Annotated in this window: 59 protein-coding genes and 1 pseudogene (1 of these 60 only partly in view); 32 read left to right on the top strand and 28 right to left on the bottom strand. The window is 61.6% G+C overall.

What is annotated here, in order from left to right:
- On the top strand, positions 1 to 480 hold the 3' portion of the coding sequence (locus tag ACSW29_RS00300) for an IclR family transcriptional regulator (RefSeq protein WP_448276075.1). Its footprint begins 282 nt before the window's first position; the window shows 480 of its 762 coding nt (coding positions 283-762); its start codon lies off the left edge, out of view; the stop codon is at positions 478 to 480.
- Here the strand turns inward: ACSW29_RS00300 and helR are convergent.
- Positions 442 to 2,664, bottom strand: coding sequence for an RNA polymerase recycling motor ATPase HelR (helR, locus tag ACSW29_RS00295; protein ID WP_448276074.1), 2,223 nt, complete (start codon positions 2,662 to 2,664; stop codon positions 442 to 444). The two genes, ACSW29_RS00300 and helR, sit on opposite strands and share 39 nt — an antisense overlap.
- Positions 2,665 to 2,935: 271 nt before the next feature.
- Here helR and ACSW29_RS00290 point away from each other — a divergent pair, with 271 nt between their 5' ends.
- The 4 genes from ACSW29_RS00290 (at position 2,936) to ACSW29_RS00275 (ending at position 6,480) form a co-directional block, all read left to right on the top strand.
- A complete protein-coding gene (locus ACSW29_RS00290) occupies positions 2,936 to 3,400 on the top strand; it encodes a hypothetical protein (protein ID WP_448276073.1) in 465 nt (154 codons plus the stop codon).
- A 174-nt stretch (positions 3,401 to 3,574) separates the two neighbouring features.
- Entirely contained in the window at positions 3,575 to 3,811 is a 237-nt protein-coding gene (gene mbp1 / locus ACSW29_RS00285; RefSeq protein ID WP_283306332.1) for a microaggregate-binding protein 1, read from the top strand.
- A gap of 143 nt (positions 3,812 to 3,954) precedes the next feature.
- Entirely contained in the window at positions 3,955 to 6,123 is a 2,169-nt protein-coding gene (locus ACSW29_RS00280; RefSeq protein WP_448276072.1) for a catalase, read from the top strand.
- A gap of 87 nt (positions 6,124 to 6,210) precedes the next feature.
- Entirely contained in the window at positions 6,211 to 6,480 is a 270-nt protein-coding gene (locus ACSW29_RS00275; RefSeq protein WP_230815877.1) for a DUF7218 family protein, read from the top strand.
- 41 nt (positions 6,481 to 6,521) lie between these two features.
- On the opposite strand, the gene ACSW29_RS00270 is transcribed toward ACSW29_RS00275, so the two are convergent.
- Positions 6,522 to 6,827, bottom strand: coding sequence for a hypothetical protein (locus ACSW29_RS00270; protein ID WP_317826908.1), 306 nt, complete (start codon positions 6,825 to 6,827; stop codon positions 6,522 to 6,524).
- A gap of 159 nt (positions 6,828 to 6,986) precedes the next feature.
- On the opposite strand from ACSW29_RS00270, the gene ACSW29_RS00265 reads away from it, so the two are divergent.
- Positions 6,987 to 8,135: a glutamate--cysteine ligase 2 gene (locus tag ACSW29_RS00265; RefSeq protein WP_448276071.1), complete on the top strand. Its 1,149-nt coding sequence runs from the start codon at positions 6,987 to 6,989 to the stop codon at positions 8,133 to 8,135.
- 77 nt (positions 8,136 to 8,212) lie between these two features.
- The gene (locus ACSW29_RS00260; protein ID WP_448276070.1) at positions 8,213 to 8,740 is read left to right on the top strand and encodes a CinA family protein; all 528 of its coding nucleotides are present in this window, start codon (positions 8,213 to 8,215) and stop codon (positions 8,738 to 8,740) included.
- Positions 8,741 to 8,748: 8 nt separating this feature from the next.
- Here ACSW29_RS00260 and ACSW29_RS00255 read toward each other — a convergent pair whose 3' ends face one another.
- Both ACSW29_RS00255 and ACSW29_RS00250 read right to left on the bottom strand, forming a co-directional pair.
- Positions 8,749 to 8,961, bottom strand: coding sequence for a hypothetical protein (locus tag ACSW29_RS00255; protein ID WP_448276069.1), 213 nt, complete (start codon positions 8,959 to 8,961; stop codon positions 8,749 to 8,751).
- 73 nt (positions 8,962 to 9,034) lie between these two features.
- On the bottom strand, positions 9,035 to 9,733 hold the full coding sequence (locus tag ACSW29_RS00250; protein ID WP_230815883.1) for a TetR/AcrR family transcriptional regulator: 699 nt from the start codon (positions 9,731 to 9,733) through the stop codon (positions 9,035 to 9,037).
- Positions 9,734 to 9,952: 219 nt separating this feature from the next.
- On the opposite strand from ACSW29_RS00250, the gene ACSW29_RS00245 reads away from it, so the two are divergent.
- From ACSW29_RS00245 to ACSW29_RS00235, 3 genes are read left to right on the top strand one after another with little or no spacing between them, the layout of a single operon-like run.
- Positions 9,953 to 11,323, top strand: coding sequence for an MFS transporter (locus ACSW29_RS00245; RefSeq protein WP_230815884.1), 1,371 nt, complete (start codon positions 9,953 to 9,955; stop codon positions 11,321 to 11,323).
- Between the two features lie 14 nt (positions 11,324 to 11,337).
- Positions 11,338 to 11,802, top strand: coding sequence for a MaoC family dehydratase (locus ACSW29_RS00240; RefSeq protein WP_317826904.1), 465 nt, complete (start codon positions 11,338 to 11,340; stop codon positions 11,800 to 11,802).
- Positions 11,803 to 11,816: 14 nt separating this feature from the next.
- A complete protein-coding gene (locus tag ACSW29_RS00235) occupies positions 11,817 to 13,454 on the top strand; it encodes an AMP-binding protein (RefSeq protein ID WP_448277383.1) in 1,638 nt (545 codons plus the stop codon).
- A 7-nt stretch (positions 13,455 to 13,461) separates the two neighbouring features.
- Here ACSW29_RS00235 and ACSW29_RS00230 read toward each other — a convergent pair whose 3' ends face one another.
- The 3 genes from ACSW29_RS00230 to ACSW29_RS00220 form a co-directional block, all read right to left on the bottom strand.
- Complete coding sequence (locus ACSW29_RS00230; protein WP_317826902.1) at positions 13,462 to 13,824, bottom strand: hypothetical protein; 363 nt, start codon at positions 13,822 to 13,824, stop codon at positions 13,462 to 13,464.
- A gap of 100 nt (positions 13,825 to 13,924) precedes the next feature.
- Entirely contained in the window at positions 13,925 to 14,344 is a 420-nt protein-coding gene (locus ACSW29_RS00225; protein ID WP_448276068.1) for a hypothetical protein, read from the bottom strand.
- Between the two features lie 50 nt (positions 14,345 to 14,394).
- On the bottom strand, positions 14,395 to 15,120 hold the full coding sequence (locus ACSW29_RS00220) for a TetR/AcrR family transcriptional regulator (protein WP_448276067.1): 726 nt from the start codon (positions 15,118 to 15,120) through the stop codon (positions 14,395 to 14,397).
- Between the two features lie 97 nt (positions 15,121 to 15,217).
- On the opposite strand from ACSW29_RS00220, the gene ACSW29_RS00215 reads away from it, so the two are divergent.
- Both ACSW29_RS00215 and ACSW29_RS00210 read left to right on the top strand, forming a co-directional pair.
- Positions 15,218 to 15,595, top strand: a complete 378-nt coding sequence (locus ACSW29_RS00215) for a VOC family protein (RefSeq protein WP_378448346.1) — start codon at positions 15,218 to 15,220, stop codon at positions 15,593 to 15,595.
- Between the two features lie 485 nt (positions 15,596 to 16,080).
- Positions 16,081 to 16,617: an SIP domain-containing protein gene (locus tag ACSW29_RS00210; RefSeq protein WP_448276066.1), complete on the top strand. Its 537-nt coding sequence runs from the start codon at positions 16,081 to 16,083 to the stop codon at positions 16,615 to 16,617.
- Between the two features lie 17 nt (positions 16,618 to 16,634).
- Here the strand turns inward: ACSW29_RS00210 and ACSW29_RS00205 are convergent, their stop codons facing one another.
- On the bottom strand, positions 16,635 to 17,984 hold the full coding sequence (locus ACSW29_RS00205; protein WP_448276065.1) for a lipase family protein: 1,350 nt from the start codon (positions 17,982 to 17,984) through the stop codon (positions 16,635 to 16,637).
- 305 nt (positions 17,985 to 18,289) lie between these two features.
- Between ACSW29_RS00205 and ACSW29_RS00200 the strand changes: the two genes are divergently transcribed.
- Positions 18,290 to 18,940 (top strand): TetR/AcrR family transcriptional regulator, encoded by a 651-nt coding sequence (locus ACSW29_RS00200; RefSeq protein ID WP_448276064.1) that lies wholly within the window; start codon positions 18,290 to 18,292, stop codon positions 18,938 to 18,940.
- 74 nt (positions 18,941 to 19,014) lie between these two features.
- Here ACSW29_RS00200 and ACSW29_RS00195 read toward each other — a convergent pair.
- From ACSW29_RS00195 to ACSW29_RS00180, 4 genes and pseudogenes are all read right to left on the bottom strand, one after another.
- Positions 19,015 to 19,422, bottom strand: a pseudogene (locus ACSW29_RS00195) (SDR family NAD(P)-dependent oxidoreductase); the annotation flags it as partial.
- A gap of 15 nt (positions 19,423 to 19,437) precedes the next feature.
- Complete coding sequence (locus ACSW29_RS00190; RefSeq protein WP_448276063.1) at positions 19,438 to 20,622, bottom strand: winged helix DNA-binding domain-containing protein; 1,185 nt, start codon at positions 20,620 to 20,622, stop codon at positions 19,438 to 19,440.
- Positions 20,622 to 21,263, bottom strand: a complete 642-nt coding sequence (locus ACSW29_RS00185) for a histidine phosphatase family protein (RefSeq protein WP_448276062.1) — start codon at positions 21,261 to 21,263, stop codon at positions 20,622 to 20,624. Before ACSW29_RS00185 ends, ACSW29_RS00190 begins: the two co-directional genes overlap by 1 nt.
- A 14-nt stretch (positions 21,264 to 21,277) precedes the next feature.
- On the bottom strand, positions 21,278 to 22,690 hold the full coding sequence (locus ACSW29_RS00180; RefSeq protein WP_448276061.1) for an FAD-binding oxidoreductase: 1,413 nt from the start codon (positions 22,688 to 22,690) through the stop codon (positions 21,278 to 21,280).
- A gap of 141 nt (positions 22,691 to 22,831) precedes the next feature.
- On the opposite strand from ACSW29_RS00180, the gene ACSW29_RS00175 reads away from it, so the two are divergent.
- Complete coding sequence (locus ACSW29_RS00175; RefSeq protein ID WP_448276060.1) at positions 22,832 to 23,731, top strand: LysR family transcriptional regulator; 900 nt, start codon at positions 22,832 to 22,834, stop codon at positions 23,729 to 23,731.
- A 22-nt stretch (positions 23,732 to 23,753) separates the two neighbouring features.
- On the opposite strand, the gene ACSW29_RS00170 is transcribed toward ACSW29_RS00175, so the two are convergent.
- Together ACSW29_RS00170 and ACSW29_RS00165 are read right to left on the bottom strand one after the other, a co-directional pair.
- Positions 23,754 to 24,833, bottom strand: a complete 1,080-nt coding sequence (locus tag ACSW29_RS00170) for a helix-turn-helix domain-containing protein (RefSeq protein ID WP_448276059.1) — start codon at positions 24,831 to 24,833, stop codon at positions 23,754 to 23,756.
- 9 nt (positions 24,834 to 24,842) lie between these two features.
- A complete protein-coding gene (locus tag ACSW29_RS00165) occupies positions 24,843 to 25,814 on the bottom strand; it encodes an alpha/beta hydrolase (RefSeq protein ID WP_448276058.1) in 972 nt (323 codons plus the stop codon).
- A 93-nt stretch (positions 25,815 to 25,907) separates the two neighbouring features.
- Here ACSW29_RS00165 and ACSW29_RS00160 point away from each other — a divergent pair, with 93 nt between their 5' ends.
- The 3 genes from ACSW29_RS00160 to ACSW29_RS00150 all read left to right on the top strand — a co-directional run bounded on the left by ACSW29_RS00160 (position 25,908) and on the right by ACSW29_RS00150 (position 28,369).
- Positions 25,908 to 26,501 (top strand): hypothetical protein, encoded by a 594-nt coding sequence (locus tag ACSW29_RS00160; RefSeq protein WP_448276057.1) that lies wholly within the window; start codon positions 25,908 to 25,910, stop codon positions 26,499 to 26,501.
- Positions 26,502 to 26,662: 161 nt separating this feature from the next.
- A complete protein-coding gene (locus ACSW29_RS00155; RefSeq protein WP_230815898.1) occupies positions 26,663 to 27,091 on the top strand; it encodes a YciI family protein in 429 nt (142 codons plus the stop codon).
- A gap of 3 nt (positions 27,092 to 27,094) precedes the next feature.
- Positions 27,095 to 28,369, top strand: a complete 1,275-nt coding sequence (locus tag ACSW29_RS00150) for an RNA polymerase sigma factor (protein WP_448276056.1) — start codon at positions 27,095 to 27,097, stop codon at positions 28,367 to 28,369.
- Positions 28,370 to 28,383: 14 nt separating this feature from the next.
- Here ACSW29_RS00150 and ACSW29_RS00145 read toward each other — a convergent pair whose 3' ends face one another.
- On the bottom strand, positions 28,384 to 28,797 hold the full coding sequence (locus tag ACSW29_RS00145) for a hypothetical protein (protein ID WP_448276055.1): 414 nt from the start codon (positions 28,795 to 28,797) through the stop codon (positions 28,384 to 28,386).
- Between the two features lie 154 nt (positions 28,798 to 28,951).
- Between ACSW29_RS00145 and ACSW29_RS00140 the strand changes: the two genes are divergently transcribed.
- Together ACSW29_RS00140 and ACSW29_RS00135 are read left to right on the top strand one after the other, a co-directional pair.
- Entirely contained in the window at positions 28,952 to 29,122 is a 171-nt protein-coding gene (locus ACSW29_RS00140) for a hypothetical protein (RefSeq protein ID WP_347875104.1), read from the top strand.
- 200 nt (positions 29,123 to 29,322) lie between these two features.
- Entirely contained in the window at positions 29,323 to 30,021 is a 699-nt protein-coding gene (locus tag ACSW29_RS00135; RefSeq protein ID WP_448276054.1) for a type 1 glutamine amidotransferase domain-containing protein, read from the top strand.
- A gap of 100 nt (positions 30,022 to 30,121) precedes the next feature.
- Here ACSW29_RS00135 and ACSW29_RS00130 read toward each other — a convergent pair whose 3' ends face one another.
- The 3 genes from ACSW29_RS00130 to ACSW29_RS00120 are packed head-to-tail and all read right to left on the bottom strand — an operon-like array spanning position 30,122 to position 32,986.
- Positions 30,122 to 31,444, bottom strand: a complete 1,323-nt coding sequence (locus ACSW29_RS00130; protein ID WP_448276053.1) for a DUF222 domain-containing protein — start codon at positions 31,442 to 31,444, stop codon at positions 30,122 to 30,124.
- Positions 31,445 to 31,502: 58 nt separating this feature from the next.
- Positions 31,503 to 32,357, bottom strand: coding sequence for an alpha/beta fold hydrolase (locus ACSW29_RS00125; protein WP_448276052.1), 855 nt, complete (start codon positions 32,355 to 32,357; stop codon positions 31,503 to 31,505).
- Positions 32,354 to 32,986 (bottom strand): TetR/AcrR family transcriptional regulator, encoded by a 633-nt coding sequence (locus ACSW29_RS00120; protein WP_448276051.1) that lies wholly within the window; start codon positions 32,984 to 32,986, stop codon positions 32,354 to 32,356. Before ACSW29_RS00120 ends, ACSW29_RS00125 begins: the two co-directional genes overlap by 4 nt.
- 68 nt (positions 32,987 to 33,054) lie before the next feature.
- Between ACSW29_RS00120 and ACSW29_RS00115 the strand changes: the two genes are divergently transcribed.
- Entirely contained in the window at positions 33,055 to 34,488 is a 1,434-nt protein-coding gene (locus ACSW29_RS00115) for an amidase (protein WP_448276050.1), read from the top strand.
- Here the strand turns inward: ACSW29_RS00115 and ACSW29_RS00110 are convergent.
- The 4 genes from ACSW29_RS00110 to ACSW29_RS00095 are packed head-to-tail and all read right to left on the bottom strand — an operon-like array spanning position 34,485 to position 36,460.
- Positions 34,485 to 35,123: a DUF5701 family protein gene (locus ACSW29_RS00110; protein WP_347875099.1), complete on the bottom strand. Its 639-nt coding sequence runs from the start codon at positions 35,121 to 35,123 to the stop codon at positions 34,485 to 34,487. The genes ACSW29_RS00115 and ACSW29_RS00110 overlap by 4 nt on opposite strands.
- Positions 35,124 to 35,133: 10 nt before the next feature.
- Entirely contained in the window at positions 35,134 to 35,778 is a 645-nt protein-coding gene (locus tag ACSW29_RS00105) for a TetR/AcrR family transcriptional regulator (protein ID WP_347875098.1), read from the bottom strand.
- Positions 35,766 to 36,029, bottom strand: a complete 264-nt coding sequence (locus ACSW29_RS00100) for a hypothetical protein (RefSeq protein WP_317826874.1) — start codon at positions 36,027 to 36,029, stop codon at positions 35,766 to 35,768. Before ACSW29_RS00100 ends, ACSW29_RS00105 begins: the two co-directional genes overlap by 13 nt.
- Positions 36,026 to 36,460 carry a hypothetical protein gene (locus ACSW29_RS00095; protein ID WP_317826873.1) on the bottom strand — a complete coding sequence of 145 codons (435 nt, stop codon included), beginning with the start codon at positions 36,458 to 36,460 and terminating at the stop codon, positions 36,026 to 36,028. The genes ACSW29_RS00100 and ACSW29_RS00095 overlap by 4 nt, the downstream gene beginning before the upstream one ends.
- Positions 36,461 to 36,614: 154 nt before the next feature.
- Here ACSW29_RS00095 and ACSW29_RS00090 point away from each other — a divergent pair, with 154 nt between their 5' ends.
- The 5 genes from ACSW29_RS00090 (at position 36,615) to ACSW29_RS00070 (ending at position 42,843) form a co-directional block, all read left to right on the top strand.
- The gene (locus ACSW29_RS00090; RefSeq protein ID WP_448276049.1) at positions 36,615 to 37,946 is read left to right on the top strand and encodes a diacylglycerol/lipid kinase family protein; all 1,332 of its coding nucleotides are present in this window, start codon (positions 36,615 to 36,617) and stop codon (positions 37,944 to 37,946) included.
- 190 nt (positions 37,947 to 38,136) lie between these two features.
- A complete protein-coding gene (locus ACSW29_RS00085; protein WP_230815911.1) occupies positions 38,137 to 38,796 on the top strand; it encodes a response regulator in 660 nt (219 codons plus the stop codon).
- Positions 38,793 to 40,487, top strand: a complete 1,695-nt coding sequence (locus tag ACSW29_RS00080) for a two-component system, sensor protein (RefSeq protein WP_448276048.1) — start codon at positions 38,793 to 38,795, stop codon at positions 40,485 to 40,487. The genes ACSW29_RS00085 and ACSW29_RS00080 overlap by 4 nt, the downstream gene beginning before the upstream one ends.
- Before the next feature lie 74 nt (positions 40,488 to 40,561).
- Positions 40,562 to 41,239, top strand: coding sequence for a GAP family protein (locus ACSW29_RS00075; protein WP_230815913.1), 678 nt, complete (start codon positions 40,562 to 40,564; stop codon positions 41,237 to 41,239).
- Positions 41,240 to 41,265: 26 nt separating this feature from the next.
- On the top strand, positions 41,266 to 42,843 hold the full coding sequence (locus ACSW29_RS00070; RefSeq protein ID WP_448276047.1) for a carboxylesterase/lipase family protein: 1,578 nt from the start codon (positions 41,266 to 41,268) through the stop codon (positions 42,841 to 42,843).
- Between the two features lie 10 nt (positions 42,844 to 42,853).
- Here the strand turns inward: ACSW29_RS00070 and ACSW29_RS00065 are convergent, their stop codons facing one another.
- Positions 42,854 to 44,794, bottom strand: coding sequence for an AfsR/SARP family transcriptional regulator (locus tag ACSW29_RS00065; RefSeq protein ID WP_448276046.1), 1,941 nt, complete (start codon positions 44,792 to 44,794; stop codon positions 42,854 to 42,856).
- Positions 44,795 to 44,876: 82 nt separating this feature from the next.
- Between ACSW29_RS00065 and ACSW29_RS00060 the strand changes: the two genes are divergently transcribed.
- Both ACSW29_RS00060 and ACSW29_RS00055 read left to right on the top strand, forming a co-directional pair.
- A complete protein-coding gene (locus tag ACSW29_RS00060; RefSeq protein WP_448276045.1) occupies positions 44,877 to 45,755 on the top strand; it encodes an alpha/beta fold hydrolase in 879 nt (292 codons plus the stop codon).
- A gap of 68 nt (positions 45,756 to 45,823) precedes the next feature.
- Complete coding sequence (locus ACSW29_RS00055; protein WP_448276044.1) at positions 45,824 to 46,309, top strand: hypothetical protein; 486 nt, start codon at positions 45,824 to 45,826, stop codon at positions 46,307 to 46,309.
- A 33-nt stretch (positions 46,310 to 46,342) separates the two neighbouring features.
- Here the strand turns inward: ACSW29_RS00055 and ACSW29_RS00050 are convergent, their stop codons facing one another.
- Entirely contained in the window at positions 46,343 to 47,320 is a 978-nt protein-coding gene (locus tag ACSW29_RS00050; protein ID WP_317826866.1) for an ABC transporter substrate-binding protein, read from the bottom strand.
- A 244-nt stretch (positions 47,321 to 47,564) separates the two neighbouring features.
- On the opposite strand from ACSW29_RS00050, the gene ACSW29_RS00045 reads away from it, so the two are divergent.
- Positions 47,565 to 49,118: an MBL fold metallo-hydrolase gene (locus ACSW29_RS00045; protein WP_050654984.1), complete on the top strand. Its 1,554-nt coding sequence runs from the start codon at positions 47,565 to 47,567 to the stop codon at positions 49,116 to 49,118.
- 14 nt (positions 49,119 to 49,132) lie between these two features.
- Positions 49,133 to 49,822 carry a YoaK family protein gene (locus ACSW29_RS00040; RefSeq protein ID WP_230815919.1) on the top strand — a complete coding sequence of 230 codons (690 nt, stop codon included), beginning with the start codon at positions 49,133 to 49,135 and terminating at the stop codon, positions 49,820 to 49,822.
- Here ACSW29_RS00040 and ACSW29_RS00035 read toward each other — a convergent pair whose 3' ends face one another.
- A complete protein-coding gene (locus ACSW29_RS00035; protein WP_448276043.1) occupies positions 49,823 to 50,260 on the bottom strand; it encodes a DUF2867 domain-containing protein in 438 nt (145 codons plus the stop codon).
- 53 nt (positions 50,261 to 50,313) lie between these two features.
- Here ACSW29_RS00035 and ACSW29_RS00030 point away from each other — a divergent pair, with 53 nt between their 5' ends.
- Positions 50,314 to 50,886, top strand: a complete 573-nt coding sequence (locus ACSW29_RS00030) for a TetR/AcrR family transcriptional regulator (protein ID WP_448276042.1) — start codon at positions 50,314 to 50,316, stop codon at positions 50,884 to 50,886.
- Positions 50,887 to 51,065: 179 nt separating this feature from the next.
- Entirely contained in the window at positions 51,066 to 51,194 is a 129-nt protein-coding gene (locus tag ACSW29_RS00025; protein ID WP_003943237.1) for a hypothetical protein, read from the top strand.
- Between the two features lie 60 nt (positions 51,195 to 51,254).
- Here the strand turns inward: ACSW29_RS00025 and ACSW29_RS00020 are convergent, their stop codons facing one another.
- Entirely contained in the window at positions 51,255 to 52,139 is an 885-nt protein-coding gene (locus tag ACSW29_RS00020; RefSeq protein ID WP_448276041.1) for an SDR family oxidoreductase, read from the bottom strand.
- 56 nt (positions 52,140 to 52,195) lie between these two features.
- On the opposite strand from ACSW29_RS00020, the gene ACSW29_RS00015 reads away from it, so the two are divergent.
- Positions 52,196 to 52,522 (top strand): winged helix-turn-helix transcriptional regulator, encoded by a 327-nt coding sequence (locus tag ACSW29_RS00015; RefSeq protein WP_019745900.1) that lies wholly within the window; start codon positions 52,196 to 52,198, stop codon positions 52,520 to 52,522.
- 7 nt (positions 52,523 to 52,529) lie between these two features.
- On the opposite strand, the gene ACSW29_RS00010 is transcribed toward ACSW29_RS00015, so the two are convergent.
- Positions 52,530 to 53,591 (bottom strand): alpha/beta hydrolase, encoded by a 1,062-nt coding sequence (locus ACSW29_RS00010; RefSeq protein WP_448276040.1) that lies wholly within the window; start codon positions 53,589 to 53,591, stop codon positions 52,530 to 52,532.
- Between the two features lie 83 nt (positions 53,592 to 53,674).
- A partial coding sequence (locus ACSW29_RS00005; RefSeq protein WP_448276039.1) for a cellulase family glycosylhydrolase occupies positions 53,675 to 55,188 on the bottom strand: 1,514 nt, incomplete at its 5' end.

The raw sequence follows: 55,188 nt of genomic DNA, 5'->3' as shown, positions 1-55,188 counted from the left end.
TACGAGCGGACCCACGAGACAGTCCACCTGGGGGTCCGTGACGGCCACGACGTCGTGTACATCGCGAAGATCGGCGGACATCGACAAGCCAACTCCCCGTCTCGGACCGGTGGCCGGATACCGCTGTACTGCACCGCGATCGGCAAGGCGCTCCTGGCTTTCTCCGACAACGAATTTCGTCGCGAAGTGTTGTCGGAACCGATGAACAGACGCACCCCGCACACGATCGTTGCGCCCGGCATTCTCAATACCCAACTGAACCGAGTGGTCGAGACCGGTATTGCGTTCGAGCGCGAGGAATCAGCGCCGGGTCTCGCGTGCGTTGCGGCGCCGGTATTCGGGACCAACGACAAACCCGTCGCCGCCATCAGTGTCACCGGTCCCACCAGTCGCTTCGTTCCCGAGAGCCAAGTGCCTTACGTTCGCGCCGCTGCCGAAGGGCTACACAGCACGATCGCTCGTCGCGAACGATTGCGGTGACCTCGCCGTCCCGAACTCGACGAGGCCGCTCAGGGCCTGCGGCAATAGCCCCTCGTGCAAGACGCCGAGACGTTGGGTTGCGCGGGTGAGGGCGACATAGAGTTCCGATGCGCCGCGTGGGCCGTCGGCGATGATTCGCTCCGGTTCCGCGACGAGCACGGCATCGAACTCCAGACCCTTTGTTTCCGAAACAGGCACAGCGCCCGGCACGTCCGCAGGTCCGATGACGATGCTCGTACCCTCGCGCCCGGCCTCGTCCTGATTGAATTCGTCGATGGCGGAGGCTAGTTCGTCGGCGGAGATTCGTCTGGACCACGGCGCGATCCCGCAGGCGCGGACGGACTCGGGTGGCTGCACTTCCGGCGCGAACTCGGCGAGCAGGGCGGCGGCGACGCTCATGATCTCGGCGGGGGTGCGGTAGTTCACCGACAGGGATCGGTAGATCCAGCGGCCGGGAACGTACGGCTCCATCATCGTCGCCCACGAGCGGGCACCTGCGGGTGAACGGCGTTGCGCGAGATCACCTACCACCGTGAAAGATCGGTCCGGACAACGGCGCATCAGGACGCGCCAATCCATCTCGGACAGTTCTTGTGCCTCGTCGACGACGATATGCCGGTAAGTCCAGTCTCTGTCTGCAGCAGCGCGTTCGGCGAGTTCCCGGGTATCGCGTTCGACGAAACGATCCGCCAGGTCCTCGGCGTACAGCATGTCCTGGGCGAGAAGATGGTCTTCGTCGTCCATCAGGTCTTCGCGACTGATCATCATGTCCAGCACACCCGCTGCATACGCAGCCTCGTCCTGGCGTTCGCGTTCGGCGCTCTGATCCACAGGCTTGTCCCGGCCGAGCATGTCCACCAACTCGTCGAGTAACGGAACGTCCGAGACAGTCCAGGCGTCACCGTCCTGGCGAAACAGCTTCTCGTCCGCGCCTGCCGCGCGTAGTCGAGCGGGAGAAGTAAATAGCTGTGTCAGTAGCTCTTTCGGAGTCAGGATCGGCCAGAGCGTGTCGAGCGCCGCGGTAAATGCGCTGTTCTCCACCAGCTCTGCGGTCAGGTCCGTCCGCACTTGCTCCCAGGCTTCACGGTCACTGCGTGTCAACCACCCCTTGCCGATCCGCGCTATCGCCCGTTCGGTCAGCGCCCAGGTGAGGATTTCGGTGAACACAGTGCGTGCGTCGTTGTGGGGGAGTCTGCTCGAACGGGCTTCTTCTCGGGCCCACTCCGCGGTTTCGGTGTCGATCCGCACCGTGACGTCCGCCAATTCGATCAACAACGGGTTCTCGGGCAATCGTTGGTGATCGGCAATCGCTGCGCCGAGAACGTCCAGGATCTTCAGCGAACCTTTGAGCCCAGCGGCCTCCGGAGTGTCCTCGGCGGTGACGCGTAGACCGGGAACGAGATCACCGGTGGTCATGAACACCACGTCGGACTCTCCCAGCGAGGGCAGTACGCGGCCGATGTGGTTCAGGAACGCCGGGTTCGGCCCGACCACGAGAACGCCGTGACGTTCCATCCGCTCTCGCTGGGTGTAGAGCAGGTAGGCGACGCGGTGCAAGGCGACGACGGTTTTCCCGGTACCTGGGCCACCTTCGATCACCAGCACTCCGGGGTGTTCGAGTCGGACGATGTCGTCCTGTTCGGCCTGGATGGTTGCCACGATGTCCCGCATTCCCTCACCGCGGGGTGCGTTGACTGCCGCGAGCAGGGCGGAATCGCTGTGCGTGTCGTGTTCTACGCCGTCGGGGCGCCCGAGTACCTCGTCGGTGAAATCGACCACGTGTCGACTACGGGTGTGGAACTGACGGCGTCGACGCATGTTCTCCGGGTTGGCAGCCGTGGCAACGTAGAACGCGCGAGACGCCGGCGCCCGCCAATCGAGCAGCACCGGTTCGTAGTCGTTGTGCGCATCGAGAAGGCCGATCCGGCCGATGTAGCAGGTCTCGCCCGACAGCGAGTCCAACCGGCCGAAGCACAGTCCGTTGTCGGCTACGTCCAGCCTTTTCACCTCTTTGGCAAGCGCGCGCACCTCGGCGTCGCGTTCCATGAGTGCTTCGCCGTTTCCGCGTAGAGCGGTGTTGTACCTGCCTTTGACTCGGGCGCGCTCCGTATCGAGGCGTGCGTAGAGCCCGTCTACATAATTCCGCTCGGATCGCAGTTCTTCTTCGTATCCCTGGGTTGGCACGTGCCCTCACTTCCGCTGGCTGTTCCGATCCCGTAGTCGGTCGTGCGGGATCGGAAGAGCCATTCTGCGGCACTACCCGGGCCTTGCCGCAAGGCCCCCGGTGAGCTATATATTGATAGTGGAAGGGAGTGTTGATCCTCCCTCACAGTTCCTGTAACAGATCCCCCAGTCTGACCTACGGCTCCCAGCCTGGTCGATGTTTGGACCCCGAACGCCACGGGTACAAATCTAGTGGCCGGTGGTCCAAAATCGGTTGCCCTCATGAACTTACGTGGATCGAGGGATTGTGAAGGCGATACTGGCAACGGCCGTAAGCATCCTTTTGGTGGTTGCCTTGGCCGTCGCCGTCCTGCTTTTCCTTTCCGGATCCCCGCGCGAACGCACCTCGCACGAGCTTGCCGATACGGTGCACCCGATCGGCGGAAAGCCGACCACCTGCAGCGAGTTGTTCGGCGAAACGTGCAGCTTCGCTTTGCAGTCGGACTACAACCAGTGGGGACAAGACCTCGACAGTTTTGTCAATGCGGGAACTCTCGGCCCCTTCGCCCGCAGTATCGGCTTCGTGGCGGAGGCGAAGCTGAGCTTGCAAGCATGCGAGGTCAGCGCCGCAGCTGGTCGGACGATTCTCGATTTCTACACTCTCGCCGGGATCGACCACCCCGCGGCCACGACCACGGACCTCTTCCCCTTCTGGAACGAGTCCCGCCAATTCCTGTGCCCGGTAAACAGTTTCTGAGAACGGCTGATCGCTACTCGAGGAACAACGTCGTCGTTCGACTACGACGAGTCATGGTCCGCGCCTGGTCGGTGCACGGATGTTTATGCGAATTTCGACCGGGTAGGGCTTCTTCGTGGGAATCCTGCGAGGCAGGAATCTCGAGCGCGAATCGAAACGACCTGGAGGAACAACGTGACAGACGACAAGAGCGGCCCCAGCGAGGGCATCAAAGGCGTTGTAGAGGACGTCAAGGGTAAGGCCAAGGAAGCCGTTGGTGCGGTCTCCGGGAACGACAGTTTGACCCGAGAGGGCCGCGCCCAGCAGGACAAGGCCGAGAGCCAGCGAGAAGTAGCGAAGAAAGAGGCAGAAGCCGAGAAGGCCCGCGCGGAAGCTGCCGCGGACGAAGCGCGGCAGAAGTCCGAGCAATAGCCCTGGCGCACTCGTCACCCTCGGCCTGGGATTGATCCCAGCCCGGGGGTGTGTCGTGGCTCCGCGTTCGAAATGAAATCTCTACTTTATTGCGGCGTAACAGAATTCATGCGCCCAGCAACACGATCAAGAGGAGCTGTTCGATGCCTTCATCCCAGTCCGTCCCAGGTGCACCGGCCCCGAGAACGCCGGACCTGACAGAGCCGGTAAAGCCGCGACAGCCGTTGCCTCCCAAGGACGACCAGAGGCAACCGGAAGTGCGTACGGTAGCGGGTGCCGAGGGGAAGGTGAAGGGAAACGGTCGCGGCCAGCGGGGTGAGTACCTCACCACCGCAACCGGTACACGACTCTACGAGACCGACCACTCACTCACTGCGGGTGAGCGAGGACCGACTCTTCTTCAAGACCACCACCTTCGTGAGAAGATCACACATTTCGATCACGAGCGAATTCCGGAGCGAGTCGTCCACGCTCGCGGCGCGGCCGCACACGGTACGTTCCTGGCAAACGGTGCAGCCGAAAACATCTGTAAAGCTTCGGCTTTCGCTTCAGGTGCCCGAACCCCCGTATTCGTGCGGTTCTCGACGGTTCTGGGTTCACGCGGTTCGGCGGACACCGTCCGTGACACACGCGGGTTCGCCACCAAGTTCTACACCGACGAAGGTGTCTTCGATCTGGTGGGCAACAACATCCCGGTGTTCTTCATCCAGGACGGCATCAAATTCCCTGACGTCATCCATGCCGCGAAACCCCACCCGGACCGCGAGATTCCGCAGGCACAGAGCGCTCACGACACCTTCTGGGACTTCGTGTCGCTACACACCGAGGCCACCGCGCACACACTGTGGAACATGTCCGATCGAGGCATCCCGCGCTCCTATCGCATGATGGAGGGCTTCGGCATTCACACATTCAGGCTCGTGAACGCCGACGGTAAGACGAATCTGGTGAAATTCCACTGGAAGCCGGCCGCCGGAGTGCATTCACTCGTGTGGGAGGAAGCGCAGATCGCCGGCGGTGTGGATCCGGATTTCCATCGACGCGATCTTGCCGACGCCATCGAGGCGGGCGCATATCCGTCCTGGGATCTGGGCGTGCAGGTGTTCCCTGATACCGAAGACGAAATGTTCGAAGGCATAGATCTATTGGATCCCACCAAGATCGTGCCCGAAGAACTCGCGCCGGTTCAGGTCATCGGAACGATGACACTCGACGCCAATCCGACGAACTTTTTCGCCGAGACCGAGCAGGTTGCATTCCATCCGGGTCACTTGGTTCCGGGCGTCGACATCACCAACGATCGTCTCCTGCAGGCGCGTTTGTTCTCCTACCTCGACACCCAGATCACGCGACTCGGTGGCCCCAACTTCGACCAGATTCCGATCAACCGTCCTCACGCGCCTGTCAACGACATGCTTCGCGACGGCTTCCATCAGGACGGTGTGCATACCGGAGTCGCGCCGTACCATCCCAATTCGTTGGACGGTGGGTGCCCGTTCCTGGCTTCGGCGGACAGCGCGGCCTACATAGAGGTGCCCGAGGAAGTTTCAGGCCGAAAGGTGAGGCAGGCGCCGGCATCGTTCGACGATCACTTCTCGCAGGCTCGACTCTTCTATCGCAGTCTCTCCCCTGTCGAACAGGAGCACGTCGCGCAGGCGTACACCTTCGAATTGGGCAAGTGCTACGAGGAGAACATCAAGACCCGGAACCTGGGCATCTTGGCGAACATCGACGCGGCTCTCGCGTCGATCGTCGCACAGGGGCTTGGCCTTCCGGTTCCCGAACCGACGGAGCCGTTGAGTGATCCGGAGCTCAGCCCTGCGCTGTCCCAGGTTGGTGGGGAATGGCCGGTAGACGGAAGGATCATCGCACTACTGGTCGACGAGAACTCCGACCTCGAAACGGTTGTCGCCGTTCGAGACAAGATCTTCGACGCCGGTATGGTGCCGCTGATACTCGGCCCGCACGGCGGAACCATCGGGGACGGTGACGACGCGGTGACAGTGCAGCGGACTTACCTCACCGCTCGTTCGATCGAATTCGATGCAATTCTGCTGAGCGGCGACGTTTCTCGGATCGGCGAGGGCAAGTTGGATCCACGGGTGGAGACTCTGCTGAACGAAATGTATCGTCACAGCAAGGCAATTGGTGGTTGGGGTGAGAGCATGAGTGCGCTGGCTGCCGCCGGTATCGACGAGTCTGCATTGGGAGTCGTGGTCGATGCGGACGCGGAAGGGGCCCTGGCCTCGCTGGCTCAGCTTCTGAAGACGCACCGCGTGTGGGGGCGTTTCGAGGTGCCGCCCACATCCTGAGTGCCGGCGTACGTTCGAACTTGCGGTGTGGCCGAATCGGCAGTTCGGCCACACCGCCGGAGTGAAGACGAATGAAGGGGCGAAATCGTGGCTCGCAAGGACTCACAACCTCAACTCAAGGATCAAGAACTCTACGAAGAGCTACGCGAGAAGGGCGATTCCAAGGAGAAGGCGGCCCGAATCTCCAATGCGGCCGCCAATCGAGGGCGGTCGAACGTCGCCAAGTCCGGTGGCCAATCCTCACCGTATGAGGAGTGGACGGTAGATGATCTGAAGAGACGTGCGAAGGAACTCGATCTGCACGGCTACTCGAAGCTGAGCAAGGGCGAGCTGATCGAGAAACTCCGCAATCACTGAGTCGCATTCTGCTTGTGCAGAATACGACTCGAGCGTTCGGTTCAATGACCTTCTTGATCGAAGAGTTCCTGACCTTCCAGTCGTTTGACCCGACGGTGTTCCATCAAGATGACCGCTGTCCCGACGATGAAGGACACCACGCAGACGACGCCGGCAATGATCGACCATCCGCGAAATCCGTAACCCGCTGCCACCAAGGTCAATCCGAGCGTGGCCAGGCCCAGCCCGATCAGCAGATATCCGGGATAGTTGCGGCCGTCGCTGATTGCCTCCCCGACGTGCGATCGATTGGTGTGTTCGTCATCTACCGGTGAACTCCCGCTCGTGTTGGTCACGGCGCACTCCATCCTGAACTCGTGAAGACCTGAGATTCTTCGCTTGTGGTCGCTTCACAGGGCAACTACCCCATCGACGCTTGGATGAAACGGATGGAGTAGTGCCGAAAGACGGAGAACGTCGTACGCTCGAAGTATCGGATGTGCAGGAAACCGGTGCGAGGAAGGCCTATGAATGCGAAGCCGAATCCCGACCTATTCTCCGTAGGTACACCGACTCTCGGTGTGGAGGAGGAGTTTCTGCTCTGCGATCCGCGGACTGGGCATCCCAGTCCGCGCAACGTCGAAGTTGCATCTGCCGGGCGAGAACTCGGTATCTCGCTGCAACTCGAACTCACGCGTTGTCAGGTGGAGACGTCCACTTCGATCGGAAGTCATATTCGTGATCTTCGTGATCAACTCTGTGAATCTCGTGCCCTCACCGCCGACGCTGCTGCTCGCGTGGGTTGTCAGCTCATTGCAGTCGGGACACCGTTCTACGATCCGCCGGTCGACGAGATCACTCAGAAGTCGCGATATCAGCGGATGGCCGGTCAATTCGGTGCGATCACCGAAGGTGTGATGTGTGGCTGCCACATTCATGTGGGTGTGGAAGATCGAGAACGATCGGTCCAGATCGTCAATCATCTGCGCCCGTGGTTACCGACCTTGCTGGCGTTGACGGCGAACTCCCCGATCAGCGGTGGACGCGATACCGGCTACGCGAGTTGGCGTTACGTCCTGTTCGGCAGGTGGCCCAGTTCGGGCCCGCCACCTTACTTCGAGTCTGTGGGGCACTACGAAGATGCTGTTGCAGCGATGCTGGAGACAGGGGTCATTCTCGATCCGCACATGGTCTATTGGGACGTGCGCATGTCGGATCACCTTCCCACCGTGGAGGTTCGGATCAGCGACGTGCCCGCCACCGTGGAGGAGACGATGACTCTGGCCACACTGGTGCAGGCACTCGTCGGCACCGCATCCGCTGCGATTACCAAAGGTGAGGTTGCGCCTGCCGTCGATCAGGAGCTACTCCGCGCGGCTTGCTGGCGCGCGGCGCGTGACGGACTCGACGGGAGGTCGCTGGACGTGGAATCCGTGCGCTTGCTGACTGCACACCAGGCGGTTCGGCGATTGGTGGATCATGTTGAACCTGCACTGACCGCATTCGGAGAGTTCGAGCAGGTCACGGCTTCCTTGGACAAGGTCTTCAGCAACGGAAACGGAGCGATCGTGCAGCGCCGGCAACTCGCCCGCCGGTCACGGGTGGCTGATGTGATCGACGAGTGCGCCCGACGCACTTTCGAAGGGTGTAGTTCGCAAGGTGTCAGTGAGCTGTAGGGCAAGGTTGGAATTGGCATTCCAAGACTTCCAATTTCTTATCGAGGTCACCGATCGAACGGCAGGAGGAGCAACATATGAATGGCGATCCACGACCCGAGCTTCCGTCGGACAAGGATCTCGACGATATGTGCAGGCAGTTGGCCGCAGCAGTAGAGGAACACGGTCTGTCGGTGGCGACGGCGGAATCGTTGACCGCCGGGAACATCGCCGCACATCTAGGAAAGGCGCCGAACGCTGGTTCCTGGTTTTGTGGCGGGATCGTCGCGTATACCCGAGAGGTAAAGCATTCCGTTCTTCGTGTTCCTGACGGCCCAGTCGTCTGTGAGGATGCTGCTCGGGTCATGGCACACAGCACTGCCACACTGTTCGGCGCGACGTTGGCACTGGCCGTCACCGGCGAAGCTGGTCCGGATACCCAGGAGAACGTTCCACCGGGAACTGTGTGGTTCGGAGTCGTCGACCATGGGACCGCTGAAACAGAGAAACAGGTTTTCTCAGGTGATCCCGAAGCCGTCCTGGGAGCGACCGTCGAGCATGCGATCTATCTACTTTTGCGTCACGCATCCGGTCGTCACGCACCAAGTTCGACAGGGGTGATGTAGTCGAGAGTTCAACTGTTCGAACGATTCTTGTCATGCTCCTTGTGTTTCGCAGGAGCCTGCGCTGTAGGAATCAGACGGCCGTCCGCCGTGTATTTCTCGACTACAAGGTGTTTGCTGACGCCTCGATTGGCATCCACGGCGCACGCGATTGCTTCCTTGTCGGAGTCGAATGGTTCCTCGGTCGAGGAGCCGTCGGGCATCGTGATCTTGTACCGATCCATACATCGACTATTGCGGGTTGATCCGTCTCCGACAACCCGAGCTCACGGAAAGGGCTTGGTAGTCCTGGCCTGATTACAGCTCGGACTGGCGCGCGAAATCGCTCTGTGCAGTGCTTCCCCAAATCTCGGACGACTGAGTCTCGGGTTCGCTGTCCAGCTTTCGGACGTCGTGAATGAACTCCACACCGTGCAATTCTTCGGCAGGAACCGACAGAAGCTTGCAGGTGGTGCTGACGAAGAATCGCTGTACATCTTCCAACTCGAGACGCCCACCGGGCCGGTACCAGTGCGCGACCCCGGTACACATCTCGAGTATCGCGAGTCGGCTCAATGCCAGATCTTCGATGTCAAAGGCGCCCACGCGTTGGCCGCGTTCGAGGACCTGTCCGAAAAGAAGCTCGTACTCGTCGCGCAGCGTCTGCAACTCGATGCGGTTGTCGCCGGTCAACCCGCGCATCTCGTACTCGGCGACGCGGGCAGTCAGTTGGTTGACGGCGGTAATGCCGACGTGTGACGACACCAGGCCGGCGAGCTGGACTACGGGATCGGCGCTGCGGCGCATCGCCCGCTCTCCCGACTGTGTCAGCTCGTCGAGGCACGACCGAATGATCGAAGCCAACAGTGACTCTTTGCTGCCGACATAGTGATAGAGCGTTGCCGAGTTGATGCCGGCTTCTGCTCCGAGTTCACGAATGCCCGTGGCGGCGAACCCTTTCGTCGCGAACAGCGTGACTGCCGCCCGTTGAACGCGCCCCAGGTCCATGATCCTCATTTCGGTTGGTTGCCCAATCATGCTAGCATCGCCGCCGAAATCGGTTGACGGCCAATCAGTCGATTGATAGCTGCTCATATACTGGCAAATTGCATCTCAAATAATCAATCGATCGATTGAAAAAAGCTTGACTGTGCCCTGGGTCACTGCATAGTGTCCTTGTCGAGCCTCCCTCTCGGTGCGAGAGCTAACAGGGCACTCCATACAAGGAGCAATGACATGAACGACGCGAATCCCCCATCCCCCGCAACTGTTGACAGGCCTGCCCTGCGGCGGGTGGCCGGATCAGTTCTGGTCGGTACCACGATCGAGTGGTACGACTTTCAGATCTACGGCGCCTCCGCCGCTTTGGTCTTTGCGCCGCTGTTCTTTTCGGGCGCAGATCCCGCGCTCGCGACGATTCTCTCCTTCGCCACCTTTGCAGTCGGCTTCCTGGCTCGGCCGCTCGGTGGCGTTGTGATGGGCCACTTCGGGGACCGTATCGGACGCAAGAAGGTCTTGGTTCTTGCACTTCTTCTGATGGGCGCCGCAACATTCCTGGTCGGCGTCCTTCCGACGTCCAATCAGATCGGTGTGTGGGCCCCGATTCTTCTCGTTGTGCTGAGGCTGATCCAAGGCTTCGGTGTCGGCGGTGAGTGGGGTGGCGCAGTTCTGACTGCTGTGGAATACGCACCCAAGAATCGCCGAGGCTTCTACGGCAGCATGCCGCAGGTCGGTGTGCCGGCCGGTCTTCTGCTGGCGACGGCCGTCATGTTCGGCACCAAGGCGCTCACCGGAGACCAATTCCTGGTGTGGGGGTGGAGAATTCCCTTCCTGCTGAGTATCGCGTTGGTCGCCGTGGGACTTTACATTCGCACCGCGTTGGAAGAGACTCCCGCATTCGCACGCGTGAAGCAGCAGAACACCGCGGTCAAGATTCCGATGGTCGACGCGTTCAAGAACTATCCTCGTCAGATCATTCTTGCCGCAGGTTCGATGATCAGCACGGGCGCTTACTTCTACATCCTCAACACCTACAGCCTGACCTACGCCGACCAGTTCGATCTGCTGTCCGGAAACCTCATGCTCGGAGCGGTCATGGTGTCCGCACTCGTTGCAGTCATCTTCATTCCGATCTTCGGTCAACTGTCCGAGAAATTTGGCCGACGCCGGATCCTGATGGTCGGCATCACCGGCATGGGTCTCTGGGTCTTCGTTGCCTTCGCCGCGATAGATACCGGCAACTTCTGGATCACCACAGGCGCATTGGCCGTCGGCGCCTTCATGCTCAGCATTTCGTACGGACCGCAGGCGACGTTCATCGCCGAATTGTTCGATGCGCGGGTGCGCTACAGCGCGGCGTCCATCGCTTTCCAGATCGGTGTTCTCTTGGGTGGCGCAATCGCACCGATGGTCGCGGCCATGTTGGTTCGCGCGACAGGTGGATCGTTCGCGGTCGCTGTGTATATCGCTGCCCTGTCGGTTATTTCGCTGATCAGCGTCTACTTCGTCCGTGACACCGACCTCGACGAAGGAAGTCGCGACATGTACATCGATGACAACGGGGCGTATCTGCCGCCGGTCGATCAACGCTCAACGGCTGTCAACTAATAGAGGAAACTTCAATGATCACAAAGAGTTTCGAAGAGATCTCTATCGGAGACATTGCGGTAACAGACCCGCGAGTCGTCACCGAAGACTATGTGCGAAGTTTCGCCGACCTCACCTGGGACCGCCATCCTCTTCACCTCGACCCCGACTACGCGCAGCGGACGCGCTTCGGTCGACAGATCGCCCACGGTGCTCTCATGTTGTCCACCTTGCTCGGCCTGGTGGAGTTGGATCCCCGTTACCTGCAGTGCTTCTATGGGCTCGACCACGTCAGGTTCCACCGGCCGACCTATCTCGGCGACTCGGTGCATGCGGTGTCGGAAGTGCTGTCGGTGCGCCCTCGCTCGGACGGTGAGACCGCGATCGTGACGTCGAAAGGCTCACTCGTCAACCAAGACGGAGACCTTGTTTTCTCCGGCGAATTCTCTTTCCTGGTAGGCGAGACCCATTTCCTCGACCTCGAAGTGGGTGCTCGGTGAGTTCTCGGCCGCATATGTCATGGTGGCAGGATCTCGAAGCAGAACACTTCGAATGGACTGTGCCAGAGCAATTCAACATCGCGCACGCATGTGTCGATGTGCAGAATCCAGATGATCTAGCCCTCGTCGTAGACACCGGTGGACACTGGAGTCGGTACACATTCGGCGAAGTCGCTACGACAAGCCGAAAGTTCGCAACCGTGCTTGCGGATCTCGGCCTTGTCTCAGGGGATCGCGTCGGTGTGATGGTCCCACAGGGGATCGAGGTCCTCGCGACACATCTGGGCGCCTTCCGATCCGGAATGGTCACCGTTCCGCTTTCGGTCAAGTTCGGGTCGGACGCGCTAGTACATCGAATGCGTGACTCCGGTGCGAAAGTGCTTGTGGTCGACAAGGACTGTTACGAACGAGTTGCCGACGGAATAGGTGAGATCCCCGGCCTCGAAGCCGTGATCGTCGTCGGAAAGACGGATCAGCCCTCCGATTCGAGGCCCGCGCGACTCCTCGATTTCCACGGCCTCATCGACGCTGCCGCGGAAAGTAGTGAACTGGCAGCGACAGGCCCCGATTCACACGCCATCATCATCTATACCTCGGGAACGACGGGGAATCCGAAAGGCGCCCTCCACGGGCACCGAATTCTCTTGGCGCACATGCCCGGTATGCGGACGGCATTCGACAATGCGCCGCAGCGGGGAGACGTCTTCTGGACACCTGCAGACTGGGCCTGGATCGGTGGTCTGTTCGACGTTCTCTTTCCTGCTCTTGCGTTGGGATGCCCTGTTGTTGCGACGCCCGACAAATTCACGCCGTCGCGTGCGGTCGAGATTCTGAGCCGTCACAAGGTGACGGGCGCCTTCATTCCGCCCACTGCGCTCAAGCAGATGCGAAGCATCGGTGTCGACAAGACTGCTGCGCGTGGTATTCAGTTGCGGGCATTGGGAACTGGTGGCGAGGCGCTCGGTGACGCATTGCAGGCATGGGTTGCGAGCACGCTCGGCGTAGCTGTCAACGAGTTTTACGGGCAGACAGAAATGAATCTGACCATCGGCACGTCGCGGTCGAAGTGGAGTCCCGCCAGCGGCTCGATGGGTCGCGCTTTTCCGGGTTTCGACGTCACCCTCCTCGATCCGCTCGGCGAGCCGGTCGAGGTGGGGCAGGTAGGCGAGATCTGTGTGAAGGCAGGCAACCCCGGACAGTTCCTCGGCTATTGGAACCAACCGTTGAAGACTGATGAAAAGGTCTACGACGGGTGGATTCATACCGGTGATCTGGGTCGGACCGATGAAGCGGGGAACTTCTGGTACCAGGGGCGTGCCGATGACGTCATTTCGTCCGCGGGGTACCGCATCGGCCCCGGAGAGATCGAAGAGTGCCTGCTCTCGCACGACGAGGTAGCCATGGCCGGCGTCATCGGTGTTCCGGATCCGTTGCGCGGGGAAGCTGTTCACGCTTTTGTCGTTCTGTCCGAAGGTACGAACTCTTCGGAAGAGCTTCGCCAGGAGTTGCAGACCCACGTGAAAAGCCGCCTTTCTTTCTACCAGTACCCTAGGCAGATCACCTTCATCGACAGCTTGCCGCTCACCACTACCGGCAAGATCCTCCGACGTGAACTCCGAACATTGGCCACGGACGCGAACGGCCTTGGCTAGCAGACGCCTACATGTTGGGTAGGACCACCACGAAGAACCATCCGCTCAGCGCAAGACCGATGAATCCGGTGAAGAGGCCGACTATTGCATCCCAGGGCAGCTGGCGGGCATTCGAGAGCAAATGCCCGCCAGACTTCCTCGGGTGACGTCGGAGCGCGAAGATTCCTGTTGTAATCGCGCCGGCGCCCAGCAGGATGCCGAAGCCGAAAGCCCAGAACAGAAGCACCGACAGCGCACCGAGCATCTCCGATCTTTCACTCCAGCGCGCGACGCGCTGTGTTTCGGTCGGGGGAGGCCACTTGTGAGAAGGCGTCAGCGCTGCTCCGAAACGGCGGGTGCGGCGACGGATCGACTGGTCGCTGAGAAACATTTTTCACACCGCAGGAGTTGAGTTGACGAGCTCGGTCGATGAGCCGTTGGTATCTACTCGTCTACCCCGTCTTGGCGGATATATGCCGCTGAATTCGGGGCTAGCTGGTCGTCGCTTCTTCCCAGAAATTTCCGTTCCACACGATGGCGACGGGGTACTCGTTGTTCACCCCGGTTTCCCAGTAGTCGATGATGCCGTGTCGCTCTGATTCGAGTTCGATCCAGCCGATGCTGAATCCCCCGCGGAGGATGCGTTGGGCTCGTCGGTCGATCTCGTCCAGCGAACTGCAGAGCCCTCGTACTCGGGGCTCGATCCAGTCCGCGGAGGGATCGAGGATGGTGATCTCCAAGATGCTCGCGTCGCTCAGCGGGATCTCGATCAGAAGCTCACCTGAATCTCGTACCTCTCGGGTCGATCGATTCTCGTAGGCGTGCAACAGCTCTCGCGAATCGAACAATGAGGGGTTGCCACCAGACCGTCGAGACCAACCGAAGCGCAGCACGGACATATTCTCGCCCACGAATCGCAAGAATGTTATTCGAAGTGAACTGGTCATTCGATGTGAGCTGGTCATTCTATGTGAACAAGGCCCTCTAGGGCGTCCAGGACCCGGTCCAGTCCGAACTCCCACGCCGCCTCGGGGCTGTACGGGGTGTTCTTGGCCTCGCCGGCCGCGCCGCCGACTCGCTGCGCCAACGGGAAGTCGTCGTCGAGGTATGCGGCCAGACGCTGGTTCCAGGAGGACCACACCTCGGCCATGTCGGCTGCGCGAGGGTCGGGGCGCCGCGCTTGCGCCGAGGATCGGGCGAAGTCGGCCACGAATGTCAGCGCGGAGTCCCGGTCGATGTCGGTCAGTCCCGCGCCGTCGAAGGCATGAAGTTCGTGGTCGTATTTCGCGATGGTGCCCGGACCTAACGCGGCGCGCTGGTCGGTGATGTCGAGGAGCCACCAATGCTCCGCATAGAGGGCAAGTTCTTCCACAGCGACCTGGCGCACACGTTGGCGCCAGGTCGAGTTTGCGTACGGCAGGCGTGGGTTGTTTCCGTGTACGGCGTCGACCATCAGCACCAGCAGATCGTCTCGGGATCCGACGTGGGTGTACAGCGCCATTCCCGAGATGCCGAGGTCGGTGGCGAGGCGACGCACGGTCACGGCGTCGAGCCCCTCGGTATCTGCGAGGGCGAGCGCAGCGTCGACCGCCTGCGAGGTCGTGACCTTCGCACGCGGGCCGCGGGCGCCACCCTTCGGCGCGAGGGGGTGATCGCGCCAGAGTAGGTCGATCAGTTCGCGTGCCATCAGTCATCTCCAAGAATCGGGAATACCTCAACCGTGATATACCTTATACGGTGCATACTATATGCACTGCACAAGGTTTATGATCATGGAGGCCACGATGAAAATCACCAGCACTGCTCTGTCCTTGAACGTTGCCGACACCGACGCGTCGGCGCGCTTTGCGAAAACCCATTTCGGTTTCACCGAGGCCATGGCCGACGACGGCTTCGTTTCCCTGAATCATCCGGATGCCGGGGTCAACGTGGTGTTCCTGCGCACCGGCCTCGGGACGTTCAAGCCCGACTTCGTCGCAGGTCCAGCCGGCCAGGGCATGCTCATCGCATTCGTGGTCGATGACCTCGACGCCGAGTTTGCCCGAATCGCCGCCGAAGGTGCCTCCGTTGTCACCGAGCCGGAGACCGAACCGTGGGGTGAGCGTTACTGCCAGTTCGTCGACCCCAACGGAATCGTGTGGCAACTCGTTCAGTGGGTGTGAAGAACCCGAGTGCTCGGCTCGGTCCACCGTGCCGGGTGCAATCCCGAGTTGGAGTTGGGTGCGCGAGAGGGCCGGTGGCGATGATATGGAAGACCGCGGTGCTGTCGTGGTCACGGGGCCGCACGGGTGTGTACGCGGCAACGAATGTGTGCAACAGTGCCAATTCGTGTGTGGGGAGAACTGGATAGCTCCGAGGACGTCGGCAGATACGGTCGACCCGTTCGCGGCACGGGAGCCGAGCAGTAGCAGCAGTGAACCCGTCGGTGATAGTAGCTCGCGCTCTCTCCGTCCGCGCCCGGAAGGCGCGGGTGAATCCACTGCCCGTTTCGGAGCCGAATTCTTTTGCTATCCCACCGATCTCGCGGTCCTGTGTCAGGCACTCCAACGAGGCGGCGATCCGTGTTCGAAGGCGCCACCGAGTGAAGGTGAGGCCGGTTTCCTCCACGAAATACCGCTAGACCTGTCGGCCAGCTACCCGTCTAGAAGTGAAACCCCGATCAGGAGAAATCGATGACTATCTCCCTCGCCCCGTCGTCGAACGAGTCGAACGCCCGACCGAGAGCATCCTGCGCATCACCGTCCAGTTGACTTCGTCGGTGGACGACCCGAACTGGTTGCGTCCCAACGTCGCATTCCGCAACCAGCTAGGTCCGCGGTACGACGACGTTTCTCGTATCTACGCGGTGCGCACCTTCGACGCGTCGAGCGGTTCGATGACCTTCGACGTCGTGCTGATTCGGCTTCAGTGGCCCGAGGGTCTGACCGGCGTCGGTTGGGTCGCTACCGATGACACCGAGGCGTTCGCGGTGTGGGGAGCAAGGGAACTGGACGAGATGCGGGCCATCCGAGCGCATTTCCGTGAGACAGTCGGCCTGGCGAAGGATGACGTGGTTGTCTTCGGTTACTGGAAACGTGGAGTCAGCACCACCGAGATCTATCAGAATCGACTTCGGAACTACACGAGCATCCTCGAAAGCGGCGGCACACTTGCGGATATCGACGATCTGGCAAGCGGAATCTGACGCGACTGTTGGATTCTTCAACCCGCCGCGTGTACTTCCGGCACCAGGGAATTGCCCGGTGCGATGTTCGAGCAGTTGTCCGGCGCCGGATCCCCGTTGAAACGGTCGTTGAGCCAGGTGATGGCGCCGGGGAGCCACAGCGCGCCACCCGGAACGTGACTGATGGTGTCGTACTGGTCGTACTGGATGGACAAACCTGCGTCGCAATAGCGAGTGGCGAGTGAGCGGACGTCCCCGGCAACCATGACTCCGTCGCCAGGGCCGACGCCCGGTCCACCTGGCTGGGTGCCCTCGAGGGCTCCGTTTGCGGCTTGAGCGATGAACATCGGGATGGTGGGTATCGGCGCGTTGCCCATGTTGATCTTATTGGCGACGTCGACGTACTCGGGCACCGAGTTGGGGTTCGCATACTCTGGTTTGGCAAGGTCCTGCCAGGTCACCCCCGGGTACTGCAGGATGACGTTCCCGATCGAGGCATCCTCGATGCGAGGTAGGAGTTCGCGTCCCCGATCGCCGAGATACGGATCGAAATCTATCTCGTAGGCACGGGCAAGTCCGACGACTGCCATCCCGACAACGCCTGCCCAACCGATGCTTCCGTTTGCGTACCGGAGGTTGTTTGCGGGGTTGACCAACAGTCCACCTTGGGCGGCGCCGATCAGGTCCTCGTTGATCTCCGGGGCGTAGTCAGGAGCGAGGATGGACGCCCAGTTGGTGGCGATTGCTCCGCCCGAGTATCCCATCAGGCCGATCTCGGCTGATTCGGCAATACCTGTCTCGGGAGTATTCCGGGCGGCGCGAAGAGAGTCGAGAGTCATCATTCCGTATTCGGGTCCCGCAGCGAAGTCTGCGTTCGGCCCTTCGGTGTCGGGAATGACGACGGTGTATCCCAGCGCCAGTAGGGGACCGAACATGACCGCTTCGCCGGAAGCGAGAGTCCCGCCGAAGGCGACATTGCGTCCGCTGGTGGTCAGGCCGCCGATCAGGGTGTCCCCAGCGATAGCTCGTGACGGACCGTCTTCCGGGTTCAGTGAATCGTAAGCTGACTGGAACGAGACAACTTTGTCCGGCTGGGCATTGGGCGGTCGAAGAATCGATGTGACATTCGCAGACGGCCGGCCGAGAGCGTCGGTCGACCGGTACAACACCTGCACGGCCTGTAATGGGGTAGGAATGTTGACGACGTGATAGGGCAAGGTTCTCGTTTTGAGAACGGCCCCAGGCGGATACGTCGACAGCGGTGCCGAACCGTCGTACTGGTAGAAGGAATCCGCCGACGGTTGCGCGGCGACAGTAGGTGCTGTGATGCCTGTGAGTGCAATGGCGGTTAGCGCCACCACTCCACGAAAGAGAATCCTTGATGTCACGATCGACCCTTCGATGTCGTATTTCCTTCGACGCTTGACGAACTGCTGTGATGACGAACACACGCTATCTTACTTTTGAGTAATAAACGAGAGAGTATGTCTTGCCTCTTTGAATCACTTATGGATGCAATGGGATTGAGATCGTCACCGGTTTCTGGATGATTCAGTCCAGGGCGTCATGTGTACGATACGACTAGTAGCTATCGCGTCGAACTGCTGCCTTGGGTCGCCCATAGCCGTTCAGGGGCGTCTGGTGTCGGGAAATACTCTGTGCTGCAAGGTATTGAAGGACAAAGGGGGTAGACATGGGTAAGCGCGCTCCCGGTGGCGATGTGTCTCGCGGCCCGGGTGATGCCGAGACAGGATTGCTCACTCCTCCGAGCGGTACACGTAGTGAGGTGGCCCACGAGAAGGCCCTCCGATCGGCGGAATCTCTTTTGAAGTCCGGTGGCATGAAGGCTGCGACCATCGATGCGATCTCCGAACACTCGGGCGTCAGCAAGGTGACTCTGTATCGGCACTGGCCGTCGCGGCAGGCGATCGCTGCTGAAGCATTCGGTGTGCTCATGGCTCGTCATCTGACATTTCCTGAGACCGATAGTGCGCAAGCCGATTTGAACGACTATCTGGGTGACATCGGAGAGTTCTACCGGGGTCCACTCGGTTCGATCTTTGCCGAACTTGTCGGTGCGTGTGCCAACGATCCGACGACGGCGGCATACTTCCGTACTTTCTTCCTCGACGAACGTCGTCGAGGCTTCGCCGAACTGATTCGGCGATGTGTGAATTCCGGCTACTTCCGTGAAGACATCGAGACCGAGGAAGCGATCGATCTGTTCTTCGGGCCGTTGATCTACCGGATGTTGGTCGGGCACTCGAGTATCGACGACAACACAGTGCGGTCGATCATCGATCACGCAGTTCGTGGGCTCCGGAGTGGCGATCAAGAGGGTTGACTGTTGAAATCGCTTGTGTGGGAGAGGGTGATCCGGCCCTCTCCAGCGTTGCGGCGGGTGTCAATTCGGTACCGTCAGCTGAGCATCTTCAGGACGTTCTGGTACTCACCGTTCATCTCGGCATGACGAAGCGGCTTGGCGGCCTCGACCACGATCTCTGTGGCGTTGTTGTCAGCCTTCAACAGAGCAAGGGTTTCTGCGACGTAATCATCAAGGGGTAGGGAAGATTCCGAGTTCTCCTGGCCCATCAGCGTAGTGCGGACTCCCGGTGGGATGAGATCGATGCACTGGATCGAAGTATCGGCGAGTTGTACGCGCATGCTCTCAGTGAAGAGATGAACAGCAGCTTTCGTGGCGTTGTACGTGGACGTGATGGGTAGCGGGACGACGCCGACAGCGGATGAGACAGTGACGATAGTGGCGCTGGGCTTCGTCAACAGATGCGGGATGAACTGGCCGACCAAGCGAATTGTCCCGAGGAGGTTCGTCGTGACCGTTCAAGGCGTGGCTGTAGCAATTCCAGCCGCTTGCTTCATGGCCTGTGAGACATATCCGGTGCCGATTCTGACGCCACCGAGCCACTCGGTCAGGCGCGCCGCCTCGGCATCGAGAGAACGTCGCGCAGGCTCTGACACGGTCTCGAGCAATCGAACGTGCACCGCACCGGTTTCGTCTTGGATCCAGCACCCTACGACGCGACCATCGACCCACGCGGTGGTACCGGCGTTGCCGCGGGTGTCGAAGAGTTGGTTGCGGTGCGGTCCGAGATAGAAGTCGCGGCCCTTCCATCCCATGATCGTCGGGTCGAGCACCGGTAGGAGTGCCACCCAAGGACCTGGATCCGCCACCTCCGCGACGTCGTTCGGCAGCAACCAGCCTGTGCCACCGCCATCGAGTGTGACTGCAACGGCATCGAGTTCGGCGAGGGCAGCCCGGACGACCGTCTTCGTCGAGCCCAACCACCAGACGATGTCGTCCTCCGTCCCCGGCCCGAAGGTGTAGAGCCAGCGTCGGACTATTTCTCGGTATCCGTCTGCAGATTCGAGAGCGACGGGGGCGTCGTCGAGCCAGTATCGAGTGAGAGTCCACAGTGGGCGTGAGACGGGGAAGCGTCCGGTGTTGGTGCCGCGCATGACGTCTGCGGTGGCGCCCAGATGAGTGAGAACCCTCGGCGCCGACCAGATTTCACCTGCCGAACCCTCGACCTTCACATCGATCATCGGCACTGCCTGACGGACGTCGACTGCTGAAAGCCCTTCAGGTGCATCGGCGAGCAGTGACAGTACCTCGGAGCGTGCGCGATCGAGCCAGTCGTTGCCGTCGACGGCGAGTCCGGCTTTGACTACGTCCTTGGACATTCTGGCGCGCTCGGTGTTCGCGACGCGGACGGACGCACTCGACCACGCGGCAGGTAGCAAGTCTCGGGGAAAAGTGAAGAGTGTGCGGCGCATTGCCAATTGCTTCACGAGGCTTCGCTGCTCGTACAGGGCGCAGTCGACGTCGGCGGCGTCCAACGACCGCACCCTCGCCCAGCAAGACAGGTAGACCGTCGCCGACTCGGTGGCGTGAAGCACCGTCATGGCCTTGGCCGCACCTTCCGGAGAATCGACACGGAACGAAGGCGCCAGCGCATGACGTACTCCTATGCGTGCACGGCGTTCATCGTCGGAGACATGGCGCATCAGGACATCGTGCCACAGTCCAGGTGCGTCGTATCAGCTAGTTGCGCGAGGGTTCGGTTGCGCCAGTAGTCGTCGTGTTGGAGATGGGTGATTGCACCCGGTGTGGTCACGAAGGTTGCAAACCCTGTGGCTTCGACGGGGATCTGCAACCAGGCGGCGACGACGAATGTGTGTGCAAAGCCGTGTGTTACGACGATATGATCGTGGTCGAGGTCGGTCATCAATTCGTGAACGCATTCGCCGACCCTCGACGCGATTTCGCGGCGGGTCTCGGTACCGGCAACGGGGCCACGGTGATCGAGGCGGTTGTTGTCGGGAGCCGGTACCTGCCGCTGGGCAAGCCACGAGTTCGAGCGCCCTTCGGCTTCTCCGAAGCTGATTTCGCGCAATCGAGAGTCTGTCGTCGCCGGAGCATTGAGTGTCCGGGCGATGATTGCGGATGTCTCAGAGCACCGTTCGAGGTCGGACGAGGTGATGCGGATCGGGTCCGAAGTGCCTGTGCGTCGACGCTTCAACTCTTCGGCGATCAATTCGGCATCACACCGGCCGGCAGGCGTGAGAACCGAATTGTGCCAGCCTCCGACCACATCCTGCGCGGTGTGTTCGGCATGAGGATGAGTGACGACGTAAAGATCCTGCACGAGACCCCTTCTGCTTACACCTTTTCCGGCAACAGTATTCCAGGATTGAGGATTCCACGTGGATCCCAGGACGATTTGATCAACTGCATTGCGGCGATGTCGGTCTCAGTGCGCCCGAGCGATATCCACGGCGACTTCGCGCGACCTATCCCGTGCTCGGCGCTGATGCTTCCATGGTGGGCAGCGACGAGTCGGAACACCGTATCGGTCAGTTCGTCGGCGACCCTCGGCTCGGCGTCCAGGAGGTTCACATGAATGTTTCCGTCGGCGAAGTGCCCGAACAGGATTGGCCGCACGAGGGGGAAACGATCGGCCAGCGTCTCTCGGAGGCTTTCGATGAACATACCCATCACGGACAGGGGGACGGAGATGTCGAGTTTGACCACCGGAGTCGTCGACGATGCGCTGATGCTTTCGGTGTGGCTCTCTCTCAGGGTCCACAGCTTCCGGGCCGGACCTGGCTCGACTGTCGCGTCCTCGATGAGATCGGCAGAGGCGGAGAGAACTTCCAGGAGCGACTCTTCCGTCTCGCGCGGTGACGAAACCTCGATCAGTGTGTACATCGGTGAAGGGGCGCCGAACGGACGTCGGGCATCGGTGTGAGCGCAGACGAGGGCGATGCCGTCGTCGGTCATGATCTCGGCGGCTTCGACGGTCAATCCGCCCTGGCGCACGCGATTACACAAATGAAGCGCTTGATCGACGTCGCGCACACCGGCGAGCACGACCTGGGTGTCGGTCGCGGGGGTGACCAGCTTCATCAAGACTTTGGTGATGACGGCTAGAGTTCCCTCGCTACCGGCAAGGAGGCCTGGAATGTCGTAACCGACGTTGTCCTTGACGAGTGGCGTCCACCTGCTCAAGACGGAACCGTCGGCGAGTACTGCCTCGATGCCGAGGATCTGCGCCCGTGTATTTCCGTATCGGACCATGCGTGTACCACCGGCGTTGGTCGCGACGATGCCGCCCAGTGTCGCGGATTCCTTTGATGCCAAATCGATTCCGAACCGGAGACCGTGCGCAGCGGCGGCAAGGTCAGCGCGAGCAACGGTCACGCCGGCGCCGGCCGCGATTGTCCGGCCGATAGGATCGACGGATTCGATCGTCTCGAGACGTCTGGTACTCAGCACCACGGACCCAGCCGAGGCGATTCCGCCCCCGACCAGTCCGGTGTTTCCGCCTTGAGGTGTGACGGGAACCCCCGCGTCGAAACAGGCTCGAAGCACCGCAGACACTTCGGAAGTGTTGCCCGGTCGAATGACCGCGATCGCGTCGCCGATCCAACGTCCCGTCCAGTCGCGTGTGTAGCCCTCGATCAGTTCGGGATCGGCGAGGACGTGCGTTTCGCCGACGATCTCCGCGATGGCGTCGAGGAGCCTCGCGTCCGTTCCAGGTTCGCGAGGTTCGACGAGTGTTCGGGGGTTCATATGCAACCTTGTGATCGTTCGGGTGACAATTTTTCGGGGGACAAGTGGTGGAGCACCGTGAACTCGATCCTCCGACCTCAGGTGATGCCCTGTCCAAGACCAAGTAGTGACACCACCATCTGTTCTTCTTATAATCGCCGTATGAACCTGCAGCGTGCCCGCTATCTGATCGCTCTGTCGGATCACGGCAGCTTCACTCGCGCCGCCGCGAACGTCCACGTGGCGCAATCGGCACTCAGTCAGCAGATCAAGGTTCTCGAGCGCGAACTCGGAGTGCCGTTGGTGGATCGTCGTGGTCCGCAGTTCACCTTCACCGCCGCCGGCCGAGTGGCGGTACGAGAGGCGCGCTTTTTGCTCGGGTGTGCAGACCGGGCGGTCGAACGAATTCGGTTGGCTGCGCGCGGTGTGGATGGGGAACTGCGCATCGCGTACACCCGCTCGTGGGCAGGCGGCGCAGTCGCGGATCTGGTCAGCACCTATCGAAAGCTGTACCCGGGCGTGGAGGTCGTCGTCCATCGTGGCACTTCAGCGCAGACAGTTGATCTCGTCCGAAACGGAGCGGTAGACATCGCGGTTGTGCGCCCGCCACTCGATGACGGCGATCGCGAACTTCCCCTGATCGTCCTAGATACGGAACCGATACTGGTTGCGGTTCCCGCGGATCATCCATTCGGGGGCCGAGCGACAGTCGAACTCGGAGATCTGGTGGACGTCCCCGTTGTGTTCTGGCCCGAGGCCAATGCTCCCGGAATGTATTCGCGTACGCTCGAACAACTTTGGCCTGACGGGGCACCCAGCATCGTTCGATTTGAGGCCGACGACGAGCAGGTACTACATGCCGTCTCGGACGGGGTGGGTATTGCGCCGATTCCCCAGGGCAGGGCACGGATGCTCCGAATCCCAGGCGTCCATCTATGTGAGATCGCTGGTGAGCAACCAACTCTCGACGTTGCAGTGACCTACCGCCCGGATAATCCGAATCCGGCGCTTGCACCGTTTGTTGCGCTCGCTGAACGCGAAAGATCGTCGACGACTGCGTAGCGCATGTGATGCGGGGTGGGGCCTATCCGCCATCGAGGACCAGCATCATGGCCGTTGTGCGTGCTCGGTTCTCGATGGTGTCGACGTGGAATCCGACGTGCTGGGACAGCTTCGACAATCGGTGCGCGACGCTGCTGTGATGAAGATGCATGGCATCGGCTGCGGTCCTCAATGTTCCGGATTGCAGGTATGCCCTCAAGGTTTCGAGTAGTTCTAATCCTTGTTTGGTGTTGCCGATCTCTTTGGCAAGAACTAGATCTGGTATTCGTGAGTGATCGATGTGTGATCCAGGCGCCAGGAGGTTGAGGGCGCCGAGATCGTCGGCGTTCACGATCGGTGTTGTTGCTGACGCCTGTGCACGGGCGAATCGTGCAGTGCTGAGTATTGTGTTCACTTCGGAAGCCGAAGCAGTCAAAGATATTCCGGCGCGAATGGATGACGACAGTGCTGCGTCGGACAAATCGGGTGTCGGTGCGAACGAACCCGCCACGAGATTCAGATAATCGCCGTCAGCTTCTATCCCAGCTGCCTTGCCAGGTGTGCAATCTTGCGAAATAACAAGGTGTGCAGTGCCGTCGGCTGTGTCTGAGACTGCCTTGGTTGCCACTACACGGACTGGTGTATGGGGTTCGATACCGAGACCGGCACAGGAGATGAGCACCGCAAGTTCATCCATCGGGAACAACAGATTTCGAGTGTGCTCGGCTTCGGTAGGCAAGCGTCGGGGTTGCAGGATTATCGCTGCGGTCAGGGCCATCCGGTCGACGAGCATTTCGTCGAGCGGCAAGTGCGCACCAGGACGCTCGATCCATACTCTCCCGAGAACTTCGTCGTCTACAGTGATGTCCCTGGCCATGCTCGGAGGGAACTGGGGTTCGGGTGACCATCGGCCGCGGGGGTCACAACGGCGCAAATTCTTCTTGCTCCTACCGTGTTCCACGATCTCGATACCCACAACGCAGTCCGCCAACTGCGCGCTCGCGCGAAGCAAAGATGCGGTGTCGGAGCCGTGCCGCACGAGGGCGTCGAAGTAATCGATGACACGTACCAGGCCTGCCGAGTCTGCATCAAGCTCGGCAAGCCGGTACATCAGTCCTTGCATCTCGCAACGCTACGAGACAGGCGACAGCGAACGCAACCCTCTCCGGAGCGCAGTGAGGGCTTCGGCAGCACCCCTTTCGCTGACCGCTGCGGTCGCGACCAGTGCCGACCCGTGAAAGGTTCCGGGGAAGGAGTGCAATTCGACGCTGACTCCCGCTTGCAGCAGTCGAAGGGCGTAGTCGATTCCTTCGTCGCGGAGCGGGTCGAGTTCCATGGTGGACAGATAGGTCGGCGGCAGACCTGTGAGGTCGGTGGCCCGGGACGGTGCAGCGTAGATGGAGACGTCAGGATCTTCGGGACCGGAATACGACTCGCCGAGATAGTACTTCCACGACAGGATGGCGTTGGGGCGGTGCCACAAGGGGGTGTCGACGAAGTTCGTCATCGAGACCGTCGCCAGACGGTCGTCGAGTTCAGGGATTTCGAGAAATTGGAATGCCACGGGCACAACGCCCTCGTCTCGGGCTTTGAGGACAGTGCCTGCGGCCAGTCCACCGCCTGCGCTCTGCCCTCCTACTGCGATGCGGCTGGGATCGACTCCCAGCTCCTCGGCGTGGGCGTGGATGTAGAGGAGTGCGGCGTAGCAGTCGTTGACGGAGCCGGGGAAGGGGGTTTCGGGGGCGAGGCGGTACTCGACGTTTGCAACGGCGAATCCGAGTTCGCGCGCTACCTCGACACAAAATGGATCGCTGGACTCTGCGGTGCCGATTGCGAATCCGCCGCCATGGATCCAGAGCAGAACGGGGACAGCACCGGCGGTGTTGTCCGGGGTGAAGAAACGAATCGTGACTTCCGGATCGCCGTCCAGACCAGGAGCGGACAGTTCACGAAGCGTGACTCCGTCGAATGACAGGTCGGCCAACATGGTGCCGACCAGAGCATCGTAGGTGGCCCGTGCGTTGGGGAGGTCAGCGAAGTCCACCTTCGGGAGCATGGTGAGTGCTGCGGCGAGTTCGGGGTCGAGAGTGGGGAAGGTTGTCATGCACTCATCATCGAGCCTGAATGTGGCCTACGTCACCAGTGGCTTGTAGGAAATCGGAGAGTCTTCTTCCGACGCCCGTCGGATCTCCCTAGGATGACGCCGGTGGACAGAGTACATCTCGGGGTGGGTTCGATCGACTCGGAAGTCGGGGCCAGGATCGGTGGACGCCCGCCGCAGGTTTTCGCTGGTCAGCCGATTTTGCAGACGCATGAGTATCTCCTGACGCTCGGGACACACACGGCGCCGTGGCTCGGTGCGCGAGAGCTTTCGGTATTCATCCGTCGAGGTTTCACCATCGGCGACGACGACCTCGAATACCCGGATATCGGGCTTAGGGCAGTCCTGCACCCGCCGTCATCACGAAGTGCGGAATCGGCCGGCGGTCATAAGGGGCTCGGGAGCGCGGCGTTGATCAATCTTCCCGCAGAGGGTGAGGTGATGCCGTTGGTACTGATCGCGCAGCAAGCGGTACTCATACAAAATGAACCGTCCTACGCCGATGCTGTCGAGGCGGACGGGCACCGCTTCCTGTTCCAGATCAATGAAGAGGGGTGGCCGGTGGTTGCCGATCCGCAACCCGAGTTCGTCGAGGAATACCTGTTTGGCTACGGCTCGGTGTATTTCTACGGGAGCGCTGACGCGACTGGGCTCGTTCGCGAAGTTGTGCCGGGATTTCTCGACTTCTGACCGGCCGGACGGCCCGTCTGCCGATACCGTGGGCAACGTATCCCGGCCGGCGGTTATGTCCTCGGAAGATTATTTTCGGAAGTTTGTCGATCGGTGAGTGTGCCGTTCGACGTGTAGGCAGAGGGGCCGAACGGAACGGCCCACAAACGAAGGAGATTCTCATGAAGTACATGCTGATCATGCGTTCCACCGACGAGGCCATCGAAGCATCCAAGGACATGGACTTCGACGAGATCATCACCGCGATGGGCCAGTACAACGAGTCCCTGATCAAGGCCGGTGTGCTGCTGGCGGGTGAGGGATTGGCGATGGAGGAGGGATTCATCGTCGATTTCGAGTCCGATCCTCCGCTGGTTTCCGACGGTCCGTACGGGGAGACGAAGGAGTTGTTCTCGGGATTCTGGATCATTCAGACGTCGACCAAGGACGAAGCATTGGAGTGGGCAAAGCGCTGCCCGTTGGGGCCGGGAAGCAAGCTCGAGGTGCGTCGGGTGAGTGAGATGTCGGACTTCGATCAGGACAACGAGTACATCCAGAAAGAGGCCGGCTGGCGCGAAGAACTCGGTACTGATCGTCCGGTCGCAGGCTGAACCATGACCGACGAGGCGGTGCGAGAGGAAACGAGAACGGCTGTCGACGCGGTCTGGCGTATCGAATCCGCGAAGATTGTCGCCACGTTGACTCGCACCGTCGGAGATCTTGATCTTGCCGAGGATCTGGCCGCGCAGGCTCTGCTCGAAGCCGTCGAGCAGTGGCCTGCCACCGGGGTTCCGCGAAATCCCGGTGCCTGGCTTACATCTGTTGCGACGCGACGGGCAATTGACGGGTGGCGACGACGCGAGAGATTGGACGAACGCTACGCCCACTTTGCGCGCGAACTCGAGAACGACGCTTCGCACTTCGACGACGTCAGCTGGGATCCGGATCGCATCGACGACGACATCCTTCGGCTGATGTTCATCGCCTGCCACCCCGTGCTGAATCGAAAAGCGCAGGTGGCGTTGACGCTTCGGGTGGTGGGCGGTTTGACCACGGAAGAGATTGCGAAAGCGTTCCTCACGCCGACGGCGACAGTGCAGCAGCGGATCGTGCGAGCGAAGAAGGCATTGACCGCTTCGAAAGCGGTATTCGAAGTTCCAGGGAGAGAAGACTTTTCGAAACGGTTGGGCGCCGTACTCGGAGTGCTGTACCTGGTGTTCAACGAAGGCTATGCAGCCAGTTCGGGGGACGAGTGGATGCGTGCGGATCTGAGTGCAGAAGCGCTGCGGCTCGCGCGGATACTGGCCGAGCTGGTACCTCGGGAATCCGAGGTGCACGGCCTTGTCGCGTTGATGGAGCTGACGGCCTCACGATTCGGTGCCAGGACTACCTCGGCAGGTGAGCCCATCCTGCTGGCGGATCAGGACCGGACCAGGTGGGACCGCCTACAGATCTCGCGTGGGCTTGCGGCGCTGGAACGGGCTGACGCCGTCGGGCGTGGACGCGGCCCGTACGGCTTGCAAGCCGCGATCGCCGAATGCCACGCGCGAGCAGCAACTTTCGAGGACACCGATTGGAAGAAGATCGTCATCCTCTACGAGGCTTTGGCGCAACTGGCACCCTCACCTGTGGTCGACCTCAATCATGCGGCGGCGGTATCGATGGCCTACGGTCCTGGCCCTGCGCTCGAATTCGTCGACAAGCTTGTCGCTTCAGGTGAATTGGCCGGTTATCACCTGCTTCCGAGCGTTCGAGGCGAGTTACTCAGTCAGCTCGGCCGATCCGAGGAGGCTAGAACCGAACTCCTCGATGCCGCTCGGCTGGCTGGGAACGATCGTGAGCGTGCAGTGCTGGTCGCGAAGGCGGATGCACTACTCCCGGATCTGTAGCCTGTGATGAGTGGTCACGCTTGCGACGGATCGTCGGCAGGAACCATGGGCGGCATTCCGACTCCATAAGGATCGAGCATGTCCGATACGCGTCGACCCCACCGTTCATGCGCGGACTGACGAGTCATTCCGGCTGCCCGGCCTATGGTTGTCCACGTTGCGCCGAATCTATGCAGGCTCATGACGCTTGCCGTCGAATCGATACCCGCGGCGAGTTGGATCCGGAAACAGGCCACCTGCCACGCCATCTGACGCTGCGCCGGGATATCGGTGTCCTGTTCTGCCTCCCACTCAGGGCTGCCAGGTAAAGGGTCTGTTCCGACAATCTTGTCTGCCTGAGTGCCGGCCTCGGTGATCGCGGCGTTGACCGTGGTGATCGCGGCGGTCTCGACCTTCGCAGTCAGGGCGAGTTCGATCAGGTCTTCCATCAGAAGTTCTCCTTTCGTCAGGATTGGCCTGACAGTCCCCCTTGGGTTTAGTCAAGAACTTCCTGACGGATTCTAAGTTTGATTAATGCACGATCTATTTGTGTACTATCTAAATAGTCTCCGGTTCTGTTGACCGACGTCGAAGGGTTTGCTGGTGAAAATCGTGGTTTTGTCGTTCCTGGTGGCGCTGACCTTGATGACGGTCGGGATCATCGCGGCGCGCAACTGCAGCACTCGACCTGCCGTGACCGGGGCAGTTACTGCGGCGTCGACGGTTCTTGCTGCCGCCTGGACACTTTTTGCCGTGGCCTTCGTACTGGCCTGATCGCACTGGTCGACCCAAATATCCGAGCTGGAATGTGGGTATGACGGGTTGCATGCCCCGTTGGTGAGAAGTCGCACTGAAACGGCCGATGCGGAATTCCCTCCGGTTGCGTGCGTTTCATCCAAGGGAGCGTTCGCCGGGGTTCCGTGTCTCGGGGTTCCTGGCTACGACGGTTCCTGACTACGACGAAAGGTTGCGCGATGACAAAGCTGTTGTTTGCAGTCACTTCTGCAGATCACTGGACGCTGAAGGACGGAACACCCCACCCGACCGGGTACTGGGCGGAAGAGTTGGTCGAGGCGCATCGCGTTTTCGTCGACGCCGGCTACGACATCGTGATCGCGACGCCTGGCGGTAAAGCTCCCGTTGTGGACGAGGGAAGCCTGGCACCCGAGGTGAACGGCGGGCAAGAAGGCGCCGACAGTATGCGCAAGTACATCGCCGATCTGCAGCCGGTTCTCGATTCGCCGGAGATTCTGGAGAACGCCGATGCTGCCGACTACGACGTGGTCTTTGTACCGGGTGGACACGGACCGATGGAGGATCTTGCGGTGTCGGCATCCTTCGGTGAGCTTCTCGTGAACTTCCTGGACGCGGACAAGGTGGTCTCGGCGGTCTGTCACGCGCCGGCGGCACTCTTGCCGGCACAGAGACCCGATGGAAGCTGGCTGTTCGACGGCTATCAGCTGACCGCGTTCACCAACGAAGAGGAGACGCAGGCTGGTCTGGCGGACAAGGCTCCGTGGCTGCTCGAAACTCGGCTACGCGAGTTGGGCGGCAAATTCTCGAAGGCTGAGGCATGGTCGCCTTATGTCGTGGTGGACCGCAAGCTCTACACCGGTCAGAATCCGGCTTCGTCACGGCCTCTCGCCGAGCGGATTGTCGCCGACTTGGGCTGAACGATCACCGGCTAGGCCTGAGCACGGCTTTCGGCACCGCATCGAGGACTCCTTCGATGCGGTGCTGGGCCGTGTTCTGTCGTGCCCGAGGAGTACTACCTCAGGTTTTGAATGTGGTGTTCGCCGGCCTGGGATGCTGCCCGGGGTCGATCGAGGGCGGTGGGATGAACCACGGTTTGTTGTCGACGCCGATCCGAATCGACCACTTGCCGACGAACCCGGTCTTGCGGTGCATCAGCCGGTGATGTGAACGGCACAGCAGGACAAGGTTGTTCATCACCGTCGGGCCGCCGTTAGCCCAGTGCCTAATGTGGTGCGCATCGGTCCACGCCGGAACACACGAACAGCCCGGGAACGCGCAGCCCTTGTCTCGGGCGATCAACGCGACCCGTTGTTCGGCGGTGACCAACCGTTTTCCGGGTTTCGCATCGAGCGGTGCGCCATGATCGTCCAGCAACACCGTCGACAGGAAACAATCACACCCCAACAACCTCGTCTGCGAGACCGACAGTGGCCCGAGCCAGGGCATGTGCCCGACGTCTAGATCCGACAGGTTCAGATCGGGTGAGCCTTCATCGTCCACATCAGTAGCAGAAGGCGCGGCGGCGCAGTCCCGGTGCTCAGCCAGGTCGCGAGCGTTGATGTGCACGTTCACGTGCGGACGCTGCCCACCATCGGTACCGGTCTTGGCGCAGTCGAGATACCGCCGGATCAGTTCCGTAAACCCGTCCGCGGTCCGCTTCGCCGCGGACCGGGCATCGGGGGTTCCATCCGGCGCCGGGGTGGGCATCGTCAGATTCGACAACGCCGACAGCAGCATTTCACCGGTGAGGGCGTCGAAATCTCCGCGCACCACCACCCGACCGTTCAACGTCGACGCGATCCGGAGCTCGTTCCGGTCGATATCTTCGGCGGGCGGAATCTCATCGGACTCGAACACTCGCTCCAAGGTCGCGATAACGTTCCGCACTTTCGTGGTCGTCGCCTCCACCCCCGACGCAGCCGCAAGCAACAGGTCGATACAGCGAGGGAGTGCCTTCTCAGGCATCCCCTTCGGTGGTGATTCGCAGAACGCCACGATCAACACGGCGTGATTGAAAGAGCAGTCCCCGCAATCGAACCGAGCCGCCACAGCCGGAAACGGCCGCAGCGCTGCACCGAGGGCGGCGATCTTCTTCCCGTCCCGAACCTGCAGCATCGTGTTCGCCGCCAACCACGCACCCACTCCGCGGCACGCGATCACCTGATCATCGGGACGCATCGACAGCTCGTCCACCACAGCCACCCGCACCGCCTCGAGACGCAGAATCTCCGCACTCGCCTCGATAGCAGCCTCACGCAACTCGGCAGCAGACAACCGCCACAGACGACCACGCAATCCCACCGCAGAGCCACACACAACATCCGACAACAGAACACTCATTGAATCCCCCGATCCCCTACACAAACCATACTCGAACATGCATTCGAGTCAAGGGGGATTATGTGAGGGCGCGAATCAGGGGGGTGGGGTCCGCGACTACGAACAGATGACCGCCCCCGCTGACCTCTTCGAAGCGAGAGCGGGGGATCAAAGAGTGTGCCCAGCGGGCTACTTCGATGGGTACGTTCCCGTCCTCGGTTCCGTGCAGGAAAACCGTTGGTACCGAGATGGATTGAAACAATCCAGGCATCTCGTGGCGATACCGAGCCAAGTCGACAACCGCTGCTGACCCGCCCTGCGCGATCCCTTCGGATGAATCCAATTGGAGAGCGGGACGATGCGACTCATCGGTCATGACAGCTTGATCGGCGGCCGGCCAGATCGAGACGGAGTCGCTGCGTAGCTTGGAGAACACTCCAGTTCCCGCGAGCATTGCGCCGGCCACGCGGGGAGCCCAGTTGGCGGCAAAATACAGCGCGGATACCAGTTTTATCCTGCGCCGCAAAGTATCTCGTGGGGCTCCGGGAATCATGGCGCACGCCAGCACCAATTTCGAGACTCGTTCGGGAGCGGCTGCAGCGACTGCGAGCGCGTAGCCGCCGCCTCCGGAGAAACCCATCAGTGTGGCCGAGTCCACCTCGAGGTGATCGATCAGGGTGACGTAGTCGTCGTCCCAGGAATGAAATCCCCTGTCCGTATAAGGATCCGTGCGTCCGAAGCCGGGTCGATCGGGGACTATCAGCCGTATGCCTGCCGTCGCAGCCGCGTTGTGGAGTGAGAGCCCCTCGTATCGGCTGCCAGGTGATCCGTGGGCCACGACTACCGGGTGGCCAGTCGGATCGCCGTACTCGCAGAATGCGATACGACGCCCCGAGGCGTCGCGAATTTCGGTTGTGGTCACGCTGCTCGTCATGGTGTGGTTCCTTGCTGCGCGATCGACGCCACACCGTCCAGGATGAGGGCGACTCCGAACTCGAACCTTCGGGTGGGATCGTGATGAAGCGTGAACACCGATGCCTCGCGTCGATCGGCGGGTGCACTGTCGAAAGCTCCGCGTCCCAGTTGAATTGCGACGTGTCCGGTCACGAAATCATGCAGGGCGCCGTACGCGTACGTGGCCTGTTCGTCCTCGAGGCCGGCCTGCGAAAGCGCTCGAACGACTCGGTGGGCAGTGTCGTCGGCACCAGGTGCTTCCAGTGATGCCTGCCGATGGGCTTCCAGGACAAGGGGATGGCGCATCAGGAGATCGTGGAGGCCGTAGGCGAACGTGCGGGCAACCTCGCGCCAGTCGGTCGGCCAGTCGATCGACGAGACGGCTTCGCCTACGAGAGTCGAGATCAGATCTCGCCTCAAGGCGTCGATGCCGCCGGTTGTGCGGTGGACGGACATCGGCGATATGCCGAGTCGTTCGGCGAGCACTCGAAATGACACCGCATCCAGGCCGTCCGTATCGGCGATCTCTGCCGCGGCATCAAGAATCTGTCTGTGACTCAATGCTTTTGGTCGACCAGCCCTTGCAGAGCTGGTGGATTCGGATACCATGCTGACAACAATAGCGATACGCGTATCGAAATTACAAGTGTCCATCGACCTCCAAGGAGCGCTGCCCGATGACCGATCTCCATCAACTGTCCGCCGTCGAACTTGCCGGTGTTATCGCCGCCAAACAGGTCTCGATTCCCGAAGTCACCAGGTACTTCGTCGACCGTGCGACCACTTCCGATGACGTCGGCGCCTTCACGACGATCGCCGGAGAGCACGCAGTCGCCCTCGCCGAACAAGCGCAGCGCAGGTTGGACGAGCGGGACGCCGGGCCCCTTCCGCGCCTGTTCGGCGTTCCGACGGCAATCAAAGACCTCGACGCAACGCGCGGCATTCGCACGACCTTCGGATCGGCGCTCTTTCGCGACTTCGTGCCGGACGCTGACGACGAGATCGTCGAGGCGATCCGAGATGGTGGGTTGATCGACATCGGGAAGACGACGGTGCCCGAGTTCGGGGCAGCCTGTTACACCGAGCCGGAAGTCGCTCCGCCTGCTCGCAGTCCGTTCGATCGCACGCGGAGCGCCGCCGGCAGCAGTGGCGGCGCTGCTGCCGCCGTCGGCGCTGGTCTGGTGCCGTTTGCACAGGGAAGTGACACCGCCGGTTCGTTGCGTTCGCCGGCAAGTACGTGCGGAGTGGTGGGCCTCAAGCCGAGCCGCGGTTTGATCACGATGGGCGTGGCGGGGCATGACAACTTCGGATTTGCGAGCAAGGGGCCGATCGCCCGGACGGTTCGCGATACCGCTGCGCTGCTGGACGTTCTGGCGACGCGACCTGGCGCCGGAACTATCCACCCGCCCCGGCCGAAGTCGTTCGAAAAGTTCGTCGTCCAGGCTGGGGGAGTGCGCGCTCGGCCTTTGACCGTCGCTCTAGCTCACGGATCGGTCTCCGGCGGATTGGTGGATCCGCAACTCTCGGACGCTGTATCGAAGGTTGGCAGTGTTTTGGAGAGCCTGGGGCACAACGTGTTCGAGCGACCTCAAGCCCGCGATGATGTTTTCGTCGATGCGTTCGTCAAGATGTTCTCGTCCTTGGCCGGCACCAAGCCGATCCCGGAGGAGTACGAGCACCTTCTCCGTCCGATAGTGCAGCACTTGCGAGTTCAAGCAAGCGAGGTGCCGTCGGGCGATCTGGCCGCGGCAATCGGAATTGTTCAGGCTTGGGCGCGGCGATGGAGCCTCGACTACGCCGACGCCGACCTTGTTGTCACCCCGACGGTGACGAAGCCTCCGCTCGCGATCGGGGAGTTGCGCAACGATGAAGATCCCGCGACCGAATTGATCGACATGGTCGCATTCACCGGAAACACCGTCGTCGCCAATGCAACCGGTTTCCCGTCGATCAGTCTGCCACTCGGTTGGACGGAAGACGGCGTTCCGCTCGGTGTGATGATTTCGGCGAAGTGGGGTTGCGACGCGGAATTGCTCTCTGCCGCTGCAATGCTCGAGGCCGAGATGCCGTGGAAGGATCGGTACCGATTCGACCGCGCAACCGTGCTCTAGTTCGGGAGCGGTACCCGGTCGCTCGCCGATGCGAACCCCAACCACGTGTGGCGGTTACCCCACCAGCACCACCCGACTTTCGGGGCGTTGCGGTTGTCTTTGCCGTCGCGACCGGTTCCGTTGCTGATCCACACGGCAGGAGTCCTGGTGTCGAAAGATCCATCGGGCTTGCGCAATCGGGAACCGATGGTCATGAAGCACTTTCCGCGTTCGAGGACGTCGGGTCGCTGCAGCAACCAGTGGATGCCTTCGGTGAGTGTCAGCGGCGTCCGGTCTACCTCGACGATTGCAGGCAGCGCTTCGTCCGGGCTCCAATTGGCCATGTGATCCCCGCGGTCGACTTCACCGAGCAGATACATCGCGGTGTCAGGCAACGCGGCCGGCTCGGTAGGGGCGAACAGATCGACGTCGGCCATGTCGACGACGATGAAGCCCCGCTTGTTCTTGTGTTCGAGCAGTGAAGCCAAAACAGAAGCTGGAGCGAGTTTTTCGTGCACGGTAAGCAGTCCCACATCGCCTTGTCCGGCTGCGGCGGCTGCCCTGACGTCGTCCGCAGAAAGTCCGGCCATCTCGTGTACCCCGAGTTCGATCAATCGCTCGGCCTGCTGATCGATGGGCGGGAGGTCGAAGTGCATACCTGCGATCCTACCGATCGTGAGCAGACCGATCGGTGGGATCGGCGGTGAGGGAAGTCGGCCACGAGACGCCCAACGCGCGCATGATGAACGGGACGGTGGTTGCCACGACGCTATCCACTCGGTCACCGGCCATGAGCATCGGGCGTCGGCTCTCCACGCAGGCGAGGATGAGTTGCGCCGTAGCGCCGGCGTCCGAATCGACAAAAGTGCCTGCGTCGATACCTTCCTGGACGAGTTGTTCGACCAGAACAGACAGGGGGACAATATGTTCGAGGAAGCCTTCGCGATCCTGCGCTGACAACAATTCGACCAAAGCGATTCCCGTGAATCGCTGCAGTGAGAACTCGACGAGTGTCAGTTTGACGAGGATCTCGATTCGGTCGACAGGATTCTCGCGATCCGCGAGTTCACGCTCGGCCAGGAGCAGGAATCTATCCATCTCGCGGGTGGACCAGGCAAGCAGTAACGCAGATTTGTCGGGGAAGTAGTTGTACACCGCTGTCCGCGAGACGCCGGCTGCCTGAGCTACGGTCTGCAGCTTCACGTTCTGCCAGCCATGCTCGTGAAGTTCGTGAATGAACGCGTCCAACATGGCTTCTCGGGTCGCGATCTTGTGTTCTGCGGTTGTCGCGCCACCGGTCAGCTTCGGCATGGTCGATCCTCCTGTGTCTGATTCGTGGTCACGGGGAGGCCGAACAGATCCGCAACGAGGCGTGGATCACCCTGCCACATCGAGACGGGTACAAGCATCATCTGCTGCGCGATCGAGCGTACGGATCGGCAGACCTCTTGCTCTTCGGCGGCGGTAAGCGTCGTGCGTTTGCGCAATCGCTCCATCTCCGCGGAAGTCAGATCAGTGATCCATTCTTCGGCCGCAAGCGAGAGGGGTGAACCCGGTGTCACGTCCGTTCCAACTCGGCACTGGAGAACCGCGAAGTCATCACCGACAACATGACGACGGCCACGACCGAGACGGCGTGTGCCGCCGCCAGCCAGAGCGACTCGGGTGCATGTTTGTGGAGGGTCGGCGACATCAGCATGGCCATGAGGAGGGCGAGACCTGACAACATCGCGGGACCGTTGGGTCGGCCGACAAGCAGCGTGACCAGAAGAACGAGCGCGACGACGCCGCAGGCCACATCTGCGGGCGGGTACGTTGCCGGAACGATTCCGCGGACGGTGTCGGTTAGGTTCAGCCCGATCGACACCAATTGTGCGAGGCCTGTCGCGCCGGCCAGCCAGGCCGTCCATCGCAGTCCGTGAAGACCGGCTTTCCGCGTCACGGTCAGAGGCTCCTCCGAAGATCCCCATGCTGTGGGCGTCGGTGTTGTCACGGGCCTTCTCCTTTTTATGACGAGGTGTCGTCATAAAATAGCAGTGCGTGACAAGTGGGTTTCCGAGGGTAGGTAAGTGGCTAGTCCTGAGGAGACAGACACGGCAGCATCAACAGTTGAATAACCGACGAGGCGAACTGCGGGAGGTGGCTCGATGACGACTCCTGCCTACACGGATCGGCCCTCGTCGAAACAGAGTTGGTTGGCGCGTGCGGCATTTGCGGCGCTGGTTCTTGCAGTGATGGTGCTGCTTATTTTCGCCGGACTGAAAACCTTGACCATGCTGATCCTGGGGACCGGCGGGGTGATTGTGTGCGTTATAGCGGTGTACTGGTTTCTGACCACCCGCGGGTTCCTTCGCTGGATCTCGTTGGCCCTGGCGGTGCTGACGCCGATCGTCGTGCTGGGCTTCCTCGTTCGTGAACGCCTCCTGTGGGTGGTGCTGCTCGCGATCGGGTTGTTCGTCGTAGCCGGTATCTGCGCGCGGGCCGCCTTGGAGGGGGAGGAGAAGGAATTGCCGGTGGTCGAGCGACCGGCATCGCCGCCCACCAAACCGTTCCTGGTGATGAACCCGAACTCCGGCGGTGGCAAGGTCGAGAAGTTCGACTTGAAACGCAAGGCCGAAGGACTGGGTGGCATGGTTGCACTTCTCGAGGGGCCGGAGAAGATCGACGTGACGGCATTGGCCAGGGAAGCGGTCGCGGACGGCGCCGATCTGCTCGGCGTTGCCGGTGGTGACGGAACTCAGGGGTTGGTTGCCGCTGTCGCGGCCGAACACGACCTGCCCTTCCTCGTCGTCAGCGCCGGGACGCGCAACCACTTCGCCGCAGACCTGGGTCTCGACCTCGACGATCCGTCCCGGTGCCTCGACGCGCTTGTCGACGGCGTCGAGGTCACGGTCGATCTGGGAAATGTCGGCGGTCGAACTTTCGTCAACAACGCATCGTTCGGGGCATACGCCGAAGTTGTCCAGAGTCCGGAGTACCGCGACGCCAAGACCAGCACCTTCCTGCAGAAACTCCCGGATCTGCTCGCCGGACGCGCCGGAGCGGTGCTGACCGCGCGCTCCCCGAGCGTGTCCGCGGTCGGGCCCCAGGCTGTGCTGGTCAGCAACGGACCCTACGAGATGAACGACCTGGCGGGGCTCGGCCATCGCCCGCGATTGGACCGGGGCACTCTCGGGATCGTCGCGATCTCCGTCGGCAGCGCCCGTCAGGCCGTCGGGTTGCTCCATCGGGCGCATCAACACGGGCTGGCTCAGGGCACCGGATTCGAGGTGGTCATCGACGCAGACACCGACGAGATTCCGGTCGGCGTCGACGGTGAGGCTCTGGTGATGCCAACTCCCGTCAGGTGCACGGTCAGTCCGCAAGCACTGAGAGTCAGAGTCCCCCGAGACCGTCCGGGCGTCCGTCGCCCCAGGCATGCCTGGGATCTGGTCCGGTTGCGCGAGTTGGCAAAGTTCACGAAATCCGGCTCGTCGTAGGTGCGGGCGATCTTCTCCGGGTCGACGCGTGTGATGGGTACCAGGTCGATCTCGACGGCTGCGTTCCGACGCTTGGGACACATCGGGCGAAATTCTCGGAACACATATTGTCGATAACTACCGCGTTACTCGGAATCCGGTGCTGCCTGCTCGGTCGAATCCGCACTCTCCCAACGGTTAATCTCTGGTCATGGAGAGCGGCCGATGGATGCGACGGGTGTTGGTGGTGGAGGACCAACCACTGATGCGTGCACTCGTCGGTGACGCGCTCACCCACGCCGGGTTCGTGGTCCACGCCGCCGGATCGGCGGTCGAAGCGCTCGCGGACTTCGACGGATTCGACCCCGACCTCTTGGTTACCGACATCGATCTGGGCGTGCGGCCGAACGGCGTTGATCTCGCGAACATCGTCACAGTGAAGGCTCCGCATTGCGCGATCGTGTTCCTGACCAACTACCCCAACGCATCGACGGCACCTGGTTCTGCAGGTGTGCCGCCGAAATCGCTGTTCGTGGACAAGGCGGCTGTCCAGTCGGCGGATCAGTTGATCGGCGTAGTGGAGGCCGCGTTGACGGAAACCGAGCCACCGACGCTCGGGAGTGATCCGGACTCCGCCTTGTCGAGCCTCACCAGATCACAGCTCGATCTTCTGCGTTACATCTCGCTCGGCTGGTCGAACAGCGCAATCGCAGCGCATCGTGGGTCCTCGATCCGAGGTGTGGAGAAGCTCATAGCGCGCACTCTCGAGAGCCTGGGATTGACGCACGATTCGTCCACCAATCCGAGAGTGCTTGCTGCGAGCATCTTCATCCGCCATTTCGGTGTCCCCGAAGTGACCGACTCGGTGTGAACCCGCGCGAGTGGTGGCTTCGACTCGGTGATCGGAACATCGTCACCAAATGGTCTTGGATTCTGACGCTGCCGTTCGCGGTGACCGTGATGGCCAACTACTACCTGTGTACCGGGGTACGCGAGGTCGGCGTGATGGCAGTCGGCGCCTTTGCGACCCACTGCGTTGTCGGGGTGATGCTGCTGATTGCGAGGGCTGTCCTTGCAGCACGCCGATCGCAGCTCGCGGCCCTGGCCCTGTTCGCAGTGATCGGCGCGATCCGCCCGTTCGTCCTCGACGCGATCACCCGCGCGCTCGAACTCCCCGTCGACCCCAGACCGATGCTCGTACGGGTGGCACTCAATGTCGTGTGCACCGTTGTTTTCTTGTCGTTGACTGCCGTACTGGTAAGTGCTCTCCGCGACCGCATCGCGCTGCAACGGAGTTTGAAGGTTGCCGTGGCCGCCGTGCAGCTCCAACAGACCCGCGATCGATTCCGCCTCGAGCAGACCCGTGCGCAGTGTCGGAGAGAGCTCGAGCGCAGTATCGAGACAGTCATGCACGCGGTTGCTGAAACGGAACTCGAGGGAGTGCGAGGGGCAGCTCTCTTGAAGCGAATCTCCGACGACGTGGTTCGCCCGATGAGTCATCGACTGTTCCGGGAGATTCCCCCGATCGAATCACCGACGCCGACTGTGCGGCTGACGGCGAGAGATCGACTGATCGGCGTCGTACGCAGCGTTGAACCGGCGCCACTGTACGTACCGGTGTTCGCGTACACGGCACTGGTGACCGTCTACCTGCTCGCGACTTACGGCGTGACGTTCACGGCGGTCCAGGTTGCCCTCGGATTCTGGATCTTCGTCGGTGGCAATGTGTGTGCTCGCCGAGCCGTTCGCAAGGGAGACGGCCCTCTCCGAAGGCTCGCAACTCTTACCGCCGCGTACTGCTCGAGTGCTCTGATCAGTAGTACCGCGACGTGTCTGCTCCTGACGATGTTCGGCCGTGCCGCCACTTTCTATCTCTCGTCGATTGCCATCTACCCGGTAGTTGCGCTTTCCGTGTGCCTGATCCGGGCGGCGGATACTCAGCGCCAGGACGAGGAGCATCAACTCCGCAGTGCCCTGAGTCGGCAAGCGCTCGATGCAGCTCGCACTCACAGTGCGCTGATGCACACGCGACGTGGCCTCGCCAGGTTGTTGCACTCGTCGGTTCAGGGCGAACTCGTTGCGGCCGCATGGTCTTCGGGCACCGTTGCCGATCGTCGAGTCGATGTTGCTGCAACCATTGCCCACATTCTCGACGGCCTGGAAAGTGACCTGTCCGCGCCTCCGGATCGGCCGGCCGATGCTGACGCCCGAAAACGCGTCCATGATCTTGTCACGGTGTGGCGCTACGCAATTCCTGTTGTCAGTCACGTCGACGACGAAGTCTGGGCGGTGATCGGTTCAGGCTGCGCTGGGCTCGACAGCGTGGTGGAGATCCTGTCGGAGGGACTGACCAACGCCGTGAAACACGGTGCAGGAGGCCCCGTCTTCCTCGAGGTGACACTTTCCGATGCTCGGGCGGTAGTAGTGCGAATCAGTTCGCCGGGTCGGCTGCCGGTGGCACGGGACTCAGGCATCGGGCTCGAATCGCTCGCCGGTACGGTAACGTCCCTCGAACTTGTCGAAGAGGAAGGCCGGGTGGTCCTCACCGCCGTGCTTCTGTGACACCGTGAGTGGCGATGTCGTGGTGGCCGAACATTTCGCCAGTGGCCGGATTGGCGGCTTGTACGGTCACAGAAATGGAATCGATTACTGCGCAGCTCATCCCGATCGCCACCGGCGTCGTCATCAGCCCGATTCCTCTGGTTGCGATAATTGCGATCCTGCTGTCGACTCGGGCGAAGGCAAATGCTTTTGCGTACACCGCGAGCATCGTCCTGGCCGCGGCTGCGATTACAGCAGCGACGGCACTTTCGACCACCGGAGTGGAATCGAAGTCCAGCGGCGGCGCGCATACCGTCCAGACGGTGTTCGCCGTTGTGTTCACTGTCGGTTTTCTGGCGCTTGCTTACTCGAGTTGGCGTAGCCGTCCGAAAGACGATGCCGAGCCGGCGATGCCGTCGTGGCTGGCGCAGATCGACTCGATGCAACCGGGAAAAGCTGCCGTCCTGGGACTGTTGCTGACCGTACCCAACGCGAAGAACCTGCCGCTCGAACTCAAGGCAGGTTCGATCATCGGTGGCGGGCACTTCAGTTGGATAACCGTGATCGCGTACTCGGTACTGTTCGCGGTCGGGGCGTCGATCGCCTTGATCGTGTTGTCCGCCTTGGCTGCCGTGCCCTCGGCGAAGGTGACCGATGCGCTGAGCTCCACCAAAAGCACTCTGATCCGCCACAATGCGGCAATCATGACCGTTTTATTCCTGATGCTGGCAGCATTGGAACTCTCGCACGTTGTCGAAGCCCTGTCGAAGTAGCCACTTTGTTTTCGAGGAGAAATCGAATGACGATCACACCCAGCGAAGCGCCGGTAGTCGAGACAACGTACGGGCCGGTTCGAGGATCGACGGAAGGCTCGGTGTCGAGTTGGAAGGGGATCCGCTACGCCGCGCCTCCGATCGGTCCGCTGCGATTCCGCGCGCCGGTTCCGCCGCAGCCGTGGACCGAAGTCCAGGACGCAACAGAATTCGGGCCATGCGAGCCGCAAAGTCGACTCGCGATGATCCCGCTCGGTGAGAACGTTCCGATGAACGAGGACTGTCTGTTCCTCAACGTGTGGGCGCCGCGCCCGGGCGGTGCGGATGCGCCGGGTAAACCGGTGATGGTCTGGATTCACGGCGGTGCGTACTTCCGTGGAGCATCCAGCCAACCACTTTTCGATGCAACCACATTGGCCGAGAACGGTGACGTTGTCGTCGTCTCGATCAACTACCGTATCGGTGTTTTCGGCTTCGTCGATTTCTCTTCCTTCAATTCGAGTGAACATACCTTCGAGCCCAATGTCGCTCTCCGCGACATGATCGCAGCGCTGCAATGGGTTCAAGGCAACATCGCGGCTTTCGGTGGTGATCCCGACAAAGTGACGTTGTTCGGCGAGTCGGCAGGTGGCGGCGCCGTGACGACGCTGATGACCGTCCCGTCCGCCCGCGGCTTGTTTCATCGCGCCATCGCCGAAAGTTCGCCCGCCACTTCGGTATACGGGAGTGAACGTGGCGAGATCGTCGCGAAGCTGTTTCTCGAGATCTTCAGCGGCGGCGAAGCCGATCTGGGGCTGTTGCGGTCCACGTCCGCCGAAGACTTGGTCGGGCCTTCGGACGAGTTGTTCGCGCGCGTCCCTCAGGAGACGCCTGGAACTCTTGCGTTCGCGCCAATTGTCGACGGTGATCTGCTCCCCGACTACCCGGTGCGAGCGTTCCGTCACGGTAACGCACACCCGATTCCGCTGATCATCGGAACCAACAAAGACGAGTCTTCGCTCTTCCGGATGATGAAGTCGCCGTTGATGCCGATCGATCCCGTCGTGATCACGTCCATGTTCGCAGAGATCGCCGACGAGCACCCTGGGCTCGAGCTACCCGATCATTCTCAGATCGAAGGCGCGTATTCGGGGCTGTCCAAGTTGGGTGCCGGTCTCGGGCTGACCCGTGACTTCGGATTTCGACTGCCTACGCTGTGGATCGCCGAGGCGCACAGCAAGATTGCACCGACGTGGTTGTACCGATTCGACTACGCGCCGCCGATGCTCAAGGCGTTGAAGATCGGTGCGACCCACGGTACCGAACTTGCCTACGTCTTCGGCAACATCAATCATGGAGCGCGGGACATTACCTACAAACTGGGCGGGCTGAGCGCGGCGCGTCAGGTATCGGAGCGTATGCAGGCGAGGTGGCTGGATTTCGCCAGAGCTGCAGGTGATTACGAGACCGGGTCCGATCGCGAACTGGGTGCGGCCCCGGGGTGGCCCACTTACGACACCGGCACACGCTCGACACTGTTGATCGACAAGCACGATGCCGTCGTCGCTGACCTCGACCGCGAGATCCGGGAGGCATGGGGTGACACGGTGATCGCATTCACCTGATGGGCCCGGTCTAGCCCAGCTTCGCGAGATAGTGCGAGACAGGTCCCGCAGTGAGCATTCCGCTTCCAGCGCCGGCAATTTCGGCTGCGGCAGGCAGGAGTGCCGCTCGGGCTTGCTCCTTGGCTCGACTGTCGCCGACTGCAATCGCCGCAGCAGCAGTCAGGCACCACAGTGCCTCGGAGAGTAGGTCTTTGGGTGGGCCCGGCATTGCGTCCACTGCCTGGGCGGCCTCGTTCACCTTTCCGTGCGCGAGAAGGACGTGCGGCCGGGCCCAGGGTTCGTAGGGGCCCCACTGTGTGGCGGCGTCGAATCTTGCCGGCAAACCGCGCCACACTCGGAGTGACAGAATTGCGAGAGACAGTATGCCGTCCTCGAGGCCGGGCATACCGGAATCGGAAAGGTTCACCGCCGCAGCTTCGTACAGCTTCTCGCAGTGCGCCGCCTCCGCGCCGGTAGCGGCAGCACGCATAGCGCGAAACCAGGTGGTGAACACCGCTGCCAACGGTCGCTCATGACGTCCGGCCAATCGGTCAACTGTCCCGGCATGTAGCCCGGCTGCATCGAATTGCCCCATCGCGCTGAGGGCTTGCATGCGGATCAGATGGCCGAGGATCTCGAAGGTAGCCAGGCCGTGTCGAATGGCGAGGTCGACCAGTTCACGGCCGATGTTGTCGCGCTCGGAGGCCAGACCGGTAGTCCAGAACGTCTGCATGAACAATCCGTTCAGCGCGAACGCCAGGAGCCCTGGATCATCGAGAGCGCGACCGATCTGCACTGCGGCACGGGCACATTCGAGCCCGCGATGACCGGATAGTCCGCGCGATTCGAGTGCGATCGTCGCCAACAGTCTGGCCCGAGCGAGTTCGTCGCCGTCCGGAAGGCGATCGAGGGTGCGCTGAGCGGCCTCGACGATCTGCGCAGCCTGCCGAGGATCGTCGGATCGTGTCCAGATTCCAGGCACGTCGTAGTTGCCGATGATCCGTGCGGTGAGTTCGACATCGTCCACTTGCTCAGCGGCGCCGATGATGGTCAGTCGCTGGTTTCGGGCAGTCTCCAGTCCGCTTCCGCCCGTAACTGCCAAACTTCGGAGGAGGCCGACGGTGGACTCCAATCTCGATTTCGATCCTGCCGCTACGGTCCGGTCGTACGCTGCCGACACCTGGGCAAAGATCTGTTCTGCCGCTACAGGATTCAGGTGGCTTTCCCGGCGGAGAATGTCGGACTCGAGGTCAGTCAGTCGTGGACCGGGGTCGATACCCAGTTCTTCGGCGAGTAACTTTCGTGCGCGACGAAGGACTGCCAGCGCATCGCCCTGACGGTCGGAGCGGTACAGGGCGAGGGCCAGCAATCGCCAACCATCCTCTCGCCAAGGCTGTTCCGTCACATGAGCATCCAGATCGGGAATCGCTTCCGCGGCTTGCCCGAGATCCAGTTGGGCGGACGCCATTCGTTCGACGGCCGTCAGACGCAGTTCCTCCAAGCGCGATCGCTCCGATCGTGCCCAAGACTCTTCGATGAATTCCGCGTACGCTGGCCCTCTCCACAGTTGGAGCGCCGTTCGGAGCAGTTCGAGTGATCGCGCCGGCGACGAATCGGCGGCTTCACGCACCAGTCTTTCGAATTTCCAAGCGTCGACCGCTTCGGGTGCCTCATGAAAGGCGTAGCCGGGCCCTTCGGTCACAATGACTTTCGGCTTCGTTCGCGGCGCGCGATCCGGTTCGAGCGCGCGCCTCAGTGCGGAAACGAATGTTCGTATTGCGCTGGTCGCACCGGTCGGAGGATCGACCCAGAGGTCGTCGACAATCACGTCCACCGGAACAACACGTCCGCGGGCGACGATCAGACGAGCGAGGACCGCTCGGTGTCGTGGGCCCTTCAGATCGATCTGGTGTGAAGTCTCGTTCCACGCGACCACGGGTCCGAGAACTCCGATAAATGTGTGGTCTCGCATTTCCCCACGCTATCGCGCTCATCGAATGCTCATCGACTGCGGCGAGGCTGATGTCCATCACCCCGACGAACGAGAGCAACCGATGACGATCACCATTCCAGACTTCGACTACCAGCAGATTTCCGCCACGGATGGCGTGCGACTCAATGTCGCGGTCGGCGGTAGCGGAACACCACTCGTCCTTCTTCACGGTTTTCCCCAGACACACCTCATGTGGCGTCACGTAGCCACTGCATTGGCGTCGGATCACACCGTCATCTGCCCGGATCTCCGCGGATACGGAGCCAGCGACAAACCGGTCGAGGAAAACCCGGACAGCTACTCCAAAAGAACAATGGCTGCCGATATTGTCGAGGTGGCGAAGAAATTGGGACACGAGAAGTTCGCCCTTGTCGGCCACGATCGTGGCGCACTGGTTGCCATCAGAGCGGGGCTGGATCATCCGAATGTGATCACGCAGCTCGGTTCGCTGGACGTGCTCCCCACCTTGGATATGTGGGACATCCTGCACGGATCGAATGCTGCTGTGGCATTCCATCTCTATCTCATGGCTCAGCCACCCGGTCTTCCCGAGCAGATGATCAGCGCCAGCGCCGACGCGTTCTTCGAGTACTTTCTCGACGTGTGGACGCAGAACCGCGAAGCGATTCCGGCAGACGTGCGGTCCGAATACCTGCGCGCCTCACGGGAGGCGGTGCCGTCGATCGTTGCCGATTACCGGGCGTCGGCAGGCATCGACGTCGAACACGATCAGTCCGATCGCGATGCGGGCAACCAACTACACATGCCGGTCACGGTCATTCAGCAGGACTGGGGTTCGATGCTCGGCTACGACGCCGAGGCTTTGTGGAAAGCGTGGGCGCCCGATCTCGAACACCGCACGCTGTCCGCTGGTCACTTCATGGCAGAAGAGGCGCCTGCCGAAGTGGTCGAAACGATCCGCACCCTACTGAAAAGGTAGTTTTGACGCTTCTTGACTGTCGAGGTACTGGCGAGCGCAAGTGCGTCGTGAATGGACGAGGGGGATCGATGGGTTTCTCGCTGCACTTCATGCGTATGACGAAGGACGTGCAACTCGATGTTGATCGGGCGGCGGTCGCCGCTTTCCTCGATCAGCACGGGCTGCACGTGGTCGAGAGCCCGTACGGAGGCGAGATCGTCGACCGTGACGACAGGGCACTGACGATCGACGGGGTCTTCTCCGACCTTCATCTCGACTCGCTCGAGCAGAGTAATCCACTCAGCGGTGGAATCTTCCACGCGACACTGTCGCCTGCCGAGTGCGCGTTCGTCTACGACCTCTGTGCCGCCGCTGGATTCCTGATCGTCAACCCTCAGGGTGACCCGACGTTTCTCGTTCCCGAGCGCAATCACGAGCCCGAAGACGTTTCCGAGTTGGAGGACGTTGTCTGGGTCGACAGCGCCGAGGAACTGGCGCAGGCGCTTACCGGTGGCTTCGAAGCGTTCCGCGAGTTTCGGGACCGCGTGACAGGACGAGCCGCCGGTGCCGAATGATCGGGGCCCCGTCGGGTTGACGCAGGACCGGTTCTACCGCTTGACCCCGGCCGCCAAGTCGTCGACCAGGACCTTGGCGGTCAAGGCGTATCCCGCGGCCTTGTAGTAGTCGAACGGAATCACGCGACCGGCCTGTGCGGCGGGCAGGCGCTGCCACGTCGGCGAGGTGTACACGCTGCCGGAGGCGCTGCGATCCAAGGCGAAGATGACGTCGGCTTCTTCGAGACGGTTGAACTGCTCCGACCCGAGCATCACGCGAAGGTCGGGGCCTTCACGGAGCACCTCGAACCCCAGGTCCTCGGCGACGGCGGTGCGGAAATCGTTCTGGAACCACGCGATCTGATCCTCTGCGGCGGCAACGAAGGCAACCTTCTTCCCGGCCATCAGCGGTTCGACGGTCGGGCGGACCCGAGCGACATGGGCGTCGTACTCGGCCAGTACTTCTTCGGCGCGATCGCTGCGCCCGATACCGGTCAGGAAGTCCGACATCACCTTCCGCCACTCCGGGGTGAAGTCCTTGCCGACGGGCAGGACCGGTGCGATCTGCTGCATCCGGTCGTTGCCGTACGACCCGGTGTCCCACCAGCCTGCGCTGAGGACAAGGAGATCTGCGCCGAGGGTCGAGATGTATTCGAAGTTGGGATCCGAAGCGCCTTCGGCGAAGATCTCGACACCCGTGGCACCCGGGACCTCACGGCGCAGGTGTTCGGCGGCGCCGGTCGGGTAGGCGGTCACCGGGTATCCGGCGAGGATCGACAATTCGAGGCCGTCCCGCGGGTCGAGGGCGACGACGTTCTGCGGGTCCGTCGGAATGATCAGCTTTTCGTCGCCGCGGGTGAACTCGAAGGTCTCCGCGTTCTCGGGCGTCGAACTTTCCGTACTGCCGCAGGCGGCGAGAAACGCGGTCGCTGCGACGCCCGCTCCGACGCCGAAGAAACCGCGTCGCGTCAGGTTGTCCACGATCGCCCAGTAGTCGCGATCGGTCGTGGAGGGAGAAAGAAGTCGAGTCATGCTTGTTAGGTTAGCCTTAGAGGTTGTCCTCGGGAATGCTGAAACAGCTCCCGCGAGCGCCAAGAAATACGGCGAACACGCCAGCGCAGGGAGTGTTGTTCGCGTCACCGGCAGGTCTGATTCACAACCCACCTTCGACCTCTGACGTGCATGACGTCACAACCGACCGCCTCCTCGATCGCGATTTGGCCCTGATCGCGCCGACTATGCTGAGTTGACCAGCAGTACGATTTCGGAGGTTGCAATGCAGATCACCAGCGTCGGCCACGCAGGATTTCACATCCAGACCGAGGCCGGATCCATCCTGTGTGATCCATGGGTGACCCCGACGTATTTCGCGTCCTGGGTGCCGTTCCCCGACAACACCGAATTGGACTGGGACGCGCTCGGCAATTGCGATTACCTCTACGTCTCGCACCTGCACAAGGACCACTTCGATCCGAAGAATCTGATCGCGCACGTCAACAAGGACGCCACCGTCCTGCTCCCTGATTACCCGGTGCCGGACCTCAAGCGTGAACTCGAGAAGCTCGGCTTCCACAAGTTCTTCGAGACCGAGGATTCCGTCAAGCACACGGTCAGTGGCCCCAAGGGCGACCTCGACATCATGATCATCGCTCTACGCGCTCCCGCGGACGGTCCGATCGGTGACTCGGGCCTCGTCGTCTCGGACGGGGAAACCACCTGTTTCAACATGAACGACGCCAGGCCCGTCGACCTGGACCCGCTGACCGACGCTTTCGGGAAGGTCGACATCCATCTGCTGCAGTACTCGGGCGCGATCTGGTACCCGATGGTCTACGACATCCCGAAGGGCACCAAACGCAACTTCGGCAAGCAGAAGCGTCAGCGTGGCATGGACCGCTGCCGCAACTACATCTCTCAGGTCGACGCTGCCTGGGTTGTCCCGTCGGCCGGCCCGCCGGTCTTCCTCGACGACGACCTGCGTTACCTCAACGACGATCACGGCGACGAGGGAAACATCTTCCCCGACCAGATCACGTTCCTCGAGCAGATGCGCATCAACGGCAACGATCGTGGTCTCCTGATGATCCCCGGCTCGGCAGTCGAACTTCGCGGAAGCGAAAAGGTCGCGCTGACGCACCCCATCCCGGACGCGGATGTCGACAGGATCTTCTCGAACAAGGCCGAGTACATCGAGAAGATGGCGCAGAAGATGGCACCGGTCATCGCTGCGCAGAAGGCCACGTGGGCTCCGGCCGAAGGCGAGCCGCTGCTCGACGGTCTCAAGGCCAAGTTCGAGCCGATCATGGCTCAGTCCGATCTCATCTGCGACGGAATCGGCTACCCCGTCGGACTCGTGATGGGGGAGGAGACCGTTGTCCTCGACTTCCCGAAGCGGATCGTTCGCGAGCCCATCGACGGAGAAGGCAAGTACCGCTACGGCTTCCGCATCGCTCCCGAACTGGTTCGCACTGTTCTGCGTGACGACGAGCCCGACTGGGTCAACACCATCTTCTTGTCGACGCGTTTCACGGCGTGGCGCATCGGTGGCTACAACGAGTTCCTCTACACGTTCTTCAAGTGCCTCACCGACGAGCGCATCGCTTACGCCGACGGTTGGTTCGCTGAGGCCCACGACGACAGCGCCTCTATCGAGCTGGGCGGGTACGAGATTCAGCGCCGTTGCCCCCACCTCAAGGCTGACCTGTCGAAGTTCGGTGTCGTCGACGGCACCAACCTCACCTGCGATCTGCACGGCTGGCAGTGGGATCTCGAGACCGGCCGCTGCAAGACGTCCAAGGGCCACGAGCTGCGCACCAGCAAGCTGAGCTGAACCGAGCTCGTCGGGTGACGGGATACAGCAGGTCGCTGATCGGCCTGGCGACAGCGCTCGCCGGGCTGGCCGGTTACGTCGACGCGCTCGGATTCATCACGCTCGGTGGGCCTTTCGTTTCGTTCATGAGCGGCAACATGACGCAGGCGAGCGTCGCATTTGCCGACGGAGTGTGGTCGACCGCGCGGGTGGCAGGCGGCATCATCGTGCTCTTCCTCCTGGGAATTGCGCTGGGAACCGTCGTCACCCACTTCACGGAGCGCTATTCGGTCCGGACCCGCAAGGTCACGGTGCTTGCGGTTGTGGCTGGACTGCTTGCCATCGGTTCGGTGATGAGCAGCCTCGACGTCACCCCCGGCGCGATCTCGGCGATGGCTTTGGCAATGGGAGCCGTCAACTCGGTGTTCCAGCGCGACGGCGAGGTCACGATCGGCGTCACGTACATGACCGGTGCGCTGGTCAAGATGGGCCAGCGTCTGACCGGAGCCTTCCTGGGCGGCCCGAAGTGGGCGTGGCTGCAACACTTCGGTATGTGCGCGGGATTGATCGCCGGAGCGGTAATCGGTGCGTTGGTTCATCGGTGGATCGGTCTTCACGCTCTGTGGCCTGCATCGGTATTCACGGTAGTTCTGATCGCCGTCGCCTGGCAGGTCTCGCCCCCGACACCGGCACAGGTGTACGAGGGAAGCGAGCTCGACGGTTGATCACGTGCACAGTCTCTTTCGGGCCGACGTCATCATTGCCCGCGTGATCACGCCGTGTAGTAGCTGAACGGGCGCGAAGTAGATTCGGCCCGCGCAGTTCTTCAGCTCCACCGCAGTGACGACGTGCAGGAGGCCGGCGTCGTTGTCAGCCTGAACCGAGGCGACAAATCGTAGGTGTTTCTCATCCGCTTCGATGAGGGCCTCGCCGTCGGCGATCTTGTCGACGGCAAAGGTGTCCGGGCGGCCCTGGGCGATGCCGAGCAATCCGACTACCCGCTCCCTCAACCAGAACATCGCGAGGACGGGTGCGGGGACATTTCTGACGTCGAAGACGGCCTGTGCCCACTCCGCAGATGTTTGGGTCGGAACAGACGGGATGGTGATCGTGGTGGTCTCTGCCCAGTCCGGCGCAGGCATGGCCTTGAAAGCGAGTGTCATTTCGTCCTCCGTACGGTGCCGTATGGAACCTACCCATACGGTACCGTACGGAGGTGACGAATATCCGCGCCCGACTCTCTCGCGACCAGTGGATCGATGCAGCTTTTCAGGCTCTGACCAGCCATGGGCCTGATGCAGTTGCCGTGGAAAAGGTGGCGCGCACGCTCGGATCGACCAAGGGTTCTTTCTATTGGCACTTCGCCAACCGTGACGAGTTGCTGCAAGCTGCGCTCGATCGGTGGGAAGTTTTGGCAACCGAGAGGCTGATCTCCTCCGTCGAGTCCTCTGGTGAACCGGCGGAGGCGCGATTGCGTCGTCTGGTGGATTCGGTCACGACCGGATTGGCCGATCGTCGTGCGGAGTTGGAACTGCTTGCCGGGATCGACCATCCTGTGGTTTCGGCGGCGGTTCGACGTGTCACCGACCGTCGAGTTGCCTACATCGTGACGTTGTTGATCGATCTGGGTATGGACAGGCAGAAGGCGGAACATCGTGGCGTACTTGCGTATTCGATGTACCTGGGGCAGATGCAACTGGTGCACAGTGCGCCCGATGCGGTTCCTCGCAGCGATGCGGACGCTCACGCACTCGCCGACGAGTTCGTGAACATGGTTCTAGCCAGGTAAGTCCGCCGTCGAATGCAGCGTGATCTGCGCATCACCCTGCGCTTTCAGGTGAGGGACCACACATTGCGCGTAACCCATAGTTACAGATACTTTGAGGTCAGCTGAAGTGGGGTGCCGGATATGTCGGCATGTCCCGGAGGCGCAAAACCGTTTCACGACAGGAAGAAAGGTGACTCACCATGAGCGTTGTGCTTATTTCGTTGCTGGTCGCCGCTGGACTCACCGTGCTGGCCACCAGTGACGGTGCCGGTCTGGACTTCGGGAGTCGGCAGCTGAACCGTCAGTTGAAGACCCGCACGCACCGGTAACCCCGGAGAACGGCCGGCTCCACGCGATGTTTCGCGGAGCCGGCCGTTTGCGTTGCCCGGTCAGTTCACCCCGAGATCTGCCAGCCAGGCCCGAGTGCTGCGGGCAGTGATACCCAAGGCAGTAGTAGAACCCGTCGCGGAGTCGAACGCGACGCTGTCGGCAGATTCGAGTCCCGTGTAGAGCTGGGAAACCCCGGCTGCTGCGCCCGCTCCGATGATCGGCGCAATCGATGCACCGAAGGCATCGGGTGTCACGGCTTCGAAAGTTACCGCGCGCGAGAAGTGTTCGGCGAATGCCTCGGCCAATTCGATACCGGTGATCGCCGGAATCTGTCCGATGTCGACTGCGTCCGGTGCTACGTCGAGAGTCAGGGCCGCGACGGCTGCATCGGCGACGTCGAGGTGTGAACTCCATGCGACCGCGAGATCGGCACGCAGCGGGTAACGCAGGACGCCTTCGTCTTTCGCCCCCGACAGCACGGTGGGCAGAAGAAGATTCTCGAGGAACAAACGTGGGGTCAGGACGGTCACCGCGATGCCTTCGGCGCGAAGTCCGTCGACGAGCTTGGAGAGAACGGGTGTGTTGGGACCGGTAAGCGGCGAAGTAGCGTCGCCGATCACCGTGCCGCTGGTAGAGATCACGAACCGCGAAGGGCGTGCCACTCGCGCTGCAGCCAGAACGTTGTGGGCGTAACCCGCAAGCGTCTCGGTATCTCCGGCGAGTGGCAGGTGAAAGAACACCCCATCTGCCCCGCGATACGCGTCGGCAAGAGAGTTGACGGACGTATTGTCCGCGACGACGGTGTTCGCACCCTCGAACGTCTGGTCAGGGTTACGGGTGATTGCTCGGACTTCGGCCCCTGCCGATCCGGCGAGAGCCGCGACCAATCCTGCGAGAACGGGAGAACCCTGTGCGCCGGTGGCGCCATGCACTGTGTAAGTCATGACGCCTATAGTTCACATCGGGAACCAGTTACTTCAAGTGAACTAATGGAGAATCGATGAGTGAATCAGGTCACGTTCTTCCGGAGTGCGGCGTTGCGCGCTTCCTGCTGGTCCTCGACGGACCGTGGGCAACGCTGATCGTGCGTGAGCTCACGCACGGCCCCATGCGCTTCACGGAACTACGACGCGCTTTGCCCGGCATCAGTCCAAGGACGCTGTCGGCCAGGCTCAAACGTTTCGAGGAGTTCGACCTGGTAACCCGGACTGCCTACGCCGAGGTGCCGCCGCGAGTGGAGTACGAACTCACCGCGACGGGGATGGAACTGCGCTCCGTGCTCGAAGCGATGGTCGAGTGGGCGGATCTGGCACTCCCCGTTTCGTGACCAGCCCTCAGTGCGGGCCCGAAAGTCCTACCCGCAGAGCGCCGCAGGCCTCGAACATCGCGTCTTGTCCGGTGTGGCCGACGCCGGTGGTGTTGACGAAGGCATGGATCAATCCAGCGTGACGCCTCAGTGCAACGGGGACTCCGGCCTCTCGCAGCCGGTTCGCGTATTCCTCACCCTCGTCGCGTAGTGGGTCGAAACCGGCGACGGCAACGTACGCGGGCGGCAGGCCGGCCAGGTCCGGAGTGAGTAGCGGTGACACTCGCGGGTCGAGGGCCGAAGCGCCGCCCGACAGGTAATGGGCCGCATACCAATCGAGTTGGGCGTCGGTGAGAAAGAAGTCGGTGCCGAACATCTTGTGCGAAGGACGCTTCGACGAAAGGTCCACCCAGGGAAAGAAGAGCAGTTGGAATACGGGTTTGACGTCGTCTTCGGTAGTGGACTGCGCGACGACGGCAGCCAGGTTTCCGCCGGCGCTGTCTCCGCCCACTGCAATGGATTTCGGATCGGCACCCAGTTCTGTGGCATGTTCGACGCAGTACCGGAATGCGGCCAAGGCGTCGTCGACCCCGGCGGGGAAGGGGAATTCCGGTGCTAGCCGGTAGTCCACCGACAACACACTGACCTCGCCGTGGCGGGCCAGGAAGCGGCACACACTGTCGCCGCTCTCGAGGCTGCCGAGTACGAACCCGCCGCCGTGGAGGTACACCAAAAGTGGAGCGGGCGTGGAGACCCCGGCCGGGCGATACAGGCGCGCGGAAATCGCGTGGTCCGCGGCCGGGATCTCGAGGTCGCGAACTGTCTCGATGTCGATGGGATTGCCGCCGAACAGCCGCGATTCGGCGTCGATCTGAGCTCGTCCCTCTTCGACTGGAAGATGTTCGAAGCTCGTACCTTCGACCGCCGAGAGCAATCGCAGTGCAAGCTGGATCTCGGGGTGCAGAGTCTGTCCGTCGATCGTCTTCGGCTTGCCACCGAGAATGCGCTGCGCGCTGGTCGGTAAGGCGCCAACAACATCGAGAACCACCCGCGCGACACGATCTTGGACAGACATCTTCTCCGTGGACATACTTGCCTTCCGTCGGCCGATCACCCGTCGCTTGTACGTTACGAAACAACCGGACCAATATCCAGGAACCTCGGCGCTCGCGATCAGCCTGCCGGCGTCACCGTGACCGTGACGGGACCCGTGTCGTCCGCGGTTTCCACTGTGAGAAGACGGCTTTGGGGGTTCCAGTTCACGATGTCGGCGCCGGCGACGTCGACGCCGCCAGGAAAGCCGCTCTCGGGTAGATAGATCTCGGTCGGTGCCGTCACCGCGGGGTCCGGGGTGAACGTCAGCTGAAGGTGGTCAACGGTCGAGGACCATTCGGTGGGTGTGCCCGCGACGGCACGCGGATACGGCTTGTTCAGGGTGTCGACGAGGAGTGTCTGCGTTCCGTCCGGCAGGTACGGGCCCCAAGGCCCGGGATCACTGGACCAGTAGGAGACACCCGCGCCGAGTTCTCTGGCGGTCGTGTAGACGCGGTCGATGTAGTCGGTTGCGCCGGGCAGTGTTGTGTCGAGCCCGAATTCGCCGAGAATGACCGGGACGCCGCCGAGTACGTTTCCGGCGATGTGTTCGACGCTGTCGCGCCAGGTGTCGATGGTCGCGTCGGTGAGGGTGCGTGAGAGGCCGGAGTATCCGTCACCGAGGTCGAGGGGCAGTGGGTACAGGTGTGGGCAGTAGGCGATTCGCTGTTCGCCGGCTCGTGGATCGTTGATCTTGGTGAGTCCGCTGGGGACACCTTGGTTGACGCCGACTGCCTGCGGGGCTACACATACCCAGCTGTCCTGATCAACTTCCCTGATGGCGTTGGTGGTTCGCTGATACAGGGCGGCGAGTGGTCCACCTTCGAATGCGGGGCCTTGGAGGGAACCGCCCCACGGCTCGTTCATCAGGTCGTAGGCCACGACGGTGTCATTGCCTGCGAAACGTTCGGCCACCGCCTGCCATGCGTTCGCGTAGTGCTCGACCAGTTCGGGGTGTTGGCCGGTGGTGTTCCAGAAGTTGTCGAATGCGCGCATCACCCCGGGTTGGATGTAGTACAGCTCCCACCGGTCTTGAGGGCTGACGGGAAGGCCGTCCATGTAGGTCGCCCAGGCCGGCGCGCCGTTGCCGATGTTGCCGGCGCCGTTGCCGCTGTTGCCTTCTGGTGTGATCGCGCCGGAGTAGACGTCCTGATGCATGTCGAGCATGACCTTGTATCCGCGCTCGGCGTACCAGCTGACCCGGTCCTCGACGCGGTCGAGGTACTCCTGGTCGTACTGTCCTGGTTCTGGTTCGACCGAACGCCAGGAGATCAGGAAACGCACGAAATTTGTTCCCATGTCGCCGTGTTCGCGTTCGAGGTCGGCTTCGGTGAACTTCGGCATGCCGTCGGGTGCGCTTTTTGCGCTCGACGCCGTGTTGAACCCTCGTAGGATCAAGGAGCGGCCGGCGTCGTCGGTCAGGTACGACGGTGACATCGAAGTGCCACCGTCGCTCCCCGACGTGGGCAGGCTGCCCTGAGCCGCGGCAATTCCGCCGCCCAGTATCAGTGAGCCCGCGACTATCAGTGCTGAGAGCGGGATACGGCGCACGGAAACTCCTACTGGATGTGTGGATGGATTAACTTGTCCGACTA

It is taken from the genome of Rhodococcus sp. GB-02 (assembly GCF_053470465.1).
Note: the sequence above shows the minus strand (reverse complement) of the source record. Positions and strands in the feature narration are given on the sequence as shown.

Bases quoted from the DNA above. Each gene is read 5' to 3' on its own strand.
- ACSW29_RS00165 (WP_448276058.1), bottom strand. From the start codon at position 25,814: ATGACAACCTTCCCCACTCTCGACCCCGAACTCGCCGCAGCACTCACC.
- ACSW29_RS00125 (WP_448276052.1), bottom strand. From the start codon at position 32,357: ATGACGAGCAGCGTGACCACAACCGAAATTCGCGACGCCTCGGGGCGT.
- ACSW29_RS00075 (WP_230815913.1), top strand. From the start codon at position 40,562: ATGGAATCGATTACTGCGCAGCTCATCCCGATCGCCACCGGCGTCGTC.
- ACSW29_RS00260 (WP_448276070.1), top strand. From the start codon at position 8,213: ATGAATGGCGATCCACGACCCGAGCTTCCGTCGGACAAGGATCTCGAC.
- ACSW29_RS00070 (WP_448276047.1), top strand. From the start codon at position 41,266: ATGACGATCACACCCAGCGAAGCGCCGGTAGTCGAGACAACGTACGGG.
- ACSW29_RS00105 (WP_347875098.1), bottom strand. From the start codon at position 35,778: ATGCCGAAGCTGACCGGTGGCGCGACAACCGCAGAACACAAGATCGCG.
- ACSW29_RS00025 (WP_003943237.1), top strand. From the start codon at position 51,066: ATGAGCGTTGTGCTTATTTCGTTGCTGGTCGCCGCTGGACTCACCGTG.
- ACSW29_RS00155 (WP_230815898.1), top strand. From the start codon at position 26,663: ATGAAGTACATGCTGATCATGCGTTCCACCGACGAGGCCATCGAAGCA.
- ACSW29_RS00060 (WP_448276045.1), top strand. From the start codon at position 44,877: ATGACGATCACCATTCCAGACTTCGACTACCAGCAGATTTCCGCCACG.
- ACSW29_RS00145 (WP_448276055.1), bottom strand. From the start codon at position 28,797: ATGGAAGACCTGATCGAACTCGCCCTGACTGCGAAGGTCGAGACCGCC.
- ACSW29_RS00235 (WP_448277383.1), top strand. From the start codon at position 11,817: ATGTCATGGTGGCAGGATCTCGAAGCAGAACACTTCGAATGGACTGTG.
- ACSW29_RS00280 (WP_448276072.1), top strand. From the start codon at position 3,955: ATGCCTTCATCCCAGTCCGTCCCAGGTGCACCGGCCCCGAGAACGCCG.
- ACSW29_RS00160 (WP_448276057.1), top strand. From the start codon at position 25,908: ATGACGCCGGTGGACAGAGTACATCTCGGGGTGGGTTCGATCGACTCG.
- ACSW29_RS00180 (WP_448276061.1), bottom strand. From the start codon at position 22,690: ATGAACCCCCGAACACTCGTCGAACCTCGCGAACCTGGAACGGACGCG.
- ACSW29_RS00110 (WP_347875099.1), bottom strand. From the start codon at position 35,123: ATGCACTTCGACCTCCCGCCCATCGATCAGCAGGCCGAGCGATTGATC.
- ACSW29_RS00220 (WP_448276067.1), bottom strand. From the start codon at position 15,120: ATGGCACGCGAACTGATCGACCTACTCTGGCGCGATCACCCCCTCGCG.
- ACSW29_RS00270 (WP_317826908.1), bottom strand. From the start codon at position 6,827: ATGGAGTGCGCCGTGACCAACACGAGCGGGAGTTCACCGGTAGATGAC.
- ACSW29_RS00170 (WP_448276059.1), bottom strand. From the start codon at position 24,833: ATGCAAGGACTGATGTACCGGCTTGCCGAGCTTGATGCAGACTCGGCA.
- ACSW29_RS00150 (WP_448276056.1), top strand. From the start codon at position 27,095: ATGACCGACGAGGCGGTGCGAGAGGAAACGAGAACGGCTGTCGACGCG.
- ACSW29_RS00050 (WP_317826866.1), bottom strand. From the start codon at position 47,320: ATGACTCGACTTCTTTCTCCCTCCACGACCGATCGCGACTACTGGGCG.
- ACSW29_RS00115 (WP_448276050.1), top strand. From the start codon at position 33,055: ATGACCGATCTCCATCAACTGTCCGCCGTCGAACTTGCCGGTGTTATC.
- ACSW29_RS00265 (WP_448276071.1), top strand. From the start codon at position 6,987: ATGAATGCGAAGCCGAATCCCGACCTATTCTCCGTAGGTACACCGACT.
- ACSW29_RS00020 (WP_448276041.1), bottom strand. From the start codon at position 52,139: ATGACTTACACAGTGCATGGCGCCACCGGCGCACAGGGTTCTCCCGTT.
- ACSW29_RS00045 (WP_050654984.1), top strand. From the start codon at position 47,565: ATGCAGATCACCAGCGTCGGCCACGCAGGATTTCACATCCAGACCGAG.
- ACSW29_RS00245 (WP_230815884.1), top strand. From the start codon at position 9,953: ATGAACGACGCGAATCCCCCATCCCCCGCAACTGTTGACAGGCCTGCC.
- ACSW29_RS00015 (WP_019745900.1), top strand. From the start codon at position 52,196: ATGAGTGAATCAGGTCACGTTCTTCCGGAGTGCGGCGTTGCGCGCTTC.
- ACSW29_RS00190 (WP_448276063.1), bottom strand. From the start codon at position 20,622: ATGCGCCATGTCTCCGACGATGAACGCCGTGCACGCATAGGAGTACGT.
- ACSW29_RS00175 (WP_448276060.1), top strand. From the start codon at position 22,832: ATGAACCTGCAGCGTGCCCGCTATCTGATCGCTCTGTCGGATCACGGC.
- ACSW29_RS00035 (WP_448276043.1), bottom strand. From the start codon at position 50,260: ATGACACTCGCTTTCAAGGCCATGCCTGCGCCGGACTGGGCAGAGACC.
- ACSW29_RS00090 (WP_448276049.1), top strand. From the start codon at position 36,615: ATGACGACTCCTGCCTACACGGATCGGCCCTCGTCGAAACAGAGTTGG.
- ACSW29_RS00065 (WP_448276046.1), bottom strand. From the start codon at position 44,794: ATGCGAGACCACACATTTATCGGAGTTCTCGGACCCGTGGTCGCGTGG.
- ACSW29_RS00215 (WP_378448346.1), top strand. From the start codon at position 15,218: ATGAAAATCACCAGCACTGCTCTGTCCTTGAACGTTGCCGACACCGAC.
- ACSW29_RS00055 (WP_448276044.1), top strand. From the start codon at position 45,824: ATGGGTTTCTCGCTGCACTTCATGCGTATGACGAAGGACGTGCAACTC.
- ACSW29_RS00135 (WP_448276054.1), top strand. From the start codon at position 29,323: ATGACAAAGCTGTTGTTTGCAGTCACTTCTGCAGATCACTGGACGCTG.
- ACSW29_RS00240 (WP_317826904.1), top strand. From the start codon at position 11,338: ATGATCACAAAGAGTTTCGAAGAGATCTCTATCGGAGACATTGCGGTA.
- ACSW29_RS00230 (WP_317826902.1), bottom strand. From the start codon at position 13,824: ATGTTTCTCAGCGACCAGTCGATCCGTCGCCGCACCCGCCGTTTCGGA.
- ACSW29_RS00085 (WP_230815911.1), top strand. From the start codon at position 38,137: ATGGAGAGCGGCCGATGGATGCGACGGGTGTTGGTGGTGGAGGACCAA.
- ACSW29_RS00200 (WP_448276064.1), top strand. From the start codon at position 18,290: ATGGGTAAGCGCGCTCCCGGTGGCGATGTGTCTCGCGGCCCGGGTGAT.
- ACSW29_RS00250 (WP_230815883.1), bottom strand. From the start codon at position 9,733: ATGAGGATCATGGACCTGGGGCGCGTTCAACGGGCGGCAGTCACGCTG.
- ACSW29_RS00130 (WP_448276053.1), bottom strand. From the start codon at position 31,444: ATGAGTGTTCTGTTGTCGGATGTTGTGTGTGGCTCTGCGGTGGGATTG.
- ACSW29_RS00010 (WP_448276040.1), bottom strand. From the start codon at position 53,591: ATGTCCACGGAGAAGATGTCTGTCCAAGATCGTGTCGCGCGGGTGGTT.
- ACSW29_RS00120 (WP_448276051.1), bottom strand. From the start codon at position 32,986: ATGGTATCCGAATCCACCAGCTCTGCAAGGGCTGGTCGACCAAAAGCA.
- ACSW29_RS00255 (WP_448276069.1), bottom strand. From the start codon at position 8,961: ATGGATCGGTACAAGATCACGATGCCCGACGGCTCCTCGACCGAGGAA.